Annotated in this window: 53 protein-coding genes (1 of these 53 cut by a window edge); 29 read left to right on the forward strand and 24 right to left on the reverse strand. The window is 73.3% G+C overall.

Going from position 1 to position 55819, the window contains the following annotated elements; all coding sequences use genetic code 11:
- Positions 1-37: 37 nt before the first annotated feature.
- Positions 38-466 (reverse strand): VOC family protein, encoded by a 429-nt coding sequence (locus RIN80_RS05145; RefSeq protein WP_309094338.1) that lies wholly within the window; start codon positions 464-466, stop codon positions 38-40.
- 257 nt (positions 467-723) lie between these two features.
- Between RIN80_RS05145 and RIN80_RS05150 the strand changes: the two genes are divergently transcribed.
- The gene (locus RIN80_RS05150; protein WP_309094281.1) at positions 724-1098 is read left to right on the forward strand and encodes an SH3 domain-containing protein; all 375 of its coding nucleotides are present in this window, start codon (positions 724-726) and stop codon (positions 1096-1098) included.
- A gap of 76 nt (positions 1099-1174) precedes the next feature.
- Complete coding sequence (locus RIN80_RS05155) at positions 1175-1549, forward strand: peptidase M23 (RefSeq protein ID WP_309094282.1); 375 nt, start codon at positions 1175-1177, stop codon at positions 1547-1549.
- Positions 1550-1643: 94 nt separating this feature from the next.
- On the opposite strand, the gene RIN80_RS05160 is transcribed toward RIN80_RS05155, so the two are convergent.
- Positions 1644-2093 (reverse strand): hypothetical protein, encoded by a 450-nt coding sequence (locus tag RIN80_RS05160; RefSeq protein WP_309094283.1) that lies wholly within the window; start codon positions 2091-2093, stop codon positions 1644-1646.
- 274 nt (positions 2094-2367) lie between these two features.
- Between RIN80_RS05160 and RIN80_RS05165 the strand changes: the two genes are divergently transcribed.
- On the forward strand, positions 2368-3543 hold the full coding sequence (locus tag RIN80_RS05165; protein WP_309094284.1) for a hypothetical protein: 1176 nt from the start codon (positions 2368-2370) through the stop codon (positions 3541-3543).
- A 73-nt stretch (positions 3544-3616) separates the two neighbouring features.
- On the opposite strand, the gene RIN80_RS05170 is transcribed toward RIN80_RS05165, so the two are convergent.
- From RIN80_RS05170 to RIN80_RS05180, 3 genes are all read right to left on the reverse strand, one after another.
- Positions 3617-5164 carry a serine/threonine-protein kinase gene (locus tag RIN80_RS05170; RefSeq protein ID WP_309094285.1) on the reverse strand — a complete coding sequence of 516 codons (1548 nt, stop codon included), beginning with the start codon at positions 5162-5164 and terminating at the stop codon, positions 3617-3619.
- Complete coding sequence (locus RIN80_RS05175; protein WP_309094286.1) at positions 5161-5934, reverse strand: serine/threonine protein kinase; 774 nt, start codon at positions 5932-5934, stop codon at positions 5161-5163. Before RIN80_RS05175 ends, RIN80_RS05170 begins: the two co-directional genes overlap by 4 nt.
- Before the next feature lie 301 nt (positions 5935-6235).
- Positions 6236-7189 (reverse strand): hypothetical protein, encoded by a 954-nt coding sequence (locus tag RIN80_RS05180; protein WP_309094287.1) that lies wholly within the window; start codon positions 7187-7189, stop codon positions 6236-6238.
- Between the two features lie 338 nt (positions 7190-7527).
- On the opposite strand from RIN80_RS05180, the gene RIN80_RS05185 reads away from it, so the two are divergent.
- Complete coding sequence (locus tag RIN80_RS05185; protein WP_309094288.1) at positions 7528-7977, forward strand: spore-associated protein; 450 nt, start codon at positions 7528-7530, stop codon at positions 7975-7977.
- 80 nt (positions 7978-8057) lie between these two features.
- Here RIN80_RS05185 and RIN80_RS05190 read toward each other — a convergent pair whose 3' ends face one another.
- Positions 8058-9446 carry a glycoside hydrolase family 43 protein gene (locus RIN80_RS05190; protein ID WP_309094289.1) on the reverse strand — a complete coding sequence of 463 codons (1389 nt, stop codon included), beginning with the start codon at positions 9444-9446 and terminating at the stop codon, positions 8058-8060.
- Positions 9447-9686: 240 nt separating this feature from the next.
- Between RIN80_RS05190 and RIN80_RS05195 the strand changes: the two genes are divergently transcribed.
- The 7 genes from RIN80_RS05195 to RIN80_RS05225 all read left to right on the forward strand — a co-directional run bounded on the left by RIN80_RS05195 (position 9687) and on the right by RIN80_RS05225 (position 17177).
- Positions 9687-11111, forward strand: a complete 1425-nt coding sequence (locus RIN80_RS05195) for an amidase (protein WP_309094290.1) — start codon at positions 9687-9689, stop codon at positions 11109-11111.
- 107 nt (positions 11112-11218) lie between these two features.
- Positions 11219-11665 (forward strand): type II toxin-antitoxin system PemK/MazF family toxin, encoded by a 447-nt coding sequence (locus RIN80_RS05200; protein WP_309094291.1) that lies wholly within the window; start codon positions 11219-11221, stop codon positions 11663-11665.
- Positions 11666-12457: 792 nt separating this feature from the next.
- On the forward strand, positions 12458-13759 hold the full coding sequence (egtA, locus tag RIN80_RS05205; RefSeq protein WP_309094292.1) for an ergothioneine biosynthesis glutamate--cysteine ligase EgtA: 1302 nt from the start codon (positions 12458-12460) through the stop codon (positions 13757-13759).
- Positions 13756-15099 carry an ergothioneine biosynthesis protein EgtB gene (gene egtB, locus RIN80_RS05210; RefSeq protein ID WP_309094293.1) on the forward strand — a complete coding sequence of 448 codons (1344 nt, stop codon included), beginning with the start codon at positions 13756-13758 and terminating at the stop codon, positions 15097-15099. The genes egtA and egtB overlap by 4 nt, the downstream gene beginning before the upstream one ends.
- Positions 15099-15887, forward strand: coding sequence for an ergothioneine biosynthesis protein EgtC (egtC, locus tag RIN80_RS05215; protein ID WP_309094294.1), 789 nt, complete (start codon positions 15099-15101; stop codon positions 15885-15887). Before egtB ends, egtC begins: the two co-directional genes overlap by 1 nt.
- Entirely contained in the window at positions 15884-16846 is a 963-nt protein-coding gene (egtD, locus tag RIN80_RS05220; protein ID WP_309094295.1) for an L-histidine N(alpha)-methyltransferase, read from the forward strand. Before egtC ends, egtD begins: the two co-directional genes overlap by 4 nt.
- Positions 16847-16961: 115 nt before the next feature.
- The gene (locus RIN80_RS05225) at positions 16962-17177 is read left to right on the forward strand and encodes a dodecin (RefSeq protein WP_094053312.1); all 216 of its coding nucleotides are present in this window, start codon (positions 16962-16964) and stop codon (positions 17175-17177) included.
- 30 nt (positions 17178-17207) lie between these two features.
- Here RIN80_RS05225 and RIN80_RS05230 read toward each other — a convergent pair whose 3' ends face one another.
- Positions 17208-17702 (reverse strand): hypothetical protein, encoded by a 495-nt coding sequence (locus RIN80_RS05230; RefSeq protein ID WP_309094296.1) that lies wholly within the window; start codon positions 17700-17702, stop codon positions 17208-17210.
- Between the two features lie 475 nt (positions 17703-18177).
- Here RIN80_RS05230 and RIN80_RS05235 point away from each other — a divergent pair, with 475 nt between their 5' ends.
- The 3 genes from RIN80_RS05235 (at position 18178) to rpmF (ending at position 20491) form a co-directional block, all read left to right on the forward strand.
- Positions 18178-18627, forward strand: a complete 450-nt coding sequence (locus RIN80_RS05235) for a DUF485 domain-containing protein (protein WP_309094297.1) — start codon at positions 18178-18180, stop codon at positions 18625-18627.
- The gene (locus tag RIN80_RS05240; RefSeq protein WP_309094298.1) at positions 18621-20216 is read left to right on the forward strand and encodes a cation acetate symporter; all 1596 of its coding nucleotides are present in this window, start codon (positions 18621-18623) and stop codon (positions 20214-20216) included. The genes RIN80_RS05235 and RIN80_RS05240 overlap by 7 nt, the downstream gene beginning before the upstream one ends.
- A 104-nt stretch (positions 20217-20320) precedes the next feature.
- On the forward strand, positions 20321-20491 hold the full coding sequence (gene rpmF, locus RIN80_RS05245; RefSeq protein ID WP_030896418.1) for a 50S ribosomal protein L32: 171 nt from the start codon (positions 20321-20323) through the stop codon (positions 20489-20491).
- Here rpmF and RIN80_RS05250 read toward each other — a convergent pair.
- Positions 20474-21181 (reverse strand): DNA polymerase beta superfamily protein, encoded by a 708-nt coding sequence (locus RIN80_RS05250; protein WP_309094299.1) that lies wholly within the window; start codon positions 21179-21181, stop codon positions 20474-20476. The two genes, rpmF and RIN80_RS05250, sit on opposite strands and share 18 nt — an antisense overlap.
- Positions 21182-21312: 131 nt before the next feature.
- Here RIN80_RS05250 and RIN80_RS05255 point away from each other — a divergent pair, with 131 nt between their 5' ends.
- Positions 21313-22299 carry an LLM class flavin-dependent oxidoreductase gene (locus RIN80_RS05255; RefSeq protein ID WP_309094300.1) on the forward strand — a complete coding sequence of 329 codons (987 nt, stop codon included), beginning with the start codon at positions 21313-21315 and terminating at the stop codon, positions 22297-22299.
- 11 nt (positions 22300-22310) lie between these two features.
- Positions 22311-24659, forward strand: coding sequence for an excinuclease ABC subunit UvrA (locus RIN80_RS05260; protein ID WP_309094301.1), 2349 nt, complete (start codon positions 22311-22313; stop codon positions 24657-24659).
- 95 nt (positions 24660-24754) lie between these two features.
- On the opposite strand, the gene RIN80_RS05265 is transcribed toward RIN80_RS05260, so the two are convergent.
- The 5 genes from RIN80_RS05265 to RIN80_RS05285 all read right to left on the reverse strand — a co-directional run bounded on the left by RIN80_RS05265 (position 24755) and on the right by RIN80_RS05285 (position 29816).
- Complete coding sequence (locus RIN80_RS05265; protein WP_309094302.1) at positions 24755-25567, reverse strand: lysophospholipid acyltransferase family protein; 813 nt, start codon at positions 25565-25567, stop codon at positions 24755-24757.
- Positions 25567-26334 (reverse strand): GNAT family N-acyltransferase, encoded by a 768-nt coding sequence (locus RIN80_RS05270; protein WP_309094303.1) that lies wholly within the window; start codon positions 26332-26334, stop codon positions 25567-25569. Before RIN80_RS05270 ends, RIN80_RS05265 begins: the two co-directional genes overlap by 1 nt.
- Positions 26335-26450: 116 nt before the next feature.
- The gene (locus RIN80_RS05275) at positions 26451-27200 is read right to left on the reverse strand and encodes a succinate dehydrogenase/fumarate reductase iron-sulfur subunit (protein WP_309094304.1); all 750 of its coding nucleotides are present in this window, start codon (positions 27198-27200) and stop codon (positions 26451-26453) included.
- Positions 27197-29146 carry a fumarate reductase/succinate dehydrogenase flavoprotein subunit gene (locus RIN80_RS05280; protein ID WP_309094305.1) on the reverse strand — a complete coding sequence of 650 codons (1950 nt, stop codon included), beginning with the start codon at positions 29144-29146 and terminating at the stop codon, positions 27197-27199. The genes RIN80_RS05275 and RIN80_RS05280 overlap by 4 nt, the downstream gene beginning before the upstream one ends.
- A gap of 1 nt (position 29147) precedes the next feature.
- Positions 29148-29816 carry a succinate dehydrogenase gene (locus RIN80_RS05285; RefSeq protein ID WP_309094339.1) on the reverse strand — a complete coding sequence of 223 codons (669 nt, stop codon included), beginning with the start codon at positions 29814-29816 and terminating at the stop codon, positions 29148-29150.
- Between the two features lie 118 nt (positions 29817-29934).
- On the opposite strand from RIN80_RS05285, the gene RIN80_RS05290 reads away from it, so the two are divergent.
- Together RIN80_RS05290 and RIN80_RS05295 are read left to right on the forward strand one after the other, a co-directional pair.
- Positions 29935-30819: a LysR substrate-binding domain-containing protein gene (locus tag RIN80_RS05290; RefSeq protein WP_309094306.1), complete on the forward strand. Its 885-nt coding sequence runs from the start codon at positions 29935-29937 to the stop codon at positions 30817-30819.
- Between the two features lie 199 nt (positions 30820-31018).
- Positions 31019-31204 (forward strand): hypothetical protein, encoded by a 186-nt coding sequence (locus RIN80_RS05295; RefSeq protein ID WP_309094307.1) that lies wholly within the window; start codon positions 31019-31021, stop codon positions 31202-31204.
- 71 nt (positions 31205-31275) lie between these two features.
- Here the strand turns inward: RIN80_RS05295 and RIN80_RS05300 are convergent, their stop codons facing one another.
- The 4 genes from RIN80_RS05300 to RIN80_RS05315 form a co-directional block, all read right to left on the reverse strand.
- The gene (locus RIN80_RS05300; protein ID WP_309094308.1) at positions 31276-31746 is read right to left on the reverse strand and encodes an ester cyclase; all 471 of its coding nucleotides are present in this window, start codon (positions 31744-31746) and stop codon (positions 31276-31278) included.
- A gap of 105 nt (positions 31747-31851) precedes the next feature.
- On the reverse strand, positions 31852-33993 hold the full coding sequence (locus RIN80_RS05305) for an EAL domain-containing protein (protein WP_309094309.1): 2142 nt from the start codon (positions 33991-33993) through the stop codon (positions 31852-31854).
- On the reverse strand, positions 33990-34802 hold the full coding sequence (locus RIN80_RS05310; RefSeq protein ID WP_309094310.1) for an SAM-dependent methyltransferase: 813 nt from the start codon (positions 34800-34802) through the stop codon (positions 33990-33992). Before RIN80_RS05310 ends, RIN80_RS05305 begins: the two co-directional genes overlap by 4 nt.
- Positions 34803-35133: 331 nt before the next feature.
- Positions 35134-36099, reverse strand: coding sequence for an SCO0930 family lipoprotein (locus RIN80_RS05315; RefSeq protein WP_309094311.1), 966 nt, complete (start codon positions 36097-36099; stop codon positions 35134-35136).
- Between the two features lie 814 nt (positions 36100-36913).
- Here RIN80_RS05315 and RIN80_RS05320 point away from each other — a divergent pair.
- The 3 genes from RIN80_RS05320 to RIN80_RS05330 all read left to right on the forward strand — a co-directional run bounded on the left by RIN80_RS05320 (position 36914) and on the right by RIN80_RS05330 (position 38597).
- Positions 36914-37045, forward strand: coding sequence for a hypothetical protein (locus tag RIN80_RS05320; protein WP_309094312.1), 132 nt, complete (start codon positions 36914-36916; stop codon positions 37043-37045).
- Positions 37046-37069: 24 nt separating this feature from the next.
- Positions 37070-37834 (forward strand): hypothetical protein, encoded by a 765-nt coding sequence (locus tag RIN80_RS05325; protein ID WP_309094313.1) that lies wholly within the window; start codon positions 37070-37072, stop codon positions 37832-37834.
- Between the two features lie 223 nt (positions 37835-38057).
- On the forward strand, positions 38058-38597 hold the full coding sequence (locus RIN80_RS05330; protein WP_309094340.1) for a hypothetical protein: 540 nt from the start codon (positions 38058-38060) through the stop codon (positions 38595-38597).
- Between the two features lie 110 nt (positions 38598-38707).
- Here RIN80_RS05330 and RIN80_RS05335 read toward each other — a convergent pair whose 3' ends face one another.
- On the reverse strand, positions 38708-39196 hold the full coding sequence (locus RIN80_RS05335; protein WP_309094314.1) for a hypothetical protein: 489 nt from the start codon (positions 39194-39196) through the stop codon (positions 38708-38710).
- A 362-nt stretch (positions 39197-39558) separates the two neighbouring features.
- Here RIN80_RS05335 and RIN80_RS05340 point away from each other — a divergent pair, with 362 nt between their 5' ends.
- Positions 39559-40227 carry a class F sortase gene (locus tag RIN80_RS05340; RefSeq protein ID WP_309094315.1) on the forward strand — a complete coding sequence of 223 codons (669 nt, stop codon included), beginning with the start codon at positions 39559-39561 and terminating at the stop codon, positions 40225-40227.
- Positions 40228-40267: 40 nt separating this feature from the next.
- Here RIN80_RS05340 and RIN80_RS05345 read toward each other — a convergent pair whose 3' ends face one another.
- Entirely contained in the window at positions 40268-41116 is an 849-nt protein-coding gene (locus RIN80_RS05345) for a polysaccharide deacetylase family protein (protein WP_309094316.1), read from the reverse strand.
- 89 nt (positions 41117-41205) lie between these two features.
- Positions 41206-44493: a bifunctional lysylphosphatidylglycerol synthetase/lysine--tRNA ligase LysX gene (gene lysX / locus RIN80_RS05350; RefSeq protein WP_309094317.1), complete on the reverse strand. Its 3288-nt coding sequence runs from the start codon at positions 44491-44493 to the stop codon at positions 41206-41208.
- An 87-nt stretch (positions 44494-44580) separates the two neighbouring features.
- Between lysX and RIN80_RS05355 the strand changes: the two genes are divergently transcribed.
- Both RIN80_RS05355 and RIN80_RS05360 read left to right on the forward strand, forming a co-directional pair.
- Complete coding sequence (locus RIN80_RS05355) at positions 44581-45042, forward strand: universal stress protein (protein WP_309094318.1); 462 nt, start codon at positions 44581-44583, stop codon at positions 45040-45042.
- Positions 45043-45151: 109 nt separating this feature from the next.
- On the forward strand, positions 45152-46582 hold the full coding sequence (locus RIN80_RS05360) for an amino acid permease (protein WP_309094319.1): 1431 nt from the start codon (positions 45152-45154) through the stop codon (positions 46580-46582).
- A gap of 3 nt (positions 46583-46585) precedes the next feature.
- Here RIN80_RS05360 and RIN80_RS05365 read toward each other — a convergent pair whose 3' ends face one another.
- A complete protein-coding gene (locus RIN80_RS05365) occupies positions 46586-47740 on the reverse strand; it encodes a CapA family protein (RefSeq protein ID WP_309094320.1) in 1155 nt (384 codons plus the stop codon).
- Positions 47741-47962: 222 nt separating this feature from the next.
- Between RIN80_RS05365 and RIN80_RS05370 the strand changes: the two genes are divergently transcribed.
- The 4 genes from RIN80_RS05370 to RIN80_RS05385 all read left to right on the forward strand — a co-directional run bounded on the left by RIN80_RS05370 (position 47963) and on the right by RIN80_RS05385 (position 51268).
- Positions 47963-48508: a sigma-70 family RNA polymerase sigma factor gene (locus tag RIN80_RS05370; RefSeq protein ID WP_309094321.1), complete on the forward strand. Its 546-nt coding sequence runs from the start codon at positions 47963-47965 to the stop codon at positions 48506-48508.
- Positions 48509-48659: 151 nt separating this feature from the next.
- Positions 48660-49172 (forward strand): hypothetical protein, encoded by a 513-nt coding sequence (locus RIN80_RS05375; RefSeq protein ID WP_309094322.1) that lies wholly within the window; start codon positions 48660-48662, stop codon positions 49170-49172.
- A 151-nt stretch (positions 49173-49323) separates the two neighbouring features.
- On the forward strand, positions 49324-49974 hold the full coding sequence (locus RIN80_RS05380) for a zf-HC2 domain-containing protein (protein ID WP_309094323.1): 651 nt from the start codon (positions 49324-49326) through the stop codon (positions 49972-49974).
- 112 nt (positions 49975-50086) lie between these two features.
- Positions 50087-51268, forward strand: a complete 1182-nt coding sequence (locus tag RIN80_RS05385; protein WP_309094324.1) for a PP2C family protein-serine/threonine phosphatase — start codon at positions 50087-50089, stop codon at positions 51266-51268.
- Positions 51269-51281: 13 nt separating this feature from the next.
- On the opposite strand, the gene RIN80_RS05390 is transcribed toward RIN80_RS05385, so the two are convergent.
- The 3 genes from RIN80_RS05390 to RIN80_RS05400 all read right to left on the reverse strand — a co-directional run bounded on the left by RIN80_RS05390 (position 51282) and on the right by RIN80_RS05400 (position 55475).
- Entirely contained in the window at positions 51282-52145 is an 864-nt protein-coding gene (locus tag RIN80_RS05390) for a DNA-formamidopyrimidine glycosylase family protein (RefSeq protein ID WP_309094325.1), read from the reverse strand.
- Positions 52146-52167: 22 nt separating this feature from the next.
- Positions 52168-54258 (reverse strand): SpoIIE family protein phosphatase, encoded by a 2091-nt coding sequence (locus RIN80_RS05395; protein WP_309094326.1) that lies wholly within the window; start codon positions 54256-54258, stop codon positions 52168-52170.
- 77 nt (positions 54259-54335) lie between these two features.
- A complete protein-coding gene (locus RIN80_RS05400; RefSeq protein WP_309094327.1) occupies positions 54336-55475 on the reverse strand; it encodes a DUF6777 domain-containing protein in 1140 nt (379 codons plus the stop codon).
- Between the two features lie 141 nt (positions 55476-55616).
- Between RIN80_RS05400 and RIN80_RS05405 the strand changes: the two genes are divergently transcribed.
- Positions 55617-55819: the beginning of a lipase maturation factor family protein gene (locus RIN80_RS05405; RefSeq protein WP_309094328.1), read on the forward strand. 1219 nt of this gene lie beyond the right edge of the window; 203 of the gene's 1422 nt are visible here — the first part of the coding sequence; its start codon is at positions 55617-55619; the stop codon falls past the right edge of the window.

A 55819-nucleotide genomic window follows, 5' to 3' on the forward strand; every position in this document is an offset into this window, starting at 1 on the left:
AACGGCCGTTCAGCCGCCGCGCGGCTCCCGCCGCCGCTCAGACCGCCCCGGCGACGTCCTCCGTGACCCCGTTCAGAGGGGAGGCGGGATCGGTGCCGTACGGGCGGGTGATGATCTCCAGGCCGTGGCCGGACGGATCGAGGAAGTAGACGCCCCGGCCGCCGTCGTTGCGGTTGATCCGGCGCGGGTGGTTGCCGTGCGGGTCGGCCTGGATCGGAATGCGGGCCTCGACGAGGCGGGCGAGGGCCTCGTCGAACTCGTCCTCGGAGACGAGGAACGCGTAGTGCTGCATGGGGATGTCGGCGTCGATGGTGAGGAAGTCCAGCGTGACGCCGTTGGCGGTCGTCACCGGCAGGAACACCCCGGTCGGCGCCCCGACCTCCAGGCCGAGGATCTTCGCGAGGAAGTGGGCGGACTGCTCCCGGTCACGGGACAGGACGATGGTGTGATTGAAGTCGACTGACACGGTCAATGCCTCCACGGGCATCTCCACGGCGCCTCCATGCCTCACCCGGCCGGTGACCGGCACGCGATGCCGCGCCGTGGATCGTAGACAGGGGCGGGCACGGCCGTCGAGCGGTTTTCGGCCGTGACCGAGCGGCTCCCCGGCGCGGGTCCGTCGGCCCTGCCGGTGCGGGCGATCCTGACAATTGTCAGGGACCGTGCCGTCCCGGGCCTCCCTACAGTGCTGAGCGTCGGACACACCATCAGGGGGATCTCGACATGTCCATTCGTCTCTTCGCCAAGGCCGCGCTCGTCGGCGCCGGGGCGCTCGCCCTGCTCGGACCGCTCACCGCCGGGACCGCCACCGCGGCCGCCGCCGGCGAGCAGGGCGGCGCCCACGTGCTGGCCGCGCCGTACGCGGTCGTGCCCTACGAGGCCGTGAACGTCCGCAGGGGTCCGGGCACCGGCTACGGCATCATCACCACCGTCCCGGCGGGCCAGCCGCTCGGCGCCTACTGCTGGACCCGCGGCGAGCGCATCAACGACAACGGCTACTCCAACGACGTCTGGGTGAAGCTCCTGGAGGGCTACGTCAGCGCCGTGTACCTCAAGGGCAACGAGTACGGCGACCTGCCGGCCTCGGCGCGCTGCTGACCCGACATGACCACGTCGGACCGCACGGACCACGCCGTCCACACCCTCAACTCCTAGTCCTACGGGGGACAGACACATGAAGCGACTGATCAGCTGCACCGCCCTCAGCCTCGCCGCGGCCGCGCTCGCCGTCGGCGGTCTCGCCACCTCGGCGCAGGCGGCCCCGGCCGTCGCCAACGGGGGCGACCCGGCGCTGACCGACGTCTACATCTGGGCCACCGACGTGAACCTGCGTCAGCAGCCCACGACCGACTCCCCGCGTCTCGCGCAGCGTTCGCAGTGGTGGGCGGACGCCATCTGCCAGACGCAGGGCCAGACCGTGCACGACCCGGCGGTCGGCACCAACAACTGGTGGACCGCCGTCATGGAGTTCACGGGCAGCGACGTCGCCTGGGTGAACAACCTGTACATCCGCGGCGGCCAGAAGATCGCCGGCGTCCCGGACTGCTGACGCACCGTCCCGTCCACCGGCCCGCGGCCGGTGGACGGACAGCCCGAAGGGGCGGACCGAACGTTCCGGTCCGCCCCTTCGGCGTGCGCGCCGCTCAGTACCAGCCGGTCTCGGCCAGGTCGTGGCCGTCGCAGGAGAGCACGGCCTTCGAGACGCGGCCGTGGAGGTTGTTGCCCATCATCGTGTAGGCGTAGTTGATGCCGGGGTCGACGGTCTCGGAGACCCACCCGTCGACGCGCCCCACGCCGCTGTCGGAACGCTGGAGCACGGCGGCACAGCCGGCCCGCGAGTTCTCGATCCGGGCGAACGAGCCGCACTTGTCGGAGTAGAAGTACTTCAGGGCCATGCCTTCGGCGTACTTGGTGGGCCCGATCTGCCGGAACGTGCCCGAGCAGTAGGAGGTGGTGGGGTACTGCCCCTCGTTCCCGTAGGCCCCGTAGTTGCCGCCCGAGTAGGAAGCCGCCTGGGCGGAGGTGGGGAGGAGCGCCATCACCGCGGCGGCGCCCCCGGCGGCCAGCAGTGTCCTGAGAGATCGGCGGCTCATGAGTCCTCTTTCGTGTGGTCGTCGGATGTGTCCGGCCGTGCGCGGGCGGCCGGCTGCCCAGCCGGCCCTCGCTCGCTGCCGAGACCGTACGGTCCGTCGCCCCGTCCACGGCACCTGACATCTATCAGGGTCGGCACCGCAGGTCGCCCGGGGTGCGGCGGGGCGCGGTGGCCCCCTGACATCCGTCAGGACCGTTCGCCCGCCGCGGCCCCTACTGTGTCGGCCACGGGGCCGAGGTTCCCCGCGGACCACCGGCAGACCAGGAAGGGCAACCATGCGCATGCTCCTGCGCGGCGCCGCCGCGCTCGCGGCCGTCGTCACGGTCGCGTCGCTCACGAGCGGTGCGGCGGCACAGCCACGGCCGGAGAAGGCCGCGGGCACCGTCCGGGCGGCGGCCGCCCAGATCCCGCCGGGCGTCACGGCCGGCGTCGCCGTCTACGACCGCCGCACCGGCACGTTCACCGAACAGGTCAACGACAGCGCGCAGTTCAGGTCCGCCTCGGTCGTGAAGCTGCTGCTGGCCCTGGACTTCCTGTGGAACCGCGGGCCCGACTACACGATCCCCGCGGCCGACCGGGCGCTGCTGGAGCCGATGCTGCGCAGCAGTGACGACGACGCCGCGAACCACTACTGGTCGACGTACGGCGGCTCGGCGATCATCGACCGGATGGTCGCTCCCGACCGGCTCGGCCTGCGCGACACCCAGGGGCCGCCCGCGGGCTACCCGGGCTACTGGGGCTACAGCGCCGTGTCGGCCCGGGACACGGTGACGATCTACCGGTACATCCTGGAGAAGGCGCCCGCGCCCGTGCGCACCTTCATCATGGACAACCTGCGGGCCTCGACCCGCTGCGCCTCCGACAAGTTCGACCAGCACTTCGGCATCGCCGGGGCGTTCGACCGCCCCTGGGCGGTGAAGCAGGGCTGGGCCGGCGCGTACGCGAAGGGCACCTGCGGTCCGCAGGGCGCGGCGGACGTCCGGGCCGCGACGGCCGAGGGGGCCGCTCCGAAGGGAGCAGCGGACGTGGATCTCACCCGTCCCGCCCTGCACAGCACCGGCACGGTGGGTGCCGACGACCGGTCGATCGTGGCCGTGCTGACCACGCACCCGGTCGGCACCTCGTACGGGAAGGCGTACACCGACATCGGGCGGCTGACCCGCTCGCTGAACGTGCCGGGCGGGGTGCGGCCCGCGGGGACGTGGTTCGGCACCTGGGGCGAGTTCGTGAACGTCCGCAAGGGACCGGCCACCGGTGACGACCGGATCACTCAGCTGCCGGCCGGGGTCGAGGTGCTGGTGGGCTGCCAGGTGCGCGGCCAGGTGGTCAACGTGCCGCCCTACACCAACGACTGGTGGGCCTATCTGCCCCAGTACAAGGGCTACATCTCCAACATCTACATCAGTTCGCCGGACAACCGGCTGCCGAACGTCCCGGAGTGCGCCTCGTAGCGGTCCGCGACGGGAACGGGGGACGAGCGGGGGGTGGGGCCGAGGCTCCGCCCCCCGCTCGCGTCGGTGTGTCTCAGCGCTGGTACTCGGCGAGGTAGCCGAGCACCCTGTCGACGTGCGGCCGGACCCGCTCGGGGACGCCGCCCTCCTCGATGACCGTGCGGTCGCTGGTGCGGTAGCCGGCCGCGACCAGTGCGGGCAGGTCCTTCTTCGGCAGCCCGGCCTCCTTGAAGCGCTGGTCGAGCCAGCACACGTAGCCGCTCATGGTGGAGATCGCGTCCGGTGGCGACATGTGGTCCTTGTCGCCGTCCTCGTCCCCGTCCACCGCCCAGGCGTTGAACACCGCCGGCGTCCACATGGCGATGCCGTACTCGTCGCTCTCCGGGCGGGAGGCCTTCGGGTCGAAGCCGCTCTCGGCCTTGATCATCGCGGCGAGCAGGGCGGGGGTGATCTCCTCGTCGGTGCAGCGGTGCGCGGCGCGGGTGATGACGGGGCGCAGCGCCTCGGGCACGTCGGAGTCCGCGGGGATCTCCCCGGGCGGAAGAGTGCTCGGGCCGGTGGCGGTGGGGGCGGGGGCACCGCTGTCGCGGTCCTCGTCGTCCGTGCCCACCAGGGTGACAGCGGCCAGTGCGGCGGCGGTCGCGACGACGAGCCCGGCCGCGACGGCCGGCACCAGGCGTCGTCGGCGGCGCGCCGGGCCGCCGGTGATCTCCTCGACACGGCCGGCGACGCCGAGGGCCGTGTGCGGGAGGCGGGCGGTGTGGTCGGGTGCCAGGCAGTCGGCGATCAGCCGCCGCAGGTCCTCGTCCAGACCGGCGTCGAGCCGCAGGGACGCGGTGCCGCGGGCGTAGCTCTGGGCGGCGAGGGAGCGGGCCCGGGCCGTGGCGCCCGGGAAGGGGTGCAGGCCGCCGGTGAGGACCTGGTGGGCGAGCACACCGAAGGCCCAGATGTCGGCGGTGGGCCTGACGAGGGCGCCCTCGGTGCCGGTGCGCTGGGACCACCACTCGGGCGGCAGGTGGTCCAGCGTGCCGAGCGGCGGCAGGTGGGCGTGGGTGCCGTCGAGTTCGGCGGCCAGCCCGAAGTCCGCCAGCCACACCTGCCCGTCCGCGCCCAGCAGGACGTTGGCGGGTTTGAGGTCTCCGTGCACCCAGCCGGCGGCGTGCATGTGGGCGAGGCCGGCGGCGACGCCGCGCAGGACGCGGGCGGCGCCGTCGATCGGAGCGCCGGTGACGGCCGCGTCGAGGACGTCCTTGAGGCTGGCCTCGGCCCGGTCCATGACGAGCGCGATCGCCCCGTCGAGGGCGGGCAGTTCCGGTGCCTCCACGGTGCACACGGCGTGGGTGCGCACCAGGTGCGGGTGGTCGGCCTCCGCGCTGAAGCGGACCTCGCGGGCCACGAGTTCGCCGAGTGCGGCACGCTGCCCCGGGCCCAGGGAACCGGTCGGCAGCACCTTCACCGCCACGGGCGTGCCGTCGGCGACCGCGCGGGCCTCGTAGACGGTTCCCCAGCCGCCCGATCCGATGACCGCGCCCACGGCCCAGCCCTCGATCCGGAAGCCCTCCGGGAGGCGGGGCCGGGGTGTCTCCAGGTCGTCCTCGTGGGGGTCGTGTCCGGAGGTCATGCTCCGGCCTCCTGCGGGGTGAGGCGGCCGGCGTTGCGCGGCGGCAGCAGGGCGAGGTGCTCCTCGCGGACCAGGCCGAAGCGCAGGGCGACGGAGGCCAGCCGGGTGCGCTTGGCGCCGGTCGCGGTGTCCTCGCCGAGGTCGAGGCGGAGCTTGGCGAAGGCGAGGTAGTCGATGTGGTAGTTGACTGCGGAGCGGGTCAGGTCCCGGCAGGACTCCAGCGGCCGCAGCCGCTCCACGATCTGCCCGACGCCGGGCAGCGCCGAGTCGGAGGAGTCGCGCAGCCGGGGTTCGCACAGGGCAACCAGGACGAGGAAGTACTTCGACGTGGGGTCCAGGGCGAAGGGGTGGACGGTCTGTTCACCGCCGCCCGGCAGCGACTGCTCGCCGAGGTAGGCGTGCTGGGGCGCGAACACCTTGAACGTGGCGGTGCCGGACAGGGCCGGGAGCACCACCCGGGAGAACTCGAAGGGCACGGGTGCGCCGAGCCTCCCCGGTGCGACGGTGAGGTACTCGCCGGCACCCTCCAGGTTCTCCACGACGTACGACACGCTGCGGCTGAAGTTGGACAGCCGCCAGTAGTCCCCGGCCGCTTCCAGTTGCCCGGCCCGGCGCGAGATGCCCGGGTCGGTCAGGACGATGCGCACTCCCGACCCCCCGCGGCCGAAGTCCGCGACGTCCCCCGGTCCCAGGTGGATCAGTTCGGGACTGCCCGCGTCGTCCTCGCCCCACTGCGACGGACCGGGCAACTGCACGATGATGGTTTCCACGCGGACTCCCCCGCTGATGACGCCCCCGATTTGGTCGCCAGGATTGTACGGGCGGATTCCGCTTCCCGCGGAGGCGGCGCGGCCCGCCTCGGCCATCGCGTCGGGGACGCCGCGCGACGCACGCGAGTTCCCGCCATGATCCGTCGGCACGCGTCCCGCGCCTGTCCCGACTCGCTTTCCTTCACGGCGAGTTGAGCGTCGAACGGCGGCAGGGCCGTCGCGCTCGGCCGGCGGCGGCGCGAGCACGTCGGTGCCGCGGCCGATACCGGGCTCTTGGGCGCCCCGGAGGGCCGGCCGGGAGTCAGCCGAGGCAGATGACGAGGAGGCACAGCTCCTTCGCCTTCGGGTCGGACGGCGGCGTCGTGGGCGAGGTGGGGCTCGTCGCGGGCGGGTCGGCCGCGGGGGGCGCCGGCTGCTGGGCGTCCGAGCCGGCGGCCGGGGGTGCCGCCGGCTCGGTGGCGCCCGACCCGGAGGTGCCGGAGGTGCCGGTGGCCGTGTCGGCGGCGCTCGGGCCGGTGGTCCGGCGCGGCGGGGTCGTCAGCGGCAGCTGGCGCGGCGTGGCGGCCGTGTCCGTCCGGGTGTCCGCCGGTGTGGTGCGGGGATCGGCGGCCGGGGGCTGCTGGTGGCGCGAGACGCGGCCGGCGAGCGGCGGGCCGGTGGGCGAGGTGCGCGGGGTGGCGTTCTGGTCGGCCGTGGGCTCGGTGTACGTCGGCGCCTCACCCTTGGCGCCGCCCATGGGGGTGTCCTCCGGCGTGGTGGCCGCCTGCACGCCGGGCGCCGCGTCGCCGCTCATCGCGGCGACGGTGAGGCCGCCGCCGACGAGCGCGACGGCGGTGGCGACCACGGCCCGGCGCTGGTTCTTCTTCCAGCGGGCCAGCTGGCGCCGCCGGGCCGCCCGCCCCTGCGGGCGTGCCGCGTAACCGTCGGCCGGGCCGGTGTCCGGGGCCTCGCGGCCGTCGGCCGGGCCGGTGCCGGCGGCCTCGTCACGGCCGCCCTCGGTGCCGGGGACGTCCCGGGGGCCGGCGGGGGTCCCGTCCCACAGGGTGCCGTCGTGCCAGGTGCCGGTGGCGGCCGGGTGCTCCTGTACGGCGGGGTACTCCCGTACGGCCGGCCCGGTCGCGGCCGTGGCGGTCGCGGAGGCCCGGCCGGTGTGGCCGTCGCCGGCGGTGGGGTCGATGTCCGGGGCGTAGGCGCCGCACCCCGGGCAGACCAAGGCGCCGTTGAGGTGCCGACGGCACGAGGAGCAGTAGTCCATGTGTGGTCTTCCCGATCTGGCTGTTCCGGCGGCTCGCCGGCCGCGGCCTGGTCACGTTCGCGCGTGGGATCGAGCCGTAACGCTAACGAGGCTTTGAACGGTCCGTGTGCAGCCTGTGTGTCACCCCTGCGCAGATCCTCTGGACCTCCCGTGTGGTGCGGGTGACCGGTGAGTAGACCGGCCGGAATCCGGGCATCCTCGGTCGCCCGGCCCCGCCGCGCGCGGCACGGGAACACCAACTGGCTTGTTTTTCCCGGTACATGACGCACAACCCTTTGCACCTTCGGCGGGTCACACCATGCAGGAGCAACCACCTCGAAGAGTTGCATGGGGGAAATATGAGATTCGCCCGTTCCATCCTGTCCGCGTCCGCCGTGGCGGCGCTGTCGCTGGGGACCATGACCGCCCTGGCCGCGCCGGCCTCCGCCGCACCCGACACCACACCGCAGAAGGTCTGTGGAAGCGGCTACAAGACGGTCAACTCGGCATCCGTCGGCTCGCTGGGGACGGTCTACCTGACCTACAACTCCGCCAACGGCCAGAACTGCGTCGCGACCATCCGCAACAACCCGGGCACGGCCGTGAACATGTCGGCCTGGATCTTCGTCCCGGACACCGAGGAGAGCCACTACGACGAGGGCCTGTTCACGTCGTACGCCGGACCGACCTACGTCCACGGCAAGGGCCACTGCGTCGACTGGGGCGGCAGCATCGCCAACACCTACGTGCAGGTGTACGGCTCCAACTGCGGCTCCCTGAAGGAACACCGGGTGACCTTCACCCGCTGATCCACCTCCGGCCGGCCACCACGGACACCGTGTCCGTGGTGGCCCGGTCACGTCCGGGCCGGGAGCCGGACAGCGGCCGGTCAGGCCCAGGCCGCCACCGGCAGGAACGAGCTGTCCTGACGGAACAGGTCCGTGCCGTTCGAGCGTTCCACGCGGAGCTGGTAGGCGTAGTGGCGCAGGTAGTGGCCGGGGTGGTTGTACGACTCGAAGCGGACGGAGCCCGCCGCCGCGCCGGCGCGCAGGACGAACGTGGCGTCCCCGGCGAACGTGCCGGTGCCGTCGTTCGTGTCGAAGCGCGCGCGGAAGTCCCAGTGGCGCAGGTACTTGCCGGACGCGTCGCGGAAGGAGTAGCCACTGCCGTCGGCGAGGCCGGCGACGACCGTGAAGGTGGCGGCCTGCTTCTCCGCGGTGGTGCTGGAGCCGCTGACGACCGGCAGGTCCAGCAGCGAGGACCGCTGCTGCCAGTAGCGGGTCGTGTAGTTGGCGGAGCGGAAGGAGCGGGTGACGTTCCGGGCCAGGGCCGGTCCGCCCGCCACGGTCTCCTTGACGACCGTGAAGTGCCGGGCCGTGCCGGAGATCGCGGGCAGTGCGGCCGGCGCCGTCCAGGTGGCGAAGGTGTCGTGGCTGTCGCTGTAGTAGTAGTTCCCGTCGCCGTAGCCGTCGAAGAAGATCCGCCAGGCCCCGTTGTCGAGCCGCACCAGCGCCGGGCCCTCGCGGTAGCCGCCCCAGCCGGCCCAGTCGCCCGTCCGGCGGATCGTGTAGGGGCCGGCGAGGTTCGAGGCGGTGGCGTACTCGATGTACTTCGTCGTCTCGTTCTTCGGGAAGGCGTGGTACGTCGAGCCGGTCCGCACGATGAACGTGTCGATGTGGTTGGCGCCGATGCCGGCCAGGGGCACCGGTGAACTCCACGCCGTGAGGGCCGAGTCGGTGGCCCGCAGCAGATAAGGCGTGAAGATCCACTCGTTGTCGGTGGTGGAGCAGGAGACGATGAGGTGCACGCTGCCGTCGCCGTCGACGAACCACTCCGGCGCCCAGGCCCGGGAGAGGTTGGCCACGGGAACTCTGTAGTCGTACAGGAAGGTCCAGTTGACGCGGTCGGAGCTGCGGGCGAAGCCGATGGTCGTGCTGGTGTCCTGCCAAGTGCGCGTGGTGTAGGTGACGTAGTAGGAGCCGTCGGTGTGCCTGATGACGCTCGCGTCGCGGATCCGGCCGGCGGGTGGTGTGTACGCGGAGGCGCGCAGCAGGCGGAAGTCGGTGGCGTCGTCCGACTGGTAGACGTTGACCGTGCCGTCGTCGCTGTCGAGGAACGGCACGATCGTGTAGCGCGTGGCCGAGCCGCTCGGGGGTGCCGCCGCCAGGGCGCCGCCGAGCAGTCCGGGCGTCCCGCCCAGCAGCGCCGCCGAGGCGGGCACGGCGGCCAGGGCGCGCAGCAGGCCGCGGCGGGACGGGGCGACGGGATGTGGGGTCACGGAGCTCTCCCTCGAGCAACCGGATTCGACATGTCGAACAGAGTTCGGCACATCGATCAGCGAGTGGGGGCTCAGAAACTAGAGGCCGGTCGAAGGGCCGTCAATGGTTTGAACAGCGGCGGATGAGCCCAGTGAGGAAGACGTGGCCCGTGGGTGAACGTCCACTGCCGACAGCGGCGTTCCCCCGCCGGCCACCGGACGTTACCGTTCGGTAGACAAGCCGCTTCCGGAGGTGTCCGCATGACGCTCGACCGTGCCGCAGGCCTGGCGGAGACCGCTCGCGCGCTGGCCGCCGGGGAGGTGACGTCCCGGGCGCTGGTGGAGCGCACCCTGGCGCGCGTCGACGCGACGCAGGGCGACCTCAACGCCTTCCGGATCGTGCGGACCCGGGCGGCGCTCGCGGAGGCCGAGGCGGCCGACCGGGAGCTTGCCGCCGGCATCCGCAAGCCGCTGCTCGGTGTGCCCGTCGCGGTGAAGGACGACATGGACGTGGCCGGCGAGCCGACCGCGTTCGGCTGCTGCGGGGAGTTCCCGCCGGTCGCCGAGGACGGCGAGGCCGTACGGCGGCTGCGCGAGGCCGGGGCGGTGATCGTCGGCAAGACCAACACCTGCGAGTTCGGGCAGTGGCCCTTCACCGAGGGGCCCGCCTTCGGCGCGACCCGCAACCCGTGGAGCCCGGACCACACCCCCGGCGGTTCCTCGGGCGGCTCGGCGGCGGCGGTCGCCGCCGGGCTGGTGCCCGCCGCGCTCGGTTCGGACGGCGCCGGTTCGGTGCGGATCCCGTCCGCCTGGACCCACCTGGTGGGCATCAAGCCGCAGCGCGGCCGCATCTCCACCTGGCCGCGCGGCGAGTCCTTCCAGGGCATCACCGTCAACGGCACCCTCGCCCGCACGGTCGCCGACGCGGCCCTGCTGCTGGACGCGGCGAGCGGCAACCACGCCCGGGACCCGCACCGCCCGCCGGCGCTGGACGTCTCGGCCGCCGTGGGCCGTGACCCCGGTCGGCTGCGCATCGCGCTCTCCCTCAAGCCGCCGTTCACGGCGGTGCCCGCGCGCCTGCTGCCGGAGGTCCGCACCCGGGTCGAAGCGCTCGCCGAGCACCTCGCCGCCGCGGGGCACCGGGTCGAGGAGGCCGACCCGCCCTACGGGCAGATCGGTCTGACGTTCGTGCCGCGCGCGACGGCCGGGATCGCCGAGCGGGTGGGCGAGGCGCCGTTCCCGGCTCTGCTGGACCGGCGCACCCGGGACGCGGCCCGGCTGGGCCGGCTCCTCGGCGGGGCCCCGCTCAGGGCGGCGCGGCGGGCGGAGGCCGTGCTGCACCGCCGTATCGGCGCGTTCTTCACCTCCTACGACGTCGTCCTCGCGCCCACGACCGCCGCTCCCCCGCCCCGCATCGGCGCCCTGCTGGAACTCAGCGGGTTCGCCACCGACCGGGCGATGATCGCCGCCTGCCCGTACGCCTGGCCGTGGAACGTGCTGGGCTGGCCGGGGATCAACGTGCCCGCCGGCTTCACACCGGACGGCCTGCCCGTCGGGGCCCAGTTGCTCGGCCCGGCGAACAGCGAGCCGCTGCTGGTGCAGGTCGCCGCGCAACTGGAGGCGGAGCTGCGCTGGCCCGAGAAGTGGCCGTCGCCGCCGGTCACGGCCCGTTCCGCCGCGGCCTGAGCGCTCCTGGACGCCGTACGAGGCTCGACGCACGGCCGGGAAGGGCGCCGGTGGACGTCGAGCGCCCCGCCGGGCGTGGTCGCGGACGCGGCCTCTAGGGTGCCCCCGTGACCGCGATTCCGGATGAGAACGCCCCCGGCCGCCACGGCCCCTCCGCCACCGTCCAGGCCGACCCGCGCGAGGTGGGCCGGGTGCGCACGGAGTACTCGCCCGCCCACGACGGTGACCCCGACCCGGGCGAGATCGTCTGGACGTGGGTGCCGTTCGAGGAGAACGACGGGCGGGGCAAGGACCGGCCCGTGCTCGTCGTCGCCCGCGAGCCGGCCGGGACGTTCCTCGCCGTGCGGCTGTCCAGCAAGCGGCACGACGGCGACCGGGAGTGGGTGCCGATCGGCAGCGGCCCCTGGGACCGGTCGGGCCGGGCGTCGTGGGTCGACGTCGACCGGGTGCTGCGCCTGCACGAGGACGGCATGCGCCGGGAGGCCTGCGCGCTGGACCGCATGCGGTTCAACGCGGTCAGGCGCCGGCTGCAGGAGCGCTACGGCTGGAGCTGAGCGCCTCGGCGTGCCCGGGCCGGCCGCGTGAGCGGTGCCGAGCACCTCCTCGAAGGCGCCTGGCACCGTGCGGGCCTTCGTCCGGTCCAGCCCCTGGCAACGCCCCGCCACCTGCGCCGGGTCGGTCGCGGAGCACCACGCCCGCGTGGGGCGCGTGCCTGGGCGCTGTCGAGTAGCCGCCGCCCGGGATGGGGGCACCTTCCTGCTCGGACGGAGTTGACAGCTCGCCGGGAGGGCCGAGGCGAAGTTCAGCACGGCCACGTCTCCGCCCCCAGCCGGCGGGCGGCCTCCGGACCGCTCGCCGGCGACCTCGGCCGGCGTGCGCGTCACCCGGACGGCGGCCACCGCTACCGGTTCCGGCCTGTGGACCCGCTTGCCTTCCCGCGCCGCCCGTACCTGCGCCGCGATGAAGCCCTCGCGCCCGCCGGGGCGCGGTCCGGCCCCCGCCGCGACGATCCGCCCGGTCCCCCGCGCGACACCGCGCAGCCGCGCGCGCTCACGGCGCCACCCCCGTGCGCGCCGTGACCGCGTGCCGCGCGGCCGGTCCTGTCGTGCTCACGTCGGCATCGTGGCCGACGGCGGACCCCGGCGCAACGCGATTTTTCGGTGGCCGGGAAACGCCGGGGAAAGCACGGCAGAACGCACGGCCGCCCCCTGTGACGGAACCAGAACATCCCGATTCGCCCCCTTGTGCGAGACGGCTCGAACGTCTTGGGTGGGACGAGTGATCCCGGCCCGGGCCGCCGAAGAGCCCGGCCCGATGGCATGGTGGAATCTCAGGAGGATCCCGACATGTCCGATTCGACAAGTGGCTGTACCGAGCCACGCACCCTGTTGTCCGAGGCAGAGGTCGAGGCCCTGGTCCGCGGCATCTGCTTCAAGACCGGCCCGCCGCGCCGCCTCGGTGTCGAGGTGGAATGGCTCGTCCACGAGCTGCGCGCACCGCAGCTCCCCGTCACACCCGAACGACTCGAAGCGGCCTACGCCGCACTGCGGACCCTGCCCCTGAGGTCGGCGCTCACCGTGGAGCCCGGCGGCCAGCTGGAGCTGAGCTCGCCGCCCGCCGCCTCCCTGACGGAGGTCGTCCGCACCGTCTCCGCCGATCTGGACGCCGTCCGCGCCGTCCTGCGCGAGGACGGTCTCGCCCTCGTCGGCCTCGGCCACGATCCGTGGCACGAACCCCGCCGGTTCCTGCGCGAGCCGCGCTATGACGCCATGGAGGCCTGTCTGGACCGCGACGGTCCCGCCGGCCGCGCCATGATGTGCACCTCGGCCTCCGTGCAGGTGTGCCTGGACGCCGGCCACGAGGTGCCCGGACCCCTCGGCCATGTGCGGCGCTGGTGGCTCGCCCACCACCTGGGCGCGGTCCTGGTGGCGGCGTTCGCCAACTCCCCGCTCGCCGGCCACCGGCCGACCGGCTGGCTGTCCACCCGGCAGCTGCTGTGGACCAGGATCGGCGCCGGCCGGGCGGGCGGCCCGCCGCTGGACGCCGACCCGCGCGGCGCCTGGGCCCGGCACGTGCTGGACGCCCCCGTGATGTGCGTACGGCACGAGGGCGCGCCGTGGGAGGTCCCGGACGGGCTCACCTTCCGCGAGTGGATCCGCACCGGCGCGCCCCGCCCGCCCACCCGGGATGACCTCGACTACCACGTCAGCACGCTGTTCCCGCCGGTCAGGCCGCGCGGCCATCTCGAACTGCGCATGATCGACGCGCAGCCCGGCGACGACGGCTGGATCGTGCCGCTGGCGGTGGTCGCGGCGCTGTTCGACGACCCGGAGGCAGCCGAGACCGCCTACCGGGCCGTGAAGCCGCTGGCCGAACGGGCGCAGGGGCTGCCCGCTCCGCACAACCCGCTGTGGCTGGACGCGGCCCGCTCGGGACTGGCCGACGCCGAACTGCGCGAGGTGGCCGTCACCTGCTTCACGACCGCGCTGGACGCCCTGCCCCGGCTCGGCGCCGCCCCCGGGGTCGTCGAGGCCGTCACCGCCTTCCTGGACCGCCATGTCGTCCTGGGCCGCTGCCCCGCCGACGACCTGCTCGACCGACAGCGCGGCACGGACGCTCGCGCCGACGAGAAGGACTTCCGCCCATGACCGACCTCTCCCCCGCCGTCGCCACGGACGGCGGCACCGCCGATCCGGAGGCACTGCGTGCACGCGCGCTCACCTCGCTCGTCGTCGCGCGCGACCGCACCACGCTGCTGACCAGTTGCGTCGAGGAGCCCGACCTGACGGCGCAGCACTCGCCCCTGATGTCGCCGCTGGTGTGGGACCTCGCCCACATCGGCAACCAGGAGGAGCAGTGGCTGCTGCGGGCCGTCGCCGGGCAGGAGGCGATACGGCCCGAGATAGACAGCCTCTACGACGCCTTCGAGCATCCCCGCGCCGAGCGGCCGAAACTGCCCCTGCTCTCCCCCGCCGAGGCCCGGAGCTACGCGGCCGACGTCCGCGCCCGGGCGCTGGACGTGCTGGAGAAGGCCGCCTTGCACGGGACGCGGCTGACCGAGGCCGCCTTCGCCTTCGGGATGATCGCCCAGCACGAACAGCAGCACGACGAGACCATGCTGATCACCCATCAGCTGCGCACCGGTCCGCAGGCCCTGACCGCCCCGGACCCGGAGCCGGTGGGGTTGTTCACCGGCCCGTCCGAAGTCCTCGTGCCGGGCGGCCCGTTCACGATGGGCACCTCCGACGAGCCGTGGGCCCTGGACAACGAACGCCCCGCGCACCGGCGCGAGGTGGCACCGTTCTACATCGACACCACGCCGGTGACGAACGCCGCCTACCAGGCGTTCATCGAGGACGGCGGGTACACCGACCCCCGCTGGTGGGCGGCGGAGGGCTGGGCGCACATCCGCGCGCACGGCATCGGCGCCCCGCTGTTCTGGCGGCGGGACGGCGGGCAGTGGCTCAGGCGCCGCTTCGGCGTCACGGAGGTCGTCCCGCCCGACGAGCCCGTGGTGCACGTGTGCTGGTACGAGGCCGACGCCTACGCCCGCTGGGCCGGCCGCCGGCTGCCCACCGAGGCCGAGTGGGAGAAGGCGGCCCGCCACGACCCGGCCGGCGACCGTTCCACGCGCTACCCCTGGGGCGACGCCGACCCGGGCCCCGAGCACGCCAACCTCGGCCAGCGGCACCTGCGCCCGGCGCCCGCCGGCAGCTATCCGGCCGGGGAGTCGCCGCTCGGCGTACGGCAGTTGATCGGCGACGTCTGGGAGTGGACGGCGAGCGACTTCCTGCCCTACCCGGGTTTTCGGGCGTTCCCGTACAAGGAGTACTCGCAAGTCTTCTTCGGGCCCGAGCACAAGGTGCTGCGCGGCGGTTCGTTCGCCGTGGACGCGGTGGCCTGCCGGGGCACGTTCCGCAACTGGGACTACCCGATCCGCCGGCAGATCTTCGCCGGGTTCCGCACGGCCCGCTCGGAGGACGTCTGATGTGCCGTCATATGGCTTACGTGGGACCGCGGGAGGCGCTCGGCCGGTTCCTGGTGGAGCCCCCGCACGCGCTGTACCGGCAGTCGTGGGCGCCCCGGCACCAGCGGTACGGGACGGTCAACGCCGACGGTTTCGGCGTCGGCTGGTACGCGCAAGGAGACCCGGTGCCGGCCCGCTACCGCCGGGCCGGGCCGATCTGGGCGGACCTGTCGTTCACCGACCTCGCCCGGGTCGTGCGGACCACCGCGCTGCTCGCCGCGGTGCGGGACGCGACCCTGTCGGGCGCCGACGCCGAGGCCGCCGCGGCCCCGTTCGCGGCGGGGACCTGGCTGTTCAGCCACAACGGCGCGGTCCGGGGCTGGCCCGGCTCCCTGGCCGCGGTGTCCCGGACGCTGCCGCCCGAGGACCTGCTGTCGCTGGAGGCCCGCAACGACTCGGCGCTCGTCTGGGCGCTGGTCCTGGCGCGGCTGCGCGGCGGCGACGAGGAGGGCCAGGCGCTGGCCGACACGGTGCTGGAGGTCGCGGCGGCGGCCCCCGGCTCCCGCCTCAACCTGCTGCTCACCAACGGCGACACGATCACCGCCACCGCCTGGGGCGACACCCTGTGGTACCTCACCCGGCCCGGCGGCGGCACCGTCGTGGCCTCCGAGCCCTACGACGACGACCCGCACTGGCGGCAGGTCCCCGACCGCACACTCCTCGCGGCGAGCCGCACGGACGTGCTGCTCACCCCGCTGAAGGAGCCGGCCGAACCCCTCGCGCCATCCTCGAAGGAGTCCCGTACGTGAGCCCGTTCCACCTGACCCGCACGCTGCCCGGGGACGCCACGGAGGCCGCGCTGCGCGCCGACGTCCACCGGGGTCTGACCGGCCGCCCCAAGACGCTGCCGCCCAAGTGGTTCTACGACGCGCACGGCAGCGACCTGTTCGAGCGGATCACCGAACTGCCCGAGTACTACCCGACCCGCGCCGAACGGGAGATCCTCCTCGCCCGCTCCGGCGCCATCGCCGCGGCGACCGGCGCCCGCACCCTGGTCGAGCTGGGCTCCGGCTCCTCCGACAAGACGCGGCACCTGCTGGACGCCCTGACGGACCTGCGCACATACGTCCCGGTCGACGTCAGCGGCAGTGCCCTCACCCAGGCCGGGCAGGCGCTCGCCGCCGAGCGGCCCGGGCTGGACGTGCACGCGCTGATCGCCGACTTCACGGCGGAGCTGACGCTGCCGGACACGCCGGGACCCCGGCTGGTGGCGTTCCTCGGCGGCACCATCGGCAACCTGCTGCCCGCCGAGCGCGCCGCGTTCCTGGCCGCCGTACGCGCCCTGCTCACCCCGGGCGACGCGCTGCTGCTCGGCACGGACCTGGTCAAGGACGAGGAAGTCCTGGTCCGGGCCTACGACGACGCCGCCGGGGTGACGGCCGCGTTCAACAAGAACGTGCTGACCGTGATCAACCGGGAGCTGGGCGCCGACTTCGAGCCCGGCGCGTTCGACCACGTGGCCCTGTGGGACGCCGGGCACGAGTGGATCGAGATGCGGCTGCGCTCCCGTACGGCGCAGACGGTGAAGGTGCCGGCGCTCGGCCTCGCCGTCGACTTCGCGGCGGGCGAGGAACTGCGCACCGAGGTCTCGGCGAAGTTCCGGCGGGAGGGCGTGCGCGCCGAACTGTCCGCGGCGGCCCTGGACCTGACCCACTGGTGGACGGACGGCGCGGGCCGGTTCGCGCTGTCGCTGAGCGTGGCGCGCTGACACCGCAGGGCCCCTGGACGGCGGCGGGGCGGGGACGACGTCTCGCGCTTCGCCGCCGCGTGGGGCACGGTGGAGTGACGCGTGGCACACCGGTCACTCACGGAGGAGCAGCGGCATGTCGAACCACACCTACCGGGTCACGGAGATCGTCGGCACCTCGCCCGACGGCGTCGACCAGGCGATCCGCAACGGCATCGACCGGGCCTCGCAGACCCTGCGCAACCTGGACTGGTTCGAGGTGACGCAGGTGCGCGGCCAGCTGGAGGAGGGCCGGATCGCCCACTGGCAGGTGGGACTCAAGGTGGGCTTCCGGCTGGAGGGGTCCGAGTAGCGCAGCCGGTCCACCGCACGGGTCCCGGTCTCAGGTGCGTCCTTCCCGCTCCTGCGCCGCCTTCATCTCGGCGGACCGGTCCGCCCAGTCGGCCCGTACGACGGTGAAGCCCGCGCGCCGGGCGTCCTCGCAGACCAGTTCGTCGTCGTCGACGAGGACGCGGACCTCGCGCGTGCGGGCGAGCCGCTTCAGGACCTCCAGCTTGGTGAACCGGGCGGGCCGGCGGTCGGCGTCCCGCCGCATGTACACGCGCCCCTCGGGCAGCCCCTGTGCGGCCAGCCAGTCCAGCGTGTCGCGCCGGCAGCGCTCGGGCCGCCCGGTGAGGTAGACGATCTCGCACTCCCGCGCGCTCTCCCCGACCAGCGCGATGCCCTCGGCCAGCGGCCCGTCCTGCGGCGCCGCGGCGAAGAACCCGTCCCAGTCCTTCGGCCTGCGCTCCAGGAAGCGCTGCCGGTGCGCGGTGTCGGCGAGGGTGTTGTCCAGGTCGAAGACGGCCAGCGGGGCCTTGCTGCGATCGTCGTTCACGCAGCCCAGCCTAGGCCCCCGGTCGCCGTCCCGGCCCCCGGCCCGCGTCGGTCCGCACCGGGCCGAGCCCGGTGGCGCATTTCGGCCAGCCTGGCCGGAGAAGCGATCCGGATCACTCGCCGCCCCGCCTTTTCCCGCAGGCCGTCGCGGGACCGTCCGTTGCGCGACCAGGCGTGAACGAGCCATGCGCGCGGGGCCATTCATCCGCACGGTTGATGGCTCAAGCACGGCACTGACATACTCCGCTTCCAGCCTCGCCACCACCCGTGGCCGGGGCTGGTCGGGGATCTCCACACCGAGCCCCAGGCCGTATACGTGTTTCCGGGCAGCCAGTCGTCCCGGTTTCACGAACCCCCCACACAGCCCGCACCCCCACAGTGTCCCCGGCGTCCCTCCACCCTGCGCGAAAAGCCGGGCGCGGCGCTGACTCGACGGGGTCGAGTGCGGGGCACGAAGCAGCGAAGAAGGTGCGCCTGTGCCCGAATTCCCACCGCGGCGGGACGACACTCCCCCCTTTCCGTATTCGCCCGTCGAACATACTCCGCGGTCCCGCATATCCGACCACCCGGAATTTCACTCTCTGCGTCGCGCACAGCGCCGGTTCGGCATCCGGGCGACGATCCTTTCGGTCGGCGGATTCCTGCTGTATGTACTGCTGTCGAGTTTCGTCCCCGCGGTGATGAACCAGCCCCTGTTCGGCCGTTGCACGATCGGACTCGGCCTGGGCCTCGGGCAGTTCGCCGTCATGGGCGTGACCGCCTGGTGCTATGTCCGGCACATGCGCACCCGGGTCGACCCGCTCGCCCGGGGCCTGCGCTCCCGACTGCAGCACGAGAACCAGAGCCGTCGCGCCCGGTCCGCCGCGCGGACCGCCGGGGCCGGCCGCCCGCTCCAGCCGGGCACCGGGGGGTTCCGCACGTGGTGACGGCCGCCGCCATCGACGACCGCAGCCTGCAGCTGACGTTCGTCCTGTTCCTGACCGTGGTCGTGATCACCCTGTTCACGGCCCTGCTGACGGCTCCGCAGCGGGACGAGATCAGCGAGTTCTACCTCGGCAACCGCGCCATGTCGCCGCTGCGCAACGGCCTGGCCATGTGCGGCGACTACCTCTCCGCGGCGACGCTGCTGGGCAGCACCGGACTCGTCGCCCTGACGGGGTACGACGGGCTGATGTACCTGGGCGGCACCACCGTGGCGTGGATGATGGTGCTGTTGCTGATCGCCGAACCCCTGCACCGCACGGGCAGGTTCACGCTCGGCGACACGGTCGCGCTGCGCCTGCCCCGGCGGCAGCGGCCGGTGCGGGTCGCCCTGGCCGTGTGCGTCCTGGTCGTCACGACGCTCTACCTGGTGGCCCAGCTCGTCGGCAGCGTCGCGCTGCTGACGCAGTTCACCGGCGTGCCGAGCGGCACCACCCGCACCCTGTGCGTGGTCGTGATCGGCACCTTCGTGATCCTTTACGCATCCCTCGGCGGCATGCCCGGCGCGACGGTGATCCAGATCAGCAAGGCCGTGATGCTGGTGGTGGGCGTGCTGTTCACCGCGGGCTGGGTGCTGTACCACTTCCGCTGGAACCCGAACGCACTGCTTCAGCGGGCGTCCGAGCGCAGCGGATCCGGGCCGGGCTTCCTGGAACCCGGGCTGCGCTACGGCGGCACCGTCAGCAACAAGCTCGACTTCCTCAGCCTCGAACTGGCCATCGTGCTCGGTCTCGCCGCCCTTCCGCACGTGCTGATGCGCCTGCTCGCCCCGCGCAGGAGCGGCGTGCTGCGCTCCTCCGTGCTGTGGGCGATCGGCCTGGTCGGCGCGGTCTGCTTCGGCGCCGGCATCCTCGGCCTCGGCGCCACCGCGCTGCTCGGCCAGGAGACCCTCGTGAGCACCGACCGCACCGGCAACTCCGCCGTGCTGCTGCTCGCCCACGAGCTGGGCGGCAGTGTGCTCACCGCGCTGCTGACCTGCCTGGCGTATCTGACCCTGCTGGCGGTGGCGGTCGGCCTCACCCTGGCCGCGGCCTCGTCCCTGGCGCACGACCTGTACAGCGAGGTGATCCGCAAGGGCCGGGCGACCGAGACGGAGGAACTGACCGTGGCCCGGCTGTCCGGGGCGGTCATCGGGATCCTCGGCATCCTGCTCGCGCTGGTCGCCTGGGGCGCCAACACCGCGACGCTCGCCTTCCTGGCCTTCGCCATCGCCGCGTCCGCGATCCTGCCGACGATCGTCTACACCCTGTTCTGGCGGCGCTTCTCGGCCGGGGGAGCCCTGCTCAGCCTCTACGGCGGCCTGCTCTGCTCCGTCCTGCTGGCGGCGTTCTCCCCGGTGGTCTCCGCCGCTCCGGGTTCGTTCTACCCGGACGCGGACTTCGCCTGGTTCCCGTTGCAGAACCCGGGCATCGTCTCCATTCCCGCCGGTTTCCTCCTGGGCTGGCTCGGCACGGTGCTGGACAAGGGTCCGGCGGAGGAGGCCGGGACGCACGAGGCGTTCGAGGTGCGGATGCTCGTGGGCGCCGACGACTGACACGGACACCGCGCGGAACGGCGGCCGGGTGCACCGGGACGCAGATTGTTAATGGGATCCATTTTCATGTAGCGTCTCGGTGCCGTCCACCGAGGAGGAGTCCCATGGCTGTCCCGAAGCGGAAGATGTCCCGCAGCAACACCCGTCACCGCCGCGCCCAGTGGAAGGCGGCGACGCCGGCGCTGGTCCCGGTCACCGTCGACGGCGTCCGGCACCTCGTCCCGCAGCACCTGGTCAGGGCCTACGAGCGCGGCCTGCTACGCCCCGAGGGCTGAGCCCGCCGCCGTGTAGAACCGCGCGCGGACCCGGTGCAGCCAGGCCTCCACCGGAGCCTCGTCGGGCTCCTCCGGCAGCACCGTGGGTCCCGCCCGGAAGGCTTCCTCGTACCGCTCCAGCAGCGACCCGGCGGCCGACGGGTCGGCGGCGACGCGCTCGCCGAAGGCGTGGTACTCCGCCGGGTCCTCGACGCGGACCGTCAGCCGCCCGGTGGTGTACAGCTGCAGGCCCTGCTCGCACAGCCGCTTCAGGTGCCGCGCGTGCTTCGCGGTGCGCCTGCGGGTGTCCGCGGAGAACGAGCCGTCGCCGCGGGCCTCCAGCCGCCGGAACTGCCGGGTGGCGTAACCGAGATAGGCGTCCCGCACGCGCCGGGCGGACAGGAAGGCGGTCCGTATGCCGATGAGCTCGTCACCGAGCGGGGTCCGCACCTCGTACAGGTCCTGAGGGAGCCACACCAGCTCCATCGCCGTCGGGTTGCCGCCCAGCGCCAGCCGGCACCACTTGGCGGCCTCGTGCAGCGTGCGGTCCGGTGCCGTGCTGACGTGGGACTCCCTGGGCCGGTGCAGGCCGTGCAGCTGGGCCGTGGGCGCGGCGAACAGACCGAGGCGGTCGATGTCGGATCCCTCGCGGGCGAGTCCGTAGGCGGTCGATCCGACGATGCCGCACAGCAGGACGTTGGGGACGGTCACGGGCGGCCGCCTTTCGCTTCCGGGTTCCCGGACATTGTCGTGACCTGGGCGAACGCGGTCATCCGAATATCCGGCGGCGCTGCCGGTGCGGCGACGGAATACCGGCGGCCCCGCGCGGCGTAGAACCTCGTATGGAACCCGTGCGCCTGTCCGTCCTCGACCGCTCCCGCACCCGCGAGGGGCACACCCACCCCGAGGCGCTGCGCGACACGGTGCGACTGGCACGGGAACTGGAGGCGCTCGGCTACCACCGGGTGTGGGTGTCGGAGCACCACGGCGTCCCCGGGGTCGCCGGTTCCGCGCCGACCGTGCTGGCCGCGGCGGTGGCGGCCGCGACCCGCACGATCCGGGTCGGCACGGGCGGGGTGATGCTGCCCAACCACCGGCCACTGGTCGTGGCCGAGCAGTTCGGGGTGCTGGAGTCGCTCTTTCCCGGGCGGATCGACATGGGCCTCGGCCGCTCCGTCGGCTTCACCGACGGGGTGCGCAAGGCCCTCGGCCGCGACAAGGGCGACGCCGAGGACTTCGAGGCGCAGCTGCGGGAGCTGCTGGGCTGGTTCGGGGGCACCTCCCCCACCGGGGTGCACGCCCGCCCGGCCGAAGGGCTGACCGTGCCGCCGTTCGTCCTGGCCATGGGCGAGGGCGCCGGCATCGCGGCCCGACTCGGCCTGCCCCTGGTCATCGGCGACCTGCGCAACCGGGACAGGATGCGGCGCGGCATCGACCACTACCGCGAGCACTTCCGCCCCTCACCCTGGGCGCCGGAACCGTACGTCGTCGTCTCCGGCACGGTCGCCGTGGCCGCCACCCCCGAACAGGCCCGGCGGCTGCTGATCCCGGAGGCCTGGTCGATGGCGTACTCGCGCACCCACGGCACCTTCCCGCCCCTGCCGCCCGCCGAGCGCGTCGAGGCGCTCACCCTCACCGGCAAGGAGCGCGACTTCTACGAGGCCGGGCTCGCCGGGCACATCGCCGGCACCGAGGAGCAGGTCGCGCACGAGCTGCAGACCCTGCTGAAGGAGACCGGGGCGCAGGAGGTCCTGGTCACCACCAGCACCTACGACCGCGAGGCCCTGCTGGACTCCTACCGGCGGCTGGCCGCGATCACCTCCGGTTAGAGTCGGTGCCCATGCACGACCCCGATGACGCCCCCGACCCGTACGTCCGTGTTCGAGGAGCCCGCGAGCACAATCTGCGCGGGGTGGACGTCGACGTCCCGCGCAACGCGCTGGCCGTGTTCACCGGCGTGTCCGGCTCGGGGAAGTCGTCCCTGGCGTTCGGCACGATCTACGCCGAGGCGCAGCGGCGCTACTTCGAGTCCGTCGCGCCGTACGCGCGCCGGCTGATCCACCAGGTCGGCGCGCCGAAGGTGGGGGAGATCACCGGTCTGCCCCCGGCCGTGTCGCTCCAGCAGCAGCGCGCGGCACCCACCTCGCGCTCCTCGGTCGGCACGGTCACCAACCTCTCCAACTCGCTGCGCATGCTGTTCTCCCGGGCCGGCACCTATCCGCCCGGTGCGGGGCGGCTCGACTCCGACGCCTTCTCGCCCAACACGGCGGCCGGGGCCTGCCCGGAGTGCCACGGGCTCGGGCGGGTGCACCGGACGACCGAGGAGTCGCTGGTGCCCGACCCGTCGCTGTCGATCCGCGAGGGCGCGATCGCCGCGTGGCCGGGGGCCTGGCAGGGCAAGAACCTGCGGGACGTCCTGGACGCGCTCGGGTACGACGTGGACCGGCCGTGGCGGGAGCTGCCCGCCGAGCAGCGCGAGTGGATCCTCTTCACCGACGAGCAGCCGGTGGTCACCGTTCACCCGGTGCGGGACGCCGACCGTATCCAGCGGCCCTACCAGGGCACGTACATGAGCGCCCGGCGCTATGTGATGAAGACCTTCGCGGACTCCAAGAGCCCCACCCTGCGGGCGAAGGCCGAGCGGTTCCTCACCAGTGCCCCCTGTCCGGCCTGCGGCGGCAGCCGGCTGCGGCCCGAGGCCCTGGCGGTGACCTTCGGCGGCCGGACCATCGCCGAGCTGGCGGCCGTGCCGCTGGTGGAGCTGGCCGCCCTCCTCGACGCGACGTCAAAGACGGCCCGGGTCCTGACCGACGACCTGAAGTCCCGTATCGCACCGGTCGTGGAACTGGGTCTCGGCTACCTCGGCCTGGACCGCCCCACCCCCACCCTCTCGGCGGGCGAACTGCAGCGCCTGCGCCTGGCCACCCTGCTGCGCTCCGGCCTGTTCGGGGTGGTCTACGTGCTGGACGAGCCGTCGGCCGGGCTGCACCCGGCGGACACCGAGGCACTGGTCACGGTGCTGGAGCGGCTGAAGCGCGCCGGGAACTCGGTGTTCGTCGTGGAGCACCACCTGGACGTCGTACGCGGTGCCGACTGGCTGGTGGACGTGGGCCCGGGCGCGGGCGAGCACGGCGGGCGGGTGCTGCACAGCGGCCCCGTGGCCGCCCTGGCCGGTGTCGAGGAGTCGGCCACCGCCCGTTACCTCTTCGACCGCTCCCCCGCCCCCACCCGGGAGGTCCGCACCCCGAAGGGATGGCTGAGGACCGGTCCCGTCACCCGGCACAACCTGCGCGGGGTGAGCGCCGCTTTCCCGCTCGGCGCGTTCACCGCGGTCACCGGCGTGTCCGGTTCCGGCAAGTCCACACTCATCGGCGAGATCACGGAGGAGACGGCGGGGGTGGGCCGGCTGGTCTCGGTCGACCAGAAGCCCATCGGCCGCACGCCGCGCTCGAACCTCGCCACCTACACCGGCCTGTTCGACGTGGTGCGCGAGGTGTTCGCGGCCACCGACGGAGCCCGGGAACGCGGCTTCGGCGTCGGCCGGTTCTCCTTCAACGTGGCCGGCGGGCGGTGCGAGACATGCCAGGGTGAGGGGTTCGTCAGCGTGGAGCTGCTGTTCCTGCCCAGCACGTACGCACCCTGCCCGGACTGCGGCGGGGCCCGGTACAACGCCGGGACGCTGGAGGTGACGTACCGGGGGCGGAACATCGCGCAGGTGCTGGACCTGACGGTGCGGAGCGCGGCGGAGTTCTTCGCGGACACCCCGGCCGTGGCGCGCAGCCTCGGCACGCTGCTCGACGTGGGCCTCGGCTACCTGCGGCTGGGCCAGCCCGCGACGGAGCTGTCGGGCGGCGAGGCGCAGCGCGTCAAGCTGGCGAGCGAACTGCAGCGCGGCCGGCGCGGCCACACGCTCTACCTCCTCGACGAGCCCACGACCGGCCTCCATCCGGCCGACGTGGACGTCCTGATGCGCCAGTTGCACGGCCTCGTGGACGCCGGGCACACCGTGATCGTGGTCGAGCACGACATGTCCGTCGTCGCGGGCGCGGACTGGGTGATCGACCTCGGGCCCGGCGGGGGAGACGAGGGCGGCCGCATCGTGGTGGCGGGCCCGCCGGCCCAGGTGGCCCGCTCGGCGGAGAGCCGGACGGCGCCGTATCTGTCCCGCACGCTGTCCGGGATCCGCTGAGACGACCGCACGTCTGCCGCGGGTGGGTGCACCCGCGCGTCCCACGGCGCCCGCCGGGTGAGCCGGCCCCGGCACCCCGGCCCGGACGGCTCGCGTCAGGCCACGAGGGCCGTGTGCGTCCAGGCCGGGGCCGCCTCGCGGGGCTGGGCGGAATCGGCGAGGGAGCGGCGGTCGGGGTGGGTGCCCGGCGGGATGGGGGCGCGCACCTCGACCTCCGCGAGCAGGCCGCGTGCCGTCGCCACCCGCCACAGCGAGGCGAGCAGGGTGTCCTCGCCGACGAACGCCGCAGCGGTGCCGGCCGCTCCCCCGGCGAGCCGGTAGCCGATGCGCACCGGCTGGACGGGGACCCCGGCGTCCAGCGCGGCCTGGAAGACGGCCCGGCGGAAGGTGCCCTGGGCCCGGCCGCACCAGGTGCTGCCCTCGGGGAAGGCCGCGACGGCCGTGCCCTCGCGCAGGGCGTGGGCGATCCGGGCGACGGTGTCCGGCAGGGCGCGCAGCCGGTCGCGGTCGATGAACAGCACGCCGCCGCGCGCGGCCAGCGGCCCGGCGACGGGCCAGCGCCGCACCTCGCTCTTGGCCAGCATGCGGGCGGGGCGCACCGCGGCGAGCAGCGGTACGTCCAGCCAGGAGATGTGGTTGGCGACCAGCAGCAGTCCCCCGGCCGGGGCGGCGGTGCCGGTAATGCGGACCCGGACCCCCGCGGCCCGCACGATCCACCGGCACCACCGCCGGACCAGGGGCGCCGGTACCCGGGCGCCGAGCGGCAGCAGCGCGATCCCGGCGAGGAGCAGCACGGCGACGCCCGTCAGCCGCAGCACGGCGCGTGCCACGACCCGCGCGGGCAGCGTCTGCGGCGTCTCGACGCAGGTCCGCGGCGTGCAGGGCGCGGTGGGCAGCCAGGCGCTCATCAGGCCGGCACGAGGGAGAGGAAGTGCCGCAGGTAGCGGGCGTTGACCCGGCTCATCGGCAGCAGCACGTACAGGTCGGCGACGCCGAAGTCCGGGTCGTGGGCCGGCTCGCCGCACACCCAGGCGCCCAGCCGCAGGTAGCCGCGGAGCAGGGCGGGCGGTTCGACGCGGGCGGCGGGCGCGGGACCCGGCACCCAGGGCAGCAGCGGCCGCACGCGGTACTCCTCGGGCGACAGGTGCTTGGCGCGCACCCGGTCCCAGGTGGCGGAGGCGAGTGTGCCGCCGTCGGCGAGCGGGACGGAGCAGCAGCCGGCGAGCCATTCGTGGCCGCGGTCGACCATGTAGCGGGCGATGCCGGCCCAGATGAGGCCGATGACGGCGCCGTCGCGGTGGCCGGGGTGCACACAGGACCGGCCGACCTCGACGAGCTGCGGCCGGATCCCGTCCAGCGCGGACAGGTCGAACTCGCCCTCGCTGTACAGCCGTCCGGCGACGGCCGCGCGCTCCGGCGGCAGCAGCCGGTAGGTGCCGACGACCTGGCCGGTGGTCTCCTCGCGGACGAGGAGGTGGTCGCAGTACGCGTCGAACGGGTCGATGTCGAGGCCCGGCTCCGCGCCGGTCAGCAGGGCGCCCATCTCGCCGGCGAAGACGTCGTGCCGCAGCCGCTGCGCGGCACGGACGTCCTCCTCGGTGCGGGCGAGGCTGACGGTGTAGCGGGTGGGGGCCGTGGGCTGCGCGGGACGGTCGACGGTCAGTACGCCGGTCATGGCTCTCTCCTGGTCACGGGCCGGGGGCGGCGAGCGGTGCCGCCGCCCCCTGTTGTGCCCATGCCGCCTGTCCACCGCGTGACGAGTGCCGGGAGGAAGGATGTGCGCCGGTTGAACTACTGCTTGGCGACCTTCCGGGTGGCCCGCAGCCACTCCTTGTTCATACGGGTGATGGACATCAGCGGGATGCCCTTGGGACAGGCCGTGGCGCACTCCCCGGCGAGCGTGCACCCGCCGAAGCCCTCCTCGTCCATCTGCGCCACCATGTCCAGTACGCGCGTCTCCCGCTCGGGCGCCCCCTGCGGCAGCACGTTCAGGTGGTTGACCTTGGCGGACGTGAACAGCATGGCCGCGCCGTTGGGGCAGGCGGCCACGCACGCCCCGCAGCCGATGCACTCGGCGTGCTCGAAGGCGAGATCGGCGTCGGGCTTGGGCACCGGCGTCGCGTGCGCCTCGGGAGCCGCGCCCGTGGGGGCGGTGATGTACCCCCCGGCCTGGATGATCCGGTCGAACGCCGACCGGTCGACGACCAGGTCCTTGATCACCGGGAACGCGGCCGCCCGCCACGGCTCGATGTCGATCGTGTCGCCGTCCCTGAAGGACCGCATGTGCAGCTGGCAGGTGGTCGTCCGCTCGGGCCCGTGGGCGTCGCCGTTGATGACCAGCGAGCACGCCCCGCAGATGCCCTCCCGGCAGTCGTGGTCGAAGGCGACCGGGTCCTCGCCCTTGAGGATGAGTTCCTCGTTGAGCGTGTCGAGCATCTCCAGGAACGACATGTCCTCGGAGATACCGTCCACCTCGTACGTGGACATGCTGCCTTCGGCGTCGGCGTTCTTCTGGCGCCAGACGCGCAGGGTGAGCTTCATGCGTAGCTCCGCTGGGTGGGGTGGACGTACTCGAAGACCAGGTCTTCCTTGTGCAGGACGGGAGCCTCGCCGGTGCCGGTGAACTCCCAGGCGGCCGCGTAGGCGAACTCCTCGTCCTTGCGGGCGGCCTCGCCGTCCGGGGTCTGGGACTCCTCGCGGAAGTGGCCGCCGCAGGACTCGGAGCGGTGCAGCGCGTCGAGGCACATCAACTCGGCCAGCTCCAGGTAGTCGACGATGCGGTTGGCCTTCTCCAGCGACTGGTTGAACTCCTCGCCGGTGCCGGGCACCTTGATCCGCCGCCAGAACTCCTCCCGGACCTGCGGGATGCGCTCCAGCGCCTTGCGCAGGCCGGACTCGCTGCGGGCCATGCCGCAGAACTCCCACATCAGCTCGCCGAGTTCGCGGTGGAAGGAGTCGGGGGTGCGGTCGCCGTCGACGGACAGCAGCAGGTTGAGCCGGTCCTGCGTCTCGGCCAGCACCTCCTGCACGACGGGGTGTTCGTCGGTGACGTCGTCGTGGCGGGGGTTGCGGGCCAGGTAGTCGTTGATGGTGGCCGGGAGCACGAAGTACCCGTCGGCGAGGCCCTGCATCAGCGCGGACGCGCCCAGCCTGTTGGCCCCGTGGTCGGAGAAGTTGGCCTCGCCGATCGCGAACAGGCCGGGCACGGTGGTCTGCAGGTCGTAATCGACCCACAGGCCGCCCATCGTGTAGTGCACGGCGGGGTAGATGCGCATCGGCACCTCGTACGGATCCTCGTCCGTGATCCGCTGGTACATGTCGAAGAGGTTGCCGTACTTGGCCTCGACGGCCCCCCGGCCCATGCGCTGGATGGCGTCGGCGAAGTCCAGGTAGACGCCCTGGCCGCCGGGGCCGACTCCCCGGCCCTCGTCGCAGACGTTCTTCGCGGCCCGGGAGGCGATGTCGCGCGGCACGAGGTTGCCGAAGGACGGGTAGATGCGCTCCAGGTAGTAGTCGCGCTCGTCCTCGGGGATCTCGTTCGGCGGCCGGGTGTCGCCCTTGGCCTTCGGCACCCAGATCCGGCCGTCGTTGCGCAGCGACTCGCTCATCAGCGTCAGCTTGGACTGGTGGTCGCCGGTGCGCGGGATGCAGGTGGGGTGGATCTGGGTGAAGCAGGGGTTGGCGAACCAGGCGCCGCGCCGGTGGGCCCGCCAGATGGCGGTGGCGTTGGAGTTCATGGCGTTCGTCGACAGGTAGAAGACATTGCCGTAGCCGCCGGAGGCGAGCACGACGGCGTCCGCGAAGTACGTGTCGATCTTCCCGGTGATCAGGTCCCGGGCCACGATCCCGCGCGCCCGCCCGTCGACGACGATCAGGTCGAGCATCTCCGTGCGCGGATGCATCTCCACGTTGCCCGCCGCGATCTGCCGGCTGAGCGCCTGGTAGGCGCCGAGCAGCAGTTGCTGTCCCGTCTGGCCGCGGGCGTAGAACGTGCGCGAGACCTGGACGCCGCCGAACGAACGGGTGTCCAGCAGACCGCCGTACTCGCGGGCGAACGGCACGCCCTGCGCCACGCACTGGTCGATGATCTCCACCGAGATCTGCGCGAGGCGGTGCACGTTGGACTCGCGCGCCCGGAAGTCGCCGCCCTTGACGGTGTCGTAGAACAGCCGGTGGATCGAGTCGCCGTCGTTGCGGTAGTTCTTCGCCGCGTTGATGCCTCCCTGCGCGGCGATGGAGTGGGCGCGGCGCGGGGAGTCCTGGTAGCAGAACTGGACGACGTGGTAGCCCTGTTCGGCGAGGGTGGCCCCGGCGGAGCCACCGGCCAGGCCGGTGCCGACGACGATGACGGTGTGCTTGCGCCGGTTGGCCGGGTTGACCAGCCTGGCTTCGAACCGGCGCTTGTCCCACCGCTCGTGGATCGGCCCGGAGGGCGCCTTGGTGTCGACGGCCGGTTCGCCGGTGACGTAGTCCGTGTACGAGGTCATGTCAGCTCACCACTCCGGTCATGACGGCCACGGGTACGGCGACGAAGCCGGCCGTGAGCAGCAGCGCGAGGACGTTCGCGACGGTCTTCAGGGCGCGGTCGCGGGTGCGGCTGCCGGCGCCGAGGGTCTGGGCGGCGCTCCAGAAGCCGTGCCGCACGTGCAGGCCGAGCGCGAGCATCGCGACGATGTAGACGACGTTGCCGTACCAGGTGGAGAAGGTGTCCACGACGTTCTGGTACGGGCGGCCCGTCTCGAAGCCGGGGTGCACGGTGCCGGTCGTCAGGTCGAGGATGTGCCAGACGATGAACAGGCCGAGGATGATCCCGCCCCAGCGCATGGTGCGCGTGGCGTAGGAGGCGCGGGGCTTCTTGTGCACGTACTTGCTGGGCCGCGCCCTGATGTCACGGCGGCTGAGCTGGTAGGCGGAGACCGCGTGCGCGACCACGGCCACCACCAGCACGACGCGGACCAGCCACAGGGTCCACTCGTAGTGCATGAACGGCTCACCGACGGTGCGCAGCCAGTGCGCGTAGTGGTTGAACTCGCCCGCGCCGAAGAAGATCTTCAAATTCCCGATCATGTGGACGACCAGGTACAGCAGCATGATCAGCCCGCTGACCGCCATCACGGTCTTCTTCCCGACGGTGGAGTCCCACACGGTGCGCGCCATGGACGGCCGTCGGTCCGTCCGCGTTGCCAGAGCCATGAACAGCACGCTACGGACGCAGGGCCGATCGGTCCAAGACATGGTCCGGCTTGATTCCATAGGCCGGGACTATCGTGGGTGCATGCAGTTCCAGCAGCTCCAGTACTTCGTGGCCGTCGCCGAGACCCGGCACTTCACCCGGGCCGCCGATCTGGTCCATGTCGCACAGCCGTCGCTGTCGCAGCAGATCAAGGCGCTGGAGCGGGAGCTGGGCGCGGACCTGTTCCTCAGGGCGCGCGGCAACATCACGCTGACGGACGCCGGTCAGGCCCTGCTGCCGCTGGCCCGGCGGATCCTGGCCGACGCGGACACGGCCCGGCACGAGGTGCAGGAGCTGGTGCAGCTGCGGCGGGGCCGGGTGCGGCTCGGTGCCACGCCCAGCCTCTGCACGGGCCTGCTGCCGGACGTGCTGCGCGCCTTCCACGACCGCTACCCCGGTGTCCGGCTGCTGATCGAGGAGGGCGGCTCGCACGACCTGGTGCGGGAGCTGGCGCGCGGGGCGCTGGACCTGGCGCTGGTCGTGCTGCCGCTGCCGACGCCGTCGCCCGCGCTGACGACGGTGGAGCTGCTGCGGGAGGACCTGGTCGTGGTCTCCTCCCCCGACGAGCCGAAGCCGGGCCGGGGACGGCGGACGGTACGCGTGGCCGACCTGGAGGGCGAACGCCTGGTGATGTTCCGCCACGGCTACGACCTGCGCGAACTGACGGTCGCCGCGTGCCGAGCGGAGGGTTTCGAGCCGGACTTCGCGGTGGAGGGCGGGGAGATGGACGCGGTGCTGGGTTTCGTCCGGGCCGGTCTGGGCGTCGCCGTCGTACCGCGGATGGTGGCGGCCAGGTCCGGACGCGGGCTGCGGGTCACTGCGCTGGCCCGGCCGGGGCTGCACCGGACGATCGCCCTGGCCCACCGCAGCGACGTGGCACCGCCCCGCGCGGCCCGCGAGCTGCAGCGGATGCTGCTGGAGCGGTGATCCCCGCCCGGGTCCGGCCCGGACAGGCCCTGCGCCCGGTGACGCCGCGCGCCTGCGCTCGGCCCATGAGCGCGGAGCGGTACGCCCGGCACCGGGACGACACGCAGGTGCTGGCGGCCCCCGGAGCCAGGCTCGCGCGGCGGACCGAACGGGTCGCGGTGCGGCTGCCGCGGGAGCCGGCCGAGGCTGCGGTGGCCGTGTGGGAGCGCGCGAAGGACCACGCGCCCGGCGTGCGACGCCCGAGCGGCAGGCGTTGCGGGACGGGGCCGCCGAGCCGGCGCTGAGCGGCCTCACGATCAGCGAACGCGGGGGCTGGGAGGGCGAGGAGGTCGTCGTGGACCTGGACGCCGCCTCCACGGGGGCGGCGCTCCGGGCGGCGGAATGACCGTGCCGCCCGCAGGGCGCGGGGCACGGCCCGGCTCCCGCCGGGGCCCGGCCGGCGGGAGCCCCCGCGCGTCACCCCGCCCCGGTCGCTCCCGCGCGGCGTGCGGCGGCGGCCGACCGGATCCGCTCCAGCGGGATGCCGGCCTGCTCGCACAGGGTGGCCAAATCGAAGTAGAGCGACTCGCCCGCCATCAGCCCGTCCCGGAAGGGCACGACGTTGGCGAACGGCACCTGGAAGGCGCCTCCGCCGGGCGGGACGCCGAGCCACTCCCCCCGGCTGGTGCCGCGCAGCGTTCCCCATACGGCGATGACGTCGTCGCCGTAGGCGATGTCCTCGTCCTCGGGCACGAGGTCGGGGAAAGCGGTGAAGTACTGCTGCCGGTAGGCGGCGCGCACCGCGTCCCGGCCCTGGCTGCGCAGACCGAGCGCCCTGGTGTCGAGGAAGCAGTCGGGGACGAACGTGGCGAGGATGCCGTCGATGTCCCGGGCCGCCTCCGCCTCGCGGTGGGCCTCGAAGAGACGGCGCATTGCGGTGATCTCCATGCCCGTGCTCCCTGTGCCGGGGGCCCGGCCCGGTCGTCGGGTCCTTCTCCTCGATCCTAGGAAGCAGCCCCGCGGCTCCACCACCGCGGCGGCCGCCGCCGACGTTCAGCCCGTCGCGTCCACCAGGACCAGCTCGTGCAGCCGCTCCGGTGGGCCCGGGCGGGCGTAGTACCAGCCCTGGGCCGTGTCGCAGCCGAGTATGCGCAGCTGCTCGGCCTGGGCGCCGGTCTCCACGCCCTCGACCGTGACCGCGAGGTCCAGGCTGTGGGCCAGCGAGACGATCCCCTCGACGATCTTCAGGTCGACCGGGTCGGCCGGGAACTGCTGCATGCTCTGCGTGAAGGACCGGTCCAGTTTGAGGACGCTGACCGGCAGCCGCCGCAGGTTGGCCAGGTTGGAGTAGCCCGTACCGAAGTCGTCGAGCGCGATGTCGACACCCATCTCCGCGAGCCGGCGCAGCGGTTTCAGCAGGTCGTCGTCGGCCCCGATCAGCGCCGACTCGGTGACCTCCAGGCACAGCGCGTCCGGCGCGACGCCGGTCCGCTCCAGGATGTCGACCGTGTCCTGGACCAGCCCGGGGTGCGTCAGCTGGCACGGCGACAGGTTCACGTTGATGCGCAGCGGCCCCGCCTGCACGCCCCCGTGCAGCTCCCGCCACTGGCGGGCCTGGCGCACCGACTGCTCCAGCACCCACCGGCCCAGCGGCACGATCAGCCCGGTGTGCTCGGCGAGCGGGATGAACCGGTCCGGGCCGAGGACGCCGTGCTGCGGGTGCAGCCAGCGCACCAGGGCCTCGGCGCCCCGGACGCTGCCGTCGCCGAGGTGGACCAGCGGCTGGTACTCGATGAAGAACTCGCCCCGCTCCAGCGCCGTCGGCAGCGCGGTCGTCAGCCCGTGCCGGGTGATGGCGCGGGCGTCCGCCTCCGGGTCGGCCAGCTCGAAGCGGTTGCCGCCCGCCGACTTGGCCCGGTACATGGTGATGTCCGCGCTGCGCAGCACCTCCGCGGGGCTGCGCTCCCCGGCCGGGCCCTCGACGATGCCGATGCTGCCGCGCACGGTCAGCTCCCGGCCGTCGACGCTGATCGGCGCGAGCAGCGCGTTCATGATGCGGGCGGCGAGCTCGTCGACCTCGCGCTGGGTGTCGGGGCCGGTGGTCAGCGCCACGAACTCGTCGCCGCCGAGCCGCGCGACCATCTCCCCGGGCGCGGTGGCGCAGGCCTGCAGCCGGTCGGCGACCTCCACGAGCAGCCGGTCGCCGGCCGCGTGGCCGAGGCTGTCGTTGACGGTCTTGAAGCCGTCCAGGTCCAGGTAGCACAGCCCGAACCGCTGGCCCTCGCCCGCGCTCAGCGCCTTCTCCAGGCGCTCGAAGAAGAAGGTGCGGTTGGGCAGGCCCGTGAGGGCGTCGTGCGTGGCCTCGTAGCGCAGCCGCAGATTGAGCAGCCGCCGCTCGGTGGTGTCCTCCATGAGGGCGAGCTGGTACTGCGGGTTGCCGTCGGCGTCGCGCAGCAGGGAGACCGTCAGGTTGGTCCACAGGACCGTCCCGTCGGGGCGGTAGAACGCCTTCTCCAGGTGGTAGTGCTCCCGCTCGCCGCGCACGAGTTCGTCGTAGAGCCGCCAGGTCTGCGGGGCGTCGTCGGGGTGGGTCCACTCCCGGACGTTGCGGCTGCGCAGCGTCTGCTCGGAGAGACCGAACATGCGCAGCAGCGCGCCGTTGACCTGCAGGATGTTGCCCTCCAGGTCGGCCATGCCGATACCTATGGCCGCGCCCTCGAAGACGGCGCGGAAGCGGGCCTCGCTCGCGTGCAGGGCCTGGGCGACCACGCCCTGTGCCTGGAGGGCGGCCTGCGCGATGGCCTCCTGCTCGGCCAGGGTCCGCTCGCGCAGCGCCCGGGCGAAGCCGGCGGCCATCGCGTGCTGCAGGCGCGCGCACCGCGCCCGCAGGTCCTCGGGGTCGCCGTCGCCGCCGCAGTACAGCACCAGGTAGGCGTCCACGCAGTCCAGCGTGCGGCTGAGCGCCTCGGGGTCGGTGCAGTGCGCGTCCACCAGGGCGGCGCCGACCGCCTTGCCCGTGTCGGCGTCGAAGGCCCGGGCCAGCAGTGCCTCGCTCAGCCGCCGGGCCAGCGGCAGCAGCAGTTCCTCGAACTCCGGCCGGGTCGACGACGTCGAGGTCACCGGGTAGACCGCCCGGCTCCAGATCGTGGCGAACCGGCGGAGTCTGTCCTCCGGCCCGTCCGGTTCCGCGATCACGCCGTACGCCCCACGCCCGCGAAGCCGGAGAACGCGTACGGGTCCTCGTCCTCCGGTGCGGTGTCGGGCCGCCAGCGCCCCATCGCCACCAGTCCGGGTTCCACCATGTCGTACCCCTCGAAGAACCGCGCGATCTCCTCGCGCGAGCGCATGATCAGCGGGTTGCGGATGTCCTCGTACACGCCCACCGCGCCCCCGGCCCGCTCCGGCGGCAGCGGGATCCCCTCGTAGGAGGCGTGGGAGAGCACGAGCAGGCTGCCGGGCGCGAGCGCCGCGCCCAGCTGCGCCACCGCCCCGTACGGGTCGTCCTCGTCTTCCACGAAGTGCAGTATGGCAACGAGGAGCAGGGCCACTGGCTGATTCAGGTCGATCAGCCGCTCCACCTCGGGGCTGCTCAGGATGTCCTGCGGCTTGCGCAGGTCCCCCGCCACGACGGCCGCGTCCGCGTTGCCGTCCAGGACCGCCTCGCTGTGCGCCACGGCCACCGGGTCGTGGTCCACGTACACCACGCGTGCTCCGGGGCGGGCGGCCTGCGCCACCTCGTGCACGTTGCCGAACGTGGGAATGCCGGAGCCGATGTCGAGGAACTGGCCTATGCCCTCGCCGGCCGCGTAGCGCACGGCGCGGCGCATGAACGCCCGGTTCGCCTGCATGATCTTGGGGAGTCCCGGCATGAACTCCATGGCCCGGCGGGCCGCTTCCCGGTCGACCTCGAAGTTGTGCGATCCGCCCAGGTAGTAGTCGTACATCCGGGAGACGCTGGGCACCGATATGTCGATGCTCCGTGGGGCCCAGGCGGGACGCTCCATCTATCTCTCCAAGGCGTAGGCGATCCGGTGTTCGAGCAGAGGCTACTGATCGCCCGCCAAGGGAGCGACCCGAAACGGAAATTGACCATCCGTTCCCGGTCACTGCCTGCGGCACGTGCCGAATTGATACCCCTCCGCCTGCCCTTCGAACATATGACGATCAGTGCCCGGAGCATTCCGGAGAGTCCCGGTCCGCAAGAGCGGGAGTGCCGGGAATTCGACGCGTTCAGGTGAAGGACGGCACAACGCTCCGCCCCTCCGCGCGGGCACGGAGGGGCGGACCGGGTCGGCGCCGTCGGGTGAGGAGATGAACCCTGGGGAGGTCGCTCGTCTATTCCGAAGCGCCGACCAGCTTGCCGTCGGGCCGCACGGCGTACCAGGTGCCGCCGACCCCCTGGCCGTTGGTGTCTCCGGGCGCCTTGTCACCGGCGAACGTGTAGATCGGCGAGCAGTTGATCGTCTGCTGCTTGCCCTTCCCGTCGGTCCGCTCGAAGATCATGTAGCCCTTCTCCTGGATGCCCTTGGTGTCGGCGAAGTCGACGGGCTCCACGATCGGCCACTTCTCCAGGCAGGCGCCGACGCAGTTGGAGACGGGCTTGGGCCACGCCTCGTCCTTCTTGAACCGGTAGACCGTCATACCGTTCCCGTCGACGACGATCTCACCGAGCTTGGGGTCCTTGCGGGTGGACAACCCGGGTTCCTCGGCGTTTCCGGCGCCGGCGCCCTCCTGCACCTTCTTGCCGTCGGGGGCGAGCGCGTACCACTTGCCGCCCACGCCCTGGCCCTTGACGTCACCGGCGTTGACGTCCTTGGCGTAGCGGTAGGCCGGCCAGCCGCCCACGGTGAGCTGCTTGGTGCCGTCGGCCCGGGTGACCGAGCCGAGCAGCGACTTGTCGATGCCCTCGCCGGCCTCGGCGTCGTCCGCGGGGACCGGCGGCCACGTCTTGGCGCAGTCGCCGTCGCAGTTCGACTTGGGCGGCTGGTCCGTGTCCTGGTCGAACCGGTACAGGGTGAGGCCGAGGTTGTCGGTGACCACCTTGCCGATCTCGGCGGTGGAGACGGACAGCTTGCCGGCGGGGTTCGACGGGCTGAGGGCGCTCGGGGCGGCCGGCTGGCTCGGCGTGCCGGCGGCGCCGTTCCCGGTGCCCGAGCCGATGCTTCCGTAGTCCCCGGGCGCGGCCGTGGCGCCCACGTTCTGGCTGGCCGCCGGTGGGCTGTCCTGACCGCACGCCGTCGTCAGCGCCAGGACCGCCGCGGCGCTCGCCACGAGTGAGGCGCTCCGCCAGGAGGTCTTCATCGTCAACTCCCCATAATCGCAAGGGTGTTGCAGCGCCCTGCTGCGCCGCCGCACGGCCATGAGTACGCACGGGGGCGGCCGGTGCGTTCAACGGCCGGCGAAATTTCTTTCCGGCAGCCCGCGACGTCCGCCGCCCGCCACCCGCACACAGGTACGTGTCGCACGCCTCACGGGGGACCACGCGGCAAACCGGCACCACCGGAAAATCCCTCTTTCGGGGCAATCCCCTTGCGCTCCGGCACGTCCCGGCTGCACAGGGCTCATGATCTTCGTCGTGCATGGACCCGTATCGACTCAATCCGCCCTCGCCGCACGAGCTTTGGCTCTGGCGACGCTCACCTGGGCGCTCGTCGGAGCACCGGCCCACGTGGCGGTGGCCGATGCCTGCGCGTACGCCTCGACGGGACCGGACGGCACCGAGGCGGTGGCAGTCGCCGGCAGCAGGACCTGGCCGACCGGGCCGCCGTGCCCGCCACCGCCACCGCCCCCTGTCTGCACGCCGCCCCCGAAGCCCCCGCCGCCCCCACCGACCCCGACTCCGACTCCGACCCCGACTCCGACACCGACACCGACACCGAGCCCGGACCCGCCACCGCCGCCGTCTCCCGAACCCCCGCCCCCTCCCCCGCCGCCGAGACCGGCCCCGACGGCACGGCCGGAGCCGCCGGAACCACCCCCCGCGCCGCGCCCGGCGGAACCCCCGCCCCGGTCGGCGCCCAGGCCCGTGCCCCCACCGGCCCCGAAACCGAAACCGACCCCGAAACCGACCCCGAAACCGTCGGCGACGCCCGCGCCGGGCCCGTCCGCGAAGGCCGTGTACTACCCGCGCTACCGCGCCACGCCCCCGCGGCCCCGGCGGACCGGCGGCACGCTGTCGCCGCTCACCTTCGTCCTGCTCGTCACGGTGCCCGCGGTGGTCGCCGTCGCCGCGCTGCGCGCGCGCTGATCCCTGAACCCCTGGAGGCACCTCTTGCCGGAATGGCTTGTTCTCACCCTCGCGATGCTGGCCGCCTGCGCCGTGGTGGTCGTCATCACCCTCGTACGGCACCGCAGGGCGCCCGAGGACGAGGACCCCAGCGAGACCCCTGACGTCATCGAGTACATGACGATGTGGATCGGCGTGGTGTACGCCATCGTCCTGGGTCTGGCGATCGCCGGTGTCTGGGAAGGACGCAGCGCCGCCCAGGACCACGTCCAGGCCGAGGCCACCGCGCTCCACGAGATCTCGGAGCGGGTCCGGGTCTACCCCGCCGAGGAACGCGACCGGATCCGCGACGACATCCGGATCTACGTGAACCATGTCGTCACCACCGAGTGGGACAGCATGGCCGACAAGGGGGAGGTCACCGAGCGCGGCGGCCGGCTCTTCGAGCAGATCCGCGCCGACGTCACCGACTACGAGCCGAAGTCGGACTTCGAGGCACAGGCCTACCAGCCCCTCCTCGACCAGGTGACCGCGGCGAGCCAGGCCCGGATCGCCCGGGCGGAGTCGACCGGGGAGACCATGCCGGGCGTGGTCTGGTTCGGGCTGATGGCCGGGGCCGTGATCACCATCGGGATGATCTTCGCCCTGCAGATCCGCAGAACGACGCGCGAGCTGATCCTCGCCGGGCTGTTCTCGGCGCTGATCGCCTTCCTGCTGTTCCTCATCTGGGACTTCGACGCGCCCTACAGCCGGGGCGTGACGGCGTCGGCGGATCCGTTCCTGAACCTCTTCCCGGGCGTCGGGGACTGACGGGCCCGGGCACCACGCACACCGGCCGGGGGACCGCGACACGCCGTCGCGGTCCCCCGGTCGCGGTACCGGTGTTCCCCCGGGCGGCCCATCCGTGTGACCCGTTCGCACTACTGCGATCGCGCCGCCGGGTCCGCCTTCTTAGCGTTTCGGGCATCGAGGTGCATTTATGGCGCGAGCGGAACAGGTCCGCGACTGCCCCTCGGAGACCCGGAGGTTCACCATGCGCGCGATACGCGTCGCTTCGGCCGTACTGCTGGGCGCCGGCGCCCTCACCTCCTGCGTGCCCGCCGCCGGTGCGGCGATCCGGACCGACTTCGGCTTCGGCGTGGAGCCCTCCACGGTCGCGCCGGGCGGGAAGGTCACACTGAGCGTGGAGCGCAACGACGCGTGCCGGGGGGAGGCGGCGGTCAACTCACCGGTCTTCGACCTGGTCACCATCCCGCCCGAGGAGTCCCGGGCGACGGCCGTCGTCGACTGGGACGCCAAGCGCGGCGCCGTCTACGACGTGCGGTTCGAGTGCGACGAGTCGAGCGGCACGGCCCGGCTGACCATCGCCGGCGGCGGTCCGACGCACCACCCGACCCACCACCCCACCCACCATCCGACGCGCCACCCCCACAAGGGAGTGCACGCCGGTGAGGGTGGCACGCTCGCCGGTTTCGACCTCAGGGAGATCGGCCTGGGCGCCGCGCTCATCGCCGGTTCGCTCGGCGCCGCCTACCACTTCTCACGCCGCCGCACCGACGAGGACGCCGGCTGACCCGTATCGCACCCACCTCGTCCTCGCCCCGGGCCCCGCTGAGAGGGGGACCCGGGGCGAGGACCGTTCACGTGCGAGGCGACGGCCCGGTCGGGCGGGAGAGCCGGGTGTCAGATGCGCCGCTCGGCGCGCCGGCGCATCCAGAACACGCCACCGCCGACGACCGCGGCGGCCACGAGACCGCCGCCGATGGCCACGTCGGTCGGGGTCGCGCCCGTGGTGCTGCTGCCGCCGATGCCGCCGCGGACACCGCCGATGACGCTGAACGCCTGCGGCTTGGTCAGGGTCCGGCCGTTGCAGGTGACCGTGATGTCGTACGAACCCGGGCGGGCGTTGCGGTTGATGGTGGCGGTGCCCTTCGCCTTCTCGTTGTAGCCGCCGTGGACGGGCGAGAGGGTCGTCGGCGAGAAGGCGTTGGACGTCGCCGTACCGCCGTTCTTGCAGCCGTCCACCGTGATGGTGAGCTGGCCGCCGCGGGCGATGACGCTGGGCAGGGCGGTGATGTTGCTGGGTGTGTCCCACGCGACGGCCGCGGGAGCCGAGAAGCCGAGGGCGGCGACCGCGGCGCCGGCGACCGCCAGGGCACGAGTGTTACGCATGTGAACCTCCGCGGAAGACGCCCCGGGACCCGTTCCCCGGTCGATCGGCGAGAAAGCGCCTCCCAGAAAGACAGTCAGTTGCCTTGCCCGAAGCCGCATTTCGGGAATGGTCCGTCCTGGTGAGAGGGGACACCGCGGGAAAACCGCACGAGGGGATATCGCCGCAGGTCACGGACTGTCGGAAATTTCCTCGGGGCGGCAACTCGGATGGCGCACCAGATGCCCTGACCGGCTTCCGCAGAGCCCCTTGTATGCCCGGGCCACCCGTTCGCTCCCGCCCCGTCGCCGGTTTCGCGCACGGCACTTAGCGTCTTGGTATGCGCGATTGACCCGGCGACGGCCGCGTCGAGAGGGGATGGCGAATGTCTGCGTCCGAGCTGGCCCAGGCGGAAGAGGAGGCACGGCCGAGGAAGCGCGCCCCGTGGGGCGTGATAGCGCTTGTTCTGCTGACCGGCCTCGCGCTCATCCGGAACGGGTCGGGGGAATTCGACGAGGGTCCACCGCAGCCGGCGACGGCGGCAGCGGCGGAGAACCACGTGCCCGGTGCCTCGTTCGCCGGTTCCGTGCGCCCCCTGCCCTACGCCCTGCCGGACCGGGTCAGGATCCCGGCGATCCAGGTCGACGCGCCGATGATCCCCGTGGGCCTGGACCCGGACGGCTGGGTGGGCGCCCCGCCGCCGGAGGACCCCAACCTGGCGGGCTGGTTCACCGGTGCCGTCACCCCGGGCGAGAAGGGCACCGCGGTCGTCGTGGGCCATGTCGACAACCAGCAGGGCCCCGCCGTCTTCTACGGCCTCGGCGCCCTGAAGAAGGGCAACCGCGTCGAGGTCGCCCGCCAGGACGGCAAGACGGCGGTGTTCGAGATCTACGGCGTGGAGGTGTTCGAGAAGAACGACTTCCCCGGCGACCGCGTCTACGGATCCAAAGGCGCGGCGGAGCTGCGGGTCATCACCTGCGGCGGCGGCTTCTCCGAGCAGGAGGGGTACGCGGGCAACGTCGTGGCCTTCGCCCGCCTGGTCGAGGTGCGCTGAGCGCTCCCCACCGGGCGGGCGGAGGCCGCCGCGGCGGCTGCTACGTGCCGGGCCGCACGGGCACGGTGACGTGGTAGCCGGAGTCCAGCAGTTCGGGCAGATAGCGCCGCAGGGCCCGCACGCTCTGCGAACGGTCGCCCCCGGCGTCGTGGGAGAGCACCACCACGCCGGGGGCGGCGCCGTTCTCGACCCGCCGCACGATGGAGCGCACGCCCGGGGTGGTCCAGTCGAGCGTGTCGAGCGTCCAGCCGAGCGGTTCCATGCCGAGGTCGGCGCCGATCCGCAGGGCGGCGCGGTTCCACGCTCCGTAGGGGGCGCGGAACCACGCGGGGCGCTCGCCGCAGGCCTCCTCGACGGCGTCGCTGGTGCGTTCCATCTGGGAGCGGATCTGACGCCGGGTCAGGCGGGTGAGCAGGGGGTGGGACCAGGTGTGGTTGCCCACGACGTGGCCCTCCTCCGCCATCCGGGCCACCGTCTGCCTGCCGCCGGCGACCATCTCTCCGCACACGAAGAACATCGCGCGGACCTCGTATTCGGCCAGGACGTCCAGGATGGCCGGGGTGTAGCGGGGATCGGGGCCGTCGTCGAAGGTCAGCACCATGGTCCGGCCCCGGCCGGACACCCGCAGCAGCGGTTCACGGCGTACCAGGGTGCGACGGGGCGCGGCGCGCGGCGGGGCGTAGCCGGTGAGGGGCTGCAGACGGTAAGCGGAGGCCCTGGGCGGGCGGCGGGCGGCCTCGGCCCCCGCCGCCGGGGCGGCAGGGGCGGCGGGCCCGGCGGGTGCCTCCCCGGTGACCGCCGTGAGCACTCCGGCCGTGGCGGCCGCTCCCACGGCGCCGGCGCCCGCGATCAACGCCGCGCGTCGGGTGAGCAACTGATCCTTCTTCATGACTCATCAGTCGCCCGGCGGAAGACCGACGCACCAGAGCAACACCGGAGCGGCGGCACGGCTTCACCCGGACGGCCCACGCGGACGGGTCAGCGGCGGCGCACCAGGGGGAAGGGCAGGGTCTCGCGGATGGTGAGCCCGGTGAGGAACATGACCAGCCGGTCGACGCCGATGCCGAGGCCGCCGGTGGGCGGCATGGCGTATTCGAGGGCGTCGAGGAAGTCCTCGTCGAGTTCCATCGCCTCGGGGTCTCCCCCCGCGGCGAGCAGGGACTGCTCGGTGAGGCGGCGGCGCTGTTCGACGGGGTCGGTCAGTTCCGAGTAGGCGGTGCCCAGCTCGGTGCCGAAGGCGACGAGGTCCCAGCGCTCGGCCAGGCGCGGGTCGGCGCGGTGCTGCCGGGTGAGCGGGGAGACGTCGGTGGGAAAGTCCTTGTAGAAGGTGGGCAGCCCGGTCCGCTCCTCCACCAGCCGCTCGTACATCTCCAGGACGATGTCCCCGTGCCCGTCGTCGGCGACGTACGGCACGCCCGCGCCGTCGCACAGGCGCTTGAGCGTCCCGGCGTCCGTGCCGGGGTGGATCTCCTCGCCGAGGGCCTCGCTGACGGCGCCGTAGACGGTCCTGACGGGCCACGGGCCGGAGATGTCGTACTCCTGGCCGTCCTGGTGGGCGACGGGCCTGCCGAAGGCGGCGGTGGCGGCCTCCTGGATCAGTTCGCGGACGAGGTCGAGCATCACGTCGTAGTCGGCGTAGGCCTGGTAGGCCTCCAGGATCGTGAACTCCGGGTTGTGCTTGTGGTCCGTGCCCTCGTTGCGGAAGGTGCGGCCCATCTCGAAGACCTTCTCCATACCGCCCACGCACAGCCGCTTGAGGTACAGCTCGGGGGCGATGCGCAGGTGGAGGTCGAGGTCGTAGGCGTTGATGTGGGTGGTGAAGGGGCGGGCGTTGGCGCCGCCGTGGATCTGCTGGAGCACCGGGGTCTCCACCTCCAGGTAGCCGCGTGCCAGCAGGCCCTGGCGCACGGCCTGGACGGCGGTGGAGCGGGCGCGGACCACGTCGCGGGCGGCGGGGCTGGCGGCGAGGTCGAGGTAGCGCATGCGGACCCTGGCCTCGGGGTCGGCCAGGCCCCGGCGCTTGTCGGGCAGCGGGCGCAGGCACTTGCCGGTGAGCTGCCAGGAGGTGACGAACACGGTCGGTTCGCCCCGGTCGCTGGCGCCCGCGTGGCCGCTGGCGGTGATGTGGTCGCCGATGTCGGTGTCGGCGGTGAAGCGGTCCAGGGCGGGGCCGCAGCGGTCGCGGGTGAGGGCGAGCTGGTGGTCGCCCGACCAGTCGCGCAGGACGGCGAAGACGATGCCGCCGAAGTCGCGGACCAGCATGACGCGTCCGGCGACGGTGACGTCGCGGCCCTGCTCGACCTCGGCCAGGGTGTGGGTGCGGGCCGGGACGTCCACCGGGTAGGGGTCGGTGCCGGCGGCGCGCAGCCGGTCGAGCTTGCGGTGCCGGACGCGGACCTGGTCGGGCAGGCCGGCGAGGGGGTCGGCGGGCTCGGTCCCGTCCCCTCCGTCGAGGCCGAGCGCCGCCGGCGACGGCAGCTCCGCCGTGGTGGCGGGCCGCTGTCCGCCCTTCGGGTGCCCGTTTCCCCACAGCTTTCGCATCGACGGTACGGAGACGAAGCCCTCGGCGATGCCGGAGGCGAGACCGACCCGGGCGAGGGAGGCGGCCTCCGCGTAGCACAGGAAGCGCGGGTACCACTCGGGGCGGTACTTGGCGTTGGAGCGGTACAGGGCCTCCAGCTGCCACCACTTGGAGAAGAACAGCAGCAGGCGGCGCCAGAGGCGGAGCACCGGTCCCGCGCCGATGCGGGCGCCCTCCTCGAACACGGAGCGGAACACGGCGAAGTTCAGCGACACCCTGCGCACGCCCAGTTTCGGGGCGGCGGCGCACAGTTCGGCGACCATGAACTCCATGACACCGTTGGGGGCGGCGCGGTCACGGCGCATCAGGTCCAGGGAGACGCCGTCCCTGCCCCAGGGCACGAAGGACTGGACGGCGAGGAGGCGGCCGTCCACGTCCACGGCCTCGACGAGGAGGCAGTCGCCGTCGGCGGGGTCGCCGAGGCGGTCCAGGGCCATGGAGAAGCCGCGTTCGCCCTCGGTGTCGCGCCAGGCGTCGGCCCGTTCGACCAGCCGGCGCATCTCCTCCTCGGTGAGGGTGGAGTGGCGGCGGACCCGGCAGGTCACGCCGAGGCGGCGGACCCGGTTGACGGCCTGGCGCGTGACGCGCATGTCGCGGCCGTCGAGGTCGAAGCCGAGCACGTGCAGGATCGCCTCGTCGCCGAGCTGCAGCGCGCCGAGCCCGGCACGCACGAAGGCCCGGGCGCCCTCCTCGGAGGCGCCCATCACGGCCGGGACCCAGGCGTGGCGGCGGGCCACCTCCTGCCAGGCGGCGATGGCGTGCGGCCAGGCCTCCCGGTCGCCCACCGGGTCACCGCTCGCCAGGCACACGCCGGCCTCGACGCGGTAGGTGACGGCCGCCTTGCCGCTGGGTGAGAAGACGACGGCCTTGTCGCGCCGGGTGGCGAAGTAGCCGAGGGAGTCCTGGTCGCCGTAGCGGCCGAGGAGGGCGCGGATGCGGGCCTCCTCGTCGTCGTGGAGGGCGGCCGCAAGGCGCTGGGAGCGGAAGAGGGTGGCGGCGGCGTTCAGCAGGGCGAGCGCGCCGAACAGGCCGAGCAGGAAGAACAGGATGTGCGGCGGGCGGCCGGCGAAGCTGCCGGCGGGGACGAGGCCGCCGCAGACCCGGTTGGCGGCCCAGGCGAGCCGTTCCCCGGCGGGCAGCGTGCCGGGGAAGGCCTCGACCAGGCCCCAGCCGGCCAGGACGGCCACGACCAGCCCGGCCGCCAGGACGGCGAGCGCCCGGCGGACGGCGGCGCGGCGGGAGGCGGCGTAGAACTCGCGGCGGGCGACGATCAGCAGGATCAGGGCCAGGCCGCACACCACGAAGGAGGGGACGGACTCGGCGAACTCGCCCACGGCCATGCCGAGGACGTCGGTCAGGACCAGCAGGCCCAGGTAGACGACCACCAGCCACCAGGCGATCTTCTTGCGGGCGGCGGTGGCGGCGGCGAGCAGGAACAGGAAGACCGCGTAGGCGAGGTTGGCGCTGACCGGGACGAGCAGCAGGTCGAGGAAGCGGACGAGGGGGCGCAGCCCGCTGCGCAGCGGCGGGACGAGCGCGAGCAGGGCGCAGAGCAGTCCGAGGGCGCCGAGGACGACCGCGAACCCCTGCGGCACCCGGCCCAGCAGGCCGTGGGCCCGGTGCGACGGGGGTATCGGGCCCGCCGGGTCCTTCTCGGCCGCCCCGGTGCCCGCGATGGCACTCATGTATCGACTCTAGGAACAGCGGCCCCTTCTCGCCCCTCGAAGCTCCCTGCGGGCGGACGGCCCCGCGGCCTCCGATAGCCTCGCGGCGTGACCGAACAGCACTCCCCTCAGTTCGAACGGGGCACGGACGGGCCCAAGGTGATCGTGGCCGGGGTGGACGGCTCCGACTCCTCCTGGCGGGCCGTGGCCTACGCCGCGGGGCTCGCCCGGCGGCAGCACGCGCTGCTCGCCGTGGTGTACGTCCAGCCCGTGCTGGCGGCGGGAGCGGCGCTCGGGGCGCCGGTGGCCGGGACGACCGACGAGATCGCCGAGGACCTCGTGGCGCAGATCCGGGACGCGGCCCGGCAGCTCAAGGGGATATTCGAGGTCCGCTGGGAGTTCCACACGTTCCACGGCGACCCCTACAGCGGCCTGGTGAAGGCGGCCGACGAACTCAAGGCGGACGCGGTGGTGGTGGGCGCCTCGGAGCAGGCGGGGCACCGGATCGTCGGGTCGGTGGCGGTGCGGCTGGTGAAGGCCGGGCGGTGGCCGGTGACGGTGGTGCCGTAGGGCGTCCGCGGTTGCGTGCCGCTCCCTGCGTGGTGTCTTCCGCCGGGCTGGGGTCTGGGCCATCATGATCCGCTGTCAGCCGTTTGCCGCTCGTGAAGAGGTGAGGCGCATGGCCGGGCTCCGAGCGGGTGAAGGGATTCTCCGCCGCAAACCCATCGAGCGGATCGAGGAGACGGAAGCGGGCGAGGGGACGCGTCTGGAGCGGTCCCTGGGGCTGTGGCAGCTGACCGCCATCGGGGTCGGCGGGATCATCGGGGCGGGCATCTTCACGCTGGCCGGCACGGTGGCCAACGGTACGGCGGGCCCGGCCGTGCTCGTGTCGTTCCTGATCGCGGGGGTCGCGTCCGCCGCGGCCGCCCTGTCCTACGCCGAGTTCGCCGGGCTCATCCCGAAGGCCGGTTCGGCCTACACCTACGGCTACGCCGTGCTGGGCGAGCTGGCCGGCTGGTTCATCGGCTGGGACCTGCTGCTGGAGTACACGGCGATCGTGGCGGTGGTCGCCATCGGCATCTCCGGCTACTTCGGTTTCCTGGTGGGCGGGATGGGCGCCGACCTGCCGGACTGGATGCTCGGTGCGCCCGGCACGGGGGACGGGCACCGGGTCGATCTGTTCGCGGCGCTGCTGTGTCTGCTCATCGCGTATCTGCTGACCCTCGGGATCAGGAACGCGGCCCGTTTCGAGACGGTCGTGGTGATCCTCAAGGTCCTGGTCGTGCTGCTGGTGATCGGGGTCGGCGTGTTCCACATCGACACGGCGAACTACGACCCGTTCTTCCCGTACGGCGTCGGCGGGGCGTTCACGGGCGCCGCGACGGTGTTCTTCGCGGTGTTCGGCTACGACGCCATGTCCACGGCGGCCGAGGAGTCCAAGGACGCGCAGCGGCACATGCCGAAGGCGATCATCTACTCGCTGGTGATCTCGATGGTGCTGTACGTGGCGGCGTGCCTGGTCCTGACCGGCATGCAGGACTACCGGGACATCGACAAGGAGAGCGGCTTCTCGACGGCGTTCGAGTCGGTGGGGCTGAGCGGCCTGGCGGACGTGATCGCGGTCGGCGCGATCATCGGCATCCTCACGGTCATGTTCACCTTCATGCTGGGCGTCACCCGGGTGTGGTTCTCGATGTCCCGGGACGGGCTGCTGCCCCAGTGGTTCGCGAAGACCCACCCGACGCGGCACGTGCCGACGCGCGTCACCTGGATCGTGGGGGTGGTGTCGGCCGTGATCGCCGGGTTCCTGCCGATCGGCGAGGCGGCCGAGCTGACCAACATCGGGATCCTGCTGGCGTTCGTCGTGGTGTGCGCGGCGGTCATCGTGCTGCGCTACCGGCGGCCGGACCTGCCGCGCACGTTCCGTACGCCGTGGATGCCGGTGGTGCCCGTGGTGGGGATCGTGTTCTCGATCTGGCTGATCACGTTCCTGCAGTGGCAGACCTGGGCGCGGTTCGCCGTGTGGTTCGCGCTGGGGCTCGTCGTCTACTTCGCCTACTCCTACCGGCGCTCGGCGCTGGCCGGGCGCCGGCCGGGGCAGGCGGAGTGAGGGCTACTCCCCCATCACCAGCCCGTCCTGCGCCGCGCCCCGGCTCAGGACGACCTCGCGGATGCGGTCGCGGACGGCCCGGACGTCGGCGCCCCGGGCGAGGGCCCGGTTGAGGTTGACGACCCGGCCGGCGTCGACGTCGAACAGCTGCGGGACGAACTCGGCCCGGGTCACCTCCCAGCGGCCGCCCGGCCGGGCGGGCGGGGCGAAGGTGAAGCGGCCGAGGGTGGACTGGTTGCCGCGCGGGTCCTTGGCGCCCTGGTGGTTGGTCATCAGGCCGGCGATCTGGTCGCCCATGCCGTAGATCACCCAGGTGCCGTTGACCTTCTCGTAGGCCTGCGGGACGTGGGCGTGGGTGCCGAGGATCAGGTCGATGTCCGGGCGGCCGCCGGTGCGGGCGGCGGTCAGGCCGCGGGCCAGGGTCAGCTGCCGCTCGTCGGGGGCGTCCTGCCATTCGGTGCCCCAGTGCATCGAGACGACGACCACGTCGGCGCCGGCGCCGCGCGCGGCCCGGGCGTCGGCCAGGATCCGGGCCTCGTCGACGAGGCTGACGGCCCAGGGCTGTCCCTCCGGCAGCGGGATGCCGTTGGTGTCGTAGGTGTAGGCGAGGTGGGCGATCTTCGCCTGGCCCGCCTGGAGGACCGTCACGGTGCGGGCCTCTTCCTCGGTGCGGGACGACCCGGCGTGCCGTACGCCCGCCCGGTCGAGGGCGTCGAGGGTGCGGCGGATGCCCTCGGCGCCGTCGTCGAGGGTGTGGTTGGAGGCGGTGGAGCAGCCGTCGTAACCGGTGGCGGCGAGAGCCCGGGCGACCTCGGGCGGGGATTTGAAGGTGGGGTAGCCGGTGTAGTCGCCGTTCGCGCCGTAGACGGTCTCCATGTGGCACAGGGCGAGGTCGGCGCCGGAGACGACGGAGCGGATCGGCTCGAGCATGGGCCGGAAGTCGTAGCCGGTGCCGCCGGCGTCGAAGCGGGCCCGGTCGATGACCGTGTCGTGTGGGAGGACCTCACCGGAGGCGACGAGTGTGAAGCCGCGGGGTCCGGCGGCGGAGGGTGCCGGGCGGCCGGGGCCGGACGGTTCGTGGCTGCGGGCCTGGCAGGCGGCGCCTGCGGCGAGGACGACGGTGAGGGCCAGGGCCACCTGTCGACTGCGTGCGATCATCCATTCACCCCACGGTGGGCGTTGTGGTCATATTTACGCACAAACAGGAAAGAAGGCCCGGAGCGCCCCACGCGGCTCCGACACGCTCATCGGCCCGACCGGCACCCGCCCGGTGGAGCGCCCCGACCGTTCGTCGAACCGTTCGTCGACGCGATCGACCGTCCGTCGCACAGCCGGGTACGTGCCCTGTGCCCGGGCGGCACCCTGCGGTGGCATACGGCCATGACGGCCGGATCCACTCTCACGCACGGGACGACCGCCGAGCACGAGCTCGCCGCACTGCAGCGGGAGCACGGCCGGCCCCTCTTCGCGCTCCTGCTCCGGCTCTGCGACGGGGACCGGCAGCGCGCGGAGGACCTGGTCCAGGAGACGCTGGTGCGCGCCTGGCAGCACCCCGAGGCCCTGCGCGCCGACGACTTCGACTCCGTACGGCCCTGGCTGATGACCGTCGGGCGGCGGCTCGCGATCGACGCCCGGCGCGCCCGGCAGGCCCGTCCGCCCGAGGTCGGCGACGCGGTGCTGGAGAACGCGCGGGTCAGCTCCGACCACGCCGAGCGGGCCGCGGCGATGCTCGACGTCCGACGCGCTGTGAAGACACTCACTCCGGAGCACCGTGAAGTCCTGGTGCTCGTGTACTTCCAGGGGGCGAGTGTGGCGGAAGCCGCGGCAACCCTCGGGATTCCGCCCGGTACCGTGAAGTCCCGCGCGTACTACGCGCTGCGCGCCCTGCGCCGGGTGCTTCCGGGTTACGCCGCCGACCTGCGGTGAAACCCATGGCCGAGTCAAGCCTCCGTAAAGCGCCTTGCTGAGGACCCCGGTTGAGTAATCGGGTGTTCCTATCCGTGTTCCGGATGGGGCCGACAACGCCCCGGAGCCCGGTGTCGGCCGACGCGCACGTACCGGAGGAAGGCAGGAAGGGATGCTGCACAGAGGTCACGAGAGCACGGACGGTTCGGACGGCGAACTGACCGTCCCCATGGCGTGGTTGTACGCGGAGTACATCGCCGACGAGCTGCTGCGGACCGGCGATCTGATGCCGCCGACGTCCTTCGAGTTCCGCGCGGGGCGTGACGCCCTGGCACTGACCATCTTCCTCTCCGACGCGGACGGCGAGCTGTCGGGCATCCGGGTGGTGACCCAGCTTCAGACGTGGCTGTCGCTGACCGCGTACGACCAGCCGTGGCAGGAGTGGGTGCGCGAGCGGCTGGCGGAGCTCGCCGCCGAGGCGGCGGCGTCGGACCGGCCCGCCCCGGACCTGGACCTCGCCGAGGAGGCCTGGCGCTGGCTGCAGGAGACGGAGCTGCTCGCGCCCGACCTGAACGCGGTGCCGGGCGGTGCTCCGGTGGTCGGGGAGGACGAGGGGCCGAAGGTCTGGACGCCCGCCTGGCAGCTCGGACTGCCCCTGGGACACCTCGCGATCCATCTTTTTTAGAATTCCTGGACCCTCGACCAATCCGCGGGCCGGACGGCTCCGAATCCTTTGGTTGCGATTGTGTCACCGGCTTGAGTGATTCCGCTGCCTGGTCCGTACCGGTGGGAGCAAGGAGTAACCCCACCCGCACCCAACGGCACGAGGATTCGGCATGAGGTCCCTGGAAAGGCATCGCGACGTCGGCGCCTACGCGCTCGGCGTGCTGGACGAGGCGGAGGCCTTCCGCTTCGAGGACCACCTCATGGAGTGCCCCCAGTGCGCTGCAGAGGTGACGGAGTTCGGCCCGACGACACGGCAGTTGATGCTGTACCGGCGGGCGACGCCGCGGCTGGTGAACCCGGTGGCCCAGCCCGGCCCGCGCATGCTGGACCGGCTGCTGGCCGAGGTGGCGGCCCGGCGCCGGGCCGGCCGCAGGCGCATGGTGTTCGCGCTGGCCGCCTCGGTCGTCCTCGCGGTGTCGGTGCCCGGCGTCGCGGTGATGGCCGAGGGGAGCGGCGAGGAGCCCCTGACGGTCGCCGCGACCGATGTGCGCACCGGGGTGTGGGCACAGGTCACGACGGCGGACGAGGCCTCGGGCAGCCAGGTCGAGCTCAAGGTGAAGGACACGGCCGAGCGCGCCTGCCACCTGGTCATCTTCGGCCGGGACGGCACCGAGGAGACCGCCGCCAGCTGGCACGGGCACGCGGACGCCGCAGAGCCGCACACGATGATGGCCAGCTCGTCCCTGCACCCCGACGAGATCGTCCGGTACGAGATCCGCTCCGCGTCCGGGGAGGTCCTGGTGCGGCTCGAACCCAGCTGACCATCCGTCCGCCCCGGTCGCCGGGCGGCCCGGGCGCCCCGGTGTGAGACTGCTGGACGACGCGCTCCGCAGCCCGCCCGGGGCGCCCGCGGTCCCGGCGAGGGGAGACGAGGTGACGACGGCAGACACCGGCGAGGACCGTCTGGAGGAGTTCCTCGCCGACCCGGCGAACGCCGCGCTGGACCTGACCACCACCGTCGCCCGCTGCACCAAGGCCCTGGGCCTGCAGCACTCCGTGGTGTACCTGGCCGACATCCAGCAGCGCCGGCTGGTGCCGCTCACCGACGTGACCCCGCCCCTGCCCGTGGACGACTCGCTCGCCGGCTGGACGTACCGCACCCAGTCCCTGCGGGTGGAGGAGTCCGGGTCGGGCGGCATGACGGCGTGGATCCCGCTGGTGGACGGCGCCGAGCGGCTCGGCGTGCTGGCCGTCCTCGCCCCGGCGCTGACCCCGGCCGTGCTGCGCCGCGGCCGGGCCCTCGCCACCCTGCTCGCCATGACGATCACGTCGAAGCGCGCGTACAAGGACTCCTTCGTCCGGCGCACCCGCACCGAGCCGATGCGGCTGCCGGCCGAGATGCTGCGGGCCTTCCTGCCGCCGCGCACGATCGGCACCGCACACGTCGTCTCCACGGCCGTGCTGGAACCGGCCTACGAGATCGGCGGCGACGCCTTCGACCACGCCCTGACGGAGACGACCCTGCACGTCGCCGTCCTGGACGCCATGGGACACGACCTGGCCTCCGGGCTCACCACGGCCGTGTCGCTGGCCGCGTGCCGCAACGCCCGGCGGACCGGCGCGGACCTGCCCGAGCTGGTGGAGTGCGTCGACGACGCGCTGGCCCACTGGCTGCCCGACCAGTTCTGCACGGGTGTCCTGGCCCAGCTCGACCTGGCCTCGGGGATGCTGCGGTGGTGCAACTGCGGGCATCCCACCCCGCTGCTCATCCGGGAGGAGCGGCTGCTCATGGACGCCATGCGGCGCGAGGCGGATCCGCCGATGGGCCTGCCGTCCCTGCTCGCCGGGCGGAATCGGCAGACCCACGAGATCGCGCTGAAGCCGGGCGACCGGGTGCTGATGTACACCGACGGGGTGACCGAGGCCCGGGGCAGCGACGGCGGTGAGTTCGGCCTCGAACAGTTCGCCGACTACATCATCCGGGCGACGGCGGCGGGCGAACTGGCGCCCGAGACGCTACGGCGGCTCATCCACTCCATCCTCGACTCGCCCACCAGCCGGCTGCGGGACGACGCGACCATCCTGATGTTCGAGTGGAACCCGCCCTCCCGGTGACGGGCCGGGCCGCTCACTTCAGCAGGCGGGACATCCTCCGGTCGGCCAGCGGCTTGCCGCCCGTCTGGCAGGTCGGGCAGTACTGGAGCGAGGAGTCGCTGAAGGACACCTCGCGGATGGTGTCCCCGCACACCGGGCAGGGCTCGCCGGTGCGGCCGTGCACGCGCAGTCCGCTCTTCTTCTCGGCCTTCAGCCGCCCGGCCGCCACGCCCCGGGAGCGCTCGACCGCCTCGGTCAGCGTGCCGCGCAGGGCCGCGTACAGCCGCCCGGTCTCCTCCTCGCTCAGCGACGCGGCCAGCTTGAAGGGCGACATCCTCGCCGCGTGCAGGATCTCGTCGCTGTAGGCGTTGCCGACGCCCGCGATCAGGCTCTGGTCGCGCAACACGCCCTTGAGGCGGCGCCGTTCACCGGCCAGCAGCTCCGCCAGGCGCCGTTCGTCGAAGTCGTCGGCGAGCGGGTCCGGGCCGAGCCGGGTCACACCCGGCACCTCCCGCGGGTCCCCGACGACGTACACCGCGAGGCGCTTCTGCGTGCCGGCCTCGGTCAGGTCGAAGCCCGCGCCGGTCTCCAGGGCCACGCGCAGGGCGAGGGGTCCCTTGCCGGGGCGGGGCGGGCCGTCGGGGAGGCGGTCCCTGAAGTGCAGCCAGCCCGCGCGGGCCAGGTGCGTCACCAGGTGCGGGCCGTCCGCGGTGGCCAGGTCGAGGAACTTGCCGTAGCGGCGTACGGCGGCGACCTCGTGGCCCTCCAGCGCGGACAGCGGCGGGTCGTACGTCTTCAGCACGCTGATCGCGACGGGCAGCACCCGTACGATCCGGTGGCCGACCAGGTGCTCGGTCAGGAAGTCCTTGAGCGCCTCGACCTCGGGGAGTTCCGGCATGGGTCCAGAGTGCCACGCGGGGTCAGTCGTGGTCCGGCACCACGAACTCGCACCAGACGGCCTTGCCGCCGCCCCGGGCCTCCACGCCCCACACGTCGGTGAGCATCTCGACCAGCAGCAGGCCCCGCCCGGAGACGCCCGAGTCGCCCGCCTCACGGCGGCGGGGCAGGGCGCTGGAGGAGTCCTCGACCTCGACGCGCAGCCGGCGGTCGGAGCCGGTGAGGACCCGCAGGGTGAGGACCGCCGAGCCCTCGGTGTGCATGAGGGCGTTGGTCATCAGCTCGTCGGCGACCAGTTCGATCTCGTCGGCCCGGTCGCCGGCGCCCCAGGCGGCGACCGCGGTGCGGATCATGCGCCGGGCCTCGGAGAGTGCGGCCGGGTCGCCGGGGGCCACCTGGCGCTGGAGGCGGCGGCCGGCGTGCGGACCCTCCGGGCCGCGCCGGCGCAGCAGGAGCAGGGCGACGTCGTCCTCGCCGCCGCGTTCGTCGGCCACGTCGATGAGCCGGTCGGCGAGGTCGCGCACGTCCTCGGGGCCGGTGGCGACCAGGGCGGTGAGGGTGCGCATGCCGTCGTCGAGGTCGGCACCGGGCTGCTCGACCAGGCCGTCGGTGCACAGCAGCAGGGTGTCGCCCGGGTCGAGCTCCACGGTGCCCACCGGGTAGTCCAGGCGGCCGAACTCGGCGGACAGGCCGAGCGGCAGGCCACCCGGGACGGCGACGCGGCGGCAGGAGCCGTCGGTGAGCCGGACGAGCGGGTCGATGTGCCCGGCGCGGACCACCTGCAGCACGCCGGTGGACAGGTCGGCCTCCGCGTAGAGGCAGGTCGCGGAGCGGTCCGTGTCGAGTTCGTGCAGGAACACCGAGGCGCGGGCCATCACGGTGGCCGGCGGGTGTCCCTCGGCGGCGTAGGCGCGCAGCACGATGCGCAGCTGGCCCATGACGGCGGCGGCGTGCGTGTCGTGGCCCTGGACGTCACCGATGACGGCACCGACCCGGCCGCCGGGCAGCGGGATCAGGTCGTACCAGTCGCCGCCGATGTCCCGGCCGGCGGAGCCGCCGATGGTGGCGGCCCGGTAGCGCACGGCGACGTCGGCGCCGGGCACGCTCGGGATGGTCCGGGGCAGCATGGCCTGCTGCAGGCCCTGGGCGAGGTCCATCTCCTGCTCGTAGAACATGGCCCGCTGCAGGCTCTGGGCGATGCTGCTGCCGAGGGCGACGAGGATGTTGCGCTCCTCGGGGGTGAAGCCCCGCCGGTCGCTGTAGAGCAGGCCCATCGCGCCGATCGGGCGGGCCTGGACGATGAGCGGCAGATAGGCCGCCGAGGTGATGTTCAGATCGGTGATGTGGGGCCAGAGGATCGGGTAGCGCTCGGCGAACTCCTCGGGCGACTCGATGAAGCACGGGGCGAGGGTCCGCACGGCCTCGCTCATCGGATAGGGCTCGTCGATGCGGGTGACCCGGGTGCCGGGCACGAAGGCGGCCTCGGGCCCCTCGGCGACCATGCGGATGCGGCCGGCCTCGACCAGGCCCATGACGAGGCTGGTGGCGCCCAGGTGGGTCAGGCCGTGGGTGTCCTTGAGGACGTCGATGACGTCCTGGACGGTGCGCGCGTGGGCGAGGGCGGCCGTGGTGAGCTCGACGACACTTGTCTGTTCCCGGCGGGCCTCGTCCCGGTCGGCCTGCTCGCGCCGGGCGTCGATCTCGCCGAGCTCCCGGGTGGCGTCGCGGATGATGCCGATGATGCGGCGGGGCCGGCCGGTCTCGTCGCGCCGGATGTAGCCCTGGGTGTGCGTCCAGCGCAGGCTGCCGTCACGGCGGCGGATGCGGAAGTACGCGCCGTAGTTCTCGCTGCCGTCCTTCAGGGCCTGGGTGACCACGGTGTCCAGGCGGCGTGCCTCGCCGGGCGGGACGCGCCTGGAGAGGCTCTCGGGGCGGTCGTCGTACTCGTCGGGGCGCATGTCGAAGACGTCGTGGGCCTGCGCGTCCATCTGCATCAGGCCGGTGTCCAGGTCCCAGTCGAAGCTGCCCATCCGGTTGAGCGCGAGGATCGGCTCCGGGTGGGCGGGCCAGTCGTCCGGGACTGACAGGGCGCCGCTCGCTCCCCGATCAGCCATGGGCCCACCTTGCCAGGATTCGTCCGATTCTTCGACTGGACGTGCCGAGTGTACGGGCCGCTCCGCGGGACCGGCCCTCAGTTGCCGAAGACGTCGGTGGGGCTGCCGAAGATGCTGTCGTCGGCCGGTTCGTCGGGGATCAGTCCGGCTCCGTCGGGCACGTCGGGGCCGTCCGGGACGGCTTCGGGACCGACCTCGTCCGGTGCGCCGAGATCCTCCGCCTCCGGTGCGCCGAGGTCATCCGCCTCCGGTGCGCCGGCCTCCCGGGGCGCCGGTTCGCCGCGGGGCGGTTGGGTGCCGTCCGCCGGAGGCTGTTCGATGCCGTCCGCCCGGCGGGGGGCGGGGTCGGCGGCCGGGTCCGCCCCGGGGGCGGTGCGGGAGGCGCCCGGGGGGACGGGCGAGGGCGCGGACGGTGCCGGGGGCCGGGTCGCCCACACCGGCGGCGGCAGGGCCCGGTCATGGCGCACGTCGTGCCCGGGCCGCCGTTCGATCCAGGTCCGGGCGGCCAGGTCGATGATGGTGAAGTCGGCGACGGCACGCGGGGCGGGGGTCACGACGATCACCTCGCCGGGCCGGTAGCCGGGCCAGGGCGTGCCCCGGGTCGCCGGCGTGCCGCGCAGGGCGAGCGGCGGGCGCAGCGGGTTGCCGCAGGCGCAGCGGAGGCGCGGCACGCCCCGGTCGTCGACCAGGACGGCGGTGCCCGCCTGGAGGACGGCCTGGTAGCCGGTGACCCGGCCGGCGCGGTGACCGTGGCCGGTGACGCGGGTGTCGGCGCGCAGGACGACCGGGGTGAGGGCCCGCACGTAGTCCGGGAGGGCCTCCGGGGGCACGCCCGCGACCCGGGCGAAGGCGCGGCCCGCGGCGCGGTCGCGGGTGAGGTGGCCGATCTGCCGGCCGATGTCGCAGCTGCCCGTCCGCTCGGTGCCGCCGTAGAGGCCGGGGGTCGCGCCGGACAGGGAGCGCGGACCGGTGGAGACGCGGACGGTGCCGCCCGCCGTGCGCGGTGCGGGCCCGGCGGGGAACGGGGCGGGCGCCGCCACGGCCGTGGAGTCCGTGAAGGGGGCCGGTCCGGGGTCGGCGGCCGGCTGGAGGACGAGCGCCGCGGCCGTCGTGCCGTCGCCCTCGCCGCCGCCGGCGCGGCCGGCGCCGCACGCCGAGAGGAGGAGCGCGGCGGAGAGCGCGCAGGCCGCGGTGAAGGCCCCGGTGGGTGTCCGCACCTCGTCCTCCCGCTCACCTCGGCCCGTTTCGGGCAGTTCCTCACTATTGTTTGCCGCGCTCACTCGGGTTACGCAACCGGAGCAGTGGTACGCGGAGCGTGACACCGCCCTGCGGCGGGTCACGGGGAGGAGCGCACGGCCGTGGACTGGTTCACCGCATCCGACTACTGGCTGACCCGACTGGTCTTCCAGCGGGCGCTGGCCGCCGTGTACCTGGTGGCGTTCCTGACGGCGGCGCTGCAGTTCCGGGCGCTGATCGGGCGGCGCGGCATGCTCCCGGTGCCGCGGTTCGTCGAGCGGGTGCCGTTCAGGCGGGCGCCGAGCCTGTTCCAGCTGCACTACTC

This window comes from Streptomyces sp., from assembly GCF_031181705.1.
Lineage (GTDB): Bacteria > Actinomycetota > Actinomycetes > Streptomycetales > Streptomycetaceae > Streptomyces.

Bases quoted from the DNA above. Each gene is read 5' to 3' on its own strand.
- RIN80_RS05150 (WP_309094281.1), top strand. From the start codon at position 724: ATGTCCATTCGTCTCTTCGCCAAGGCCGCGCTCGTCGGCGCCGGGGCG.
- RIN80_RS05155 (WP_309094282.1), top strand. From the start codon at position 1,175: ATGAAGCGACTGATCAGCTGCACCGCCCTCAGCCTCGCCGCGGCCGCG.
- RIN80_RS05160 (WP_309094283.1), bottom strand. From the start codon at position 2,093: ATGAGCCGCCGATCTCTCAGGACACTGCTGGCCGCCGGGGGCGCCGCC.
- RIN80_RS05165 (WP_309094284.1), top strand. From the start codon at position 2,368: ATGCGCATGCTCCTGCGCGGCGCCGCCGCGCTCGCGGCCGTCGTCACG.
- RIN80_RS05170 (WP_309094285.1), bottom strand. From the start codon at position 5,164: ATGACCTCCGGACACGACCCCCACGAGGACGACCTGGAGACACCCCGG.
- RIN80_RS05180 (WP_309094287.1), bottom strand. From the start codon at position 7,189: ATGGACTACTGCTCCTCGTGCCGTCGGCACCTCAACGGCGCCTTGGTC.
- RIN80_RS05185 (WP_309094288.1), top strand. From the start codon at position 7,528: ATGAGATTCGCCCGTTCCATCCTGTCCGCGTCCGCCGTGGCGGCGCTG.
- RIN80_RS05195 (WP_309094290.1), top strand. From the start codon at position 9,687: ATGACGCTCGACCGTGCCGCAGGCCTGGCGGAGACCGCTCGCGCGCTG.
- egtA (WP_309094292.1), top strand. From the start codon at position 12,458: ATGTCCGATTCGACAAGTGGCTGTACCGAGCCACGCACCCTGTTGTCC.
- egtB (WP_309094293.1), top strand. From the start codon at position 13,756: ATGACCGACCTCTCCCCCGCCGTCGCCACGGACGGCGGCACCGCCGAT.
- egtC (WP_309094294.1), top strand. From the start codon at position 15,099: ATGTGCCGTCATATGGCTTACGTGGGACCGCGGGAGGCGCTCGGCCGG.
- RIN80_RS05225 (WP_094053312.1), top strand. From the start codon at position 16,962: ATGTCGAACCACACCTACCGGGTCACGGAGATCGTCGGCACCTCGCCC.
- rpmF (WP_030896418.1), top strand. From the start codon at position 20,321: ATGGCTGTCCCGAAGCGGAAGATGTCCCGCAGCAACACCCGTCACCGC.
- RIN80_RS05255 (WP_309094300.1), top strand. From the start codon at position 21,313: ATGGAACCCGTGCGCCTGTCCGTCCTCGACCGCTCCCGCACCCGCGAG.
- RIN80_RS05260 (WP_309094301.1), top strand. From the start codon at position 22,311: ATGCACGACCCCGATGACGCCCCCGACCCGTACGTCCGTGTTCGAGGA.
- RIN80_RS05265 (WP_309094302.1), bottom strand. From the start codon at position 25,567: ATGAGCGCCTGGCTGCCCACCGCGCCCTGCACGCCGCGGACCTGCGTC.
- RIN80_RS05270 (WP_309094303.1), bottom strand. From the start codon at position 26,334: ATGACCGGCGTACTGACCGTCGACCGTCCCGCGCAGCCCACGGCCCCC.
- RIN80_RS05275 (WP_309094304.1), bottom strand. From the start codon at position 27,200: ATGAAGCTCACCCTGCGCGTCTGGCGCCAGAAGAACGCCGACGCCGAA.
- RIN80_RS05280 (WP_309094305.1), bottom strand. From the start codon at position 29,146: ATGACCTCGTACACGGACTACGTCACCGGCGAACCGGCCGTCGACACC.
- RIN80_RS05285 (WP_309094339.1), bottom strand. From the start codon at position 29,816: ATGGCGCGCACCGTGTGGGACTCCACCGTCGGGAAGAAGACCGTGATG.
- RIN80_RS05290 (WP_309094306.1), top strand. From the start codon at position 29,935: ATGCAGTTCCAGCAGCTCCAGTACTTCGTGGCCGTCGCCGAGACCCGG.
- RIN80_RS05300 (WP_309094308.1), bottom strand. From the start codon at position 31,746: ATGGAGATCACCGCAATGCGCCGTCTCTTCGAGGCCCACCGCGAGGCG.
- RIN80_RS05310 (WP_309094310.1), bottom strand. From the start codon at position 34,802: ATGGAGCGTCCCGCCTGGGCCCCACGGAGCATCGACATATCGGTGCCC.
- RIN80_RS05315 (WP_309094311.1), bottom strand. From the start codon at position 36,099: ATGAAGACCTCCTGGCGGAGCGCCTCACTCGTGGCGAGCGCCGCGGCG.
- RIN80_RS05330 (WP_309094340.1), top strand. From the start codon at position 38,058: ATGCGCGCGATACGCGTCGCTTCGGCCGTACTGCTGGGCGCCGGCGCC.
- RIN80_RS05335 (WP_309094314.1), bottom strand. From the start codon at position 39,196: ATGCGTAACACTCGTGCCCTGGCGGTCGCCGGCGCCGCGGTCGCCGCC.
- RIN80_RS05340 (WP_309094315.1), top strand. From the start codon at position 39,559: ATGTCTGCGTCCGAGCTGGCCCAGGCGGAAGAGGAGGCACGGCCGAGG.
- RIN80_RS05345 (WP_309094316.1), bottom strand. From the start codon at position 41,116: ATGAAGAAGGATCAGTTGCTCACCCGACGCGCGGCGTTGATCGCGGGC.
- lysX (WP_309094317.1), bottom strand. From the start codon at position 44,493: ATGAGTGCCATCGCGGGCACCGGGGCGGCCGAGAAGGACCCGGCGGGC.
- RIN80_RS05360 (WP_309094319.1), top strand. From the start codon at position 45,152: ATGGCCGGGCTCCGAGCGGGTGAAGGGATTCTCCGCCGCAAACCCATC.
- RIN80_RS05365 (WP_309094320.1), bottom strand. From the start codon at position 47,740: ATGATCGCACGCAGTCGACAGGTGGCCCTGGCCCTCACCGTCGTCCTC.
- RIN80_RS05370 (WP_309094321.1), top strand. From the start codon at position 47,963: ATGACGGCCGGATCCACTCTCACGCACGGGACGACCGCCGAGCACGAG.
- RIN80_RS05375 (WP_309094322.1), top strand. From the start codon at position 48,660: ATGCTGCACAGAGGTCACGAGAGCACGGACGGTTCGGACGGCGAACTG.
- RIN80_RS05380 (WP_309094323.1), top strand. From the start codon at position 49,324: ATGAGGTCCCTGGAAAGGCATCGCGACGTCGGCGCCTACGCGCTCGGC.
- RIN80_RS05390 (WP_309094325.1), bottom strand. From the start codon at position 52,145: ATGCCGGAACTCCCCGAGGTCGAGGCGCTCAAGGACTTCCTGACCGAG.
- RIN80_RS05395 (WP_309094326.1), bottom strand. From the start codon at position 54,258: ATGGCTGATCGGGGAGCGAGCGGCGCCCTGTCAGTCCCGGACGACTGG.